This is a genomic window from Segatella copri (genome assembly GCF_949820605.1).
Lineage (GTDB): Bacteria > Bacteroidota > Bacteroidia > Bacteroidales > Bacteroidaceae > Prevotella.
In genome coordinates this window covers 2,236,614-2,294,284 of the sequence record NZ_CATKVU010000006.1, presented here as the reverse complement: position 1 = coordinate 2,294,284, position 57,671 = coordinate 2,236,614, and the positions used below count along the sequence as shown (strand labels likewise).

The following is a 57,671-nucleotide window of genomic DNA, read 5'->3' as shown; positions in this document are numbered from 1 at the left end:
CGATGGAGAAAGCCAAAACAAAGGACTTTGACCCATTGAAACTTAACGAAAAGTAATGAGCGATATGAAACAGCAGAACAGGTTATACATTATTATATATGTGGCAGCATTGCTGATGTTGTCGGGGCAGCTCATAACGGGTTGCTCTTCAACCAGTGCGCTGAAAGAAGACGAGCAGCTGTTTACGGGGCTGGTACCTATCGAGTATAAGAACTACGAGAAGGGAGCTTATGCTGATTCTACCATCACCGAGATGGAGTATGCCCTGGCTTCGGCTCCGAACGGTGCCTTGTTCGGAAGCAGCTATTACCGCACACCGTTCCCTGTGCGCCTGTGGATATGGAATGCTTTCTCTCAGTCGGATGGAGCACTGGCTAAGTGGATAACCAAGGTATTCGGTTCCAAACCTAAGCTGATGGCGAATGTGAATCCGCAGCTCCGTGCCCAGGTAGCCGAGCATCAGCTCGATAAATATGGCTATTTTAACGGTAAGGTGACTTATGATGTGCTGACACAGAGCAATCCGAAGAAGGCGAAGGTTGCCTATCAGGTAGACTTCGGTCATCTCTGGACGCTTGATTCTATGGCTTATCTCAACTTCCCAGCCAAGAGCAAGCAGTTTATAGATGCTTCCATGAACAAGGCGCTCATACGGAAGGGGAGTCCTTTCAATGTCGCCAACATGGAATCGGAACGTCAGCGTATCACCCGTCTGTTCCGCAACAGGGGCTATTATTTCTATCAGAACAGTTATGCTTCTTATCTTGCCGATACCGTGAATGTGCCCGGCAAGGTGCAGTTGCGGCTGATGATGGCAGACAGCGTGGACGATAGGGCTACCCGCCAGTGGTATATCGGAAAGATTCATGTTAATTTCAGAAAGCAGTATATGGAGGAGTTGAAGGATTCCTTTGTGCGCAGCTATCTGAGTTTCCATTATAATGGAAGAAAGATGCCGATACGTCCGGGCATCGTTTTGCAGAGCCTGCGCCTGCGTCCCCGTGAACTGTATCGGGTACGTACCGAGGAGCGTGCCAAGACCGGACTTCAGGAGATGGGACTCTTCAGCTATTCCAGCATCCAGTTTACCCCCCGTTCGGTGCAAACCCTCGACAGTCTGGGCAATGTAGTATATCGTGATACCCTGGATGCCAATATCGACCTGGTATTCGACAAGCCATACGATTTCTATGTCGAGGCAAATGCCCGCGGCAAAACGACCGGTAGAGTAGGACCGGAGTTGGTAGTGGGTCTTACCAAGCGCAATGCTTTTCATGGAGGCGAGAAACTTACTGTCAACCTACATGGTTCGCATGAGTGGCAAACCGTCAGTCAGGCTGGTGGAGGTTCTACCCGCATCAATTCCTATGAATACGGATCGGATGTTTCCGTAGAGTTCCCTCGCATCATCACGCCTTGGAATATGTTCAGAACGATGGAGCAGAATGAGCGCAGATACCGTGCCGGGCATATGCCTACCAAATATCGGGGTGTGCCAACTACTACCATCAAGGCTTCGATGAATGTTCTGAACAGAGCCAGCTATTTCCGACGTCATGTGGCAGCGGGCGAGTTAACCTATGCGTGGTCTACCTCTTACCAGCATCAGCATTCTTTCAGTCCGCTGATTCTCTCTTATGAGTTTATGAACAGCCGCACAGCCGCTTTCGATAGCATCCTCGCCCTGCATCCTTATCTTCAGATATCGATGCGCGACCAGTTTGTGCCTAAGATGAGTTACACCTATACTTATCGCAGTCCGCGCCGTTACCGCCATCCTATCACCTGGTCAACCACCATCAGCGAGGCAGCCAATATCCTTTCGCTCGGTTACATGGCGGCCGGCAAGGGATGGAACGAGAAAGACAAGAAGATGTTCAAGAATCCGTTTGCTCAGTTCCTGAAACTGGAGACTGATTTCGTGAAATATTGGCGTATCACCCAGGATGGTACGCTGGTGGGACATGTCAATGCCGGCATTATCTGGAGTTATGGCAATGCCGAGAATGCTCCTTATTATGAGCAGTTCTATATCGGTGGTGCCAACAGTGTGCGTGCCTTTAATGTGAGAAGCATCGGGCCGGGCAGATACCAGCCTACCAACAGCAAGTATTCGTATATCGACCAGACGGGCGACATCAAGTTTCTGATGAATCTGGAATACCGTCAGAAGGTATGGGGCGATCTCTATGGAGCCCTTTTCCTGGATGCAGGTAATGTGTGGACCTTACGCAACCATGAGTACAGTCCGCTCGGCAAGTTTGATGTAGACAAGTTTTTCCGGCAGCTGGCGGTAGGCACCGGTGTCGGTGTGCGTTATGACATGGGTATGTTTGTGATACGTGTCGACTGGGGTATCGGTCTGCATGTTCCTTACGATACCGGCAAGAGTGGCATCTATAACATCCGTCGGTTTAAGGATGCTCAGAGTCTGCATTTCGCTGTGGGTTATCCTTTCTAGGTTTAGCCTGGGAGATGTGTCCGGAAATAAGTCTGATATGTGTTACAGATAGTGCATAAAAGGACAAAAATTGATATTAATCAAAAAAAAGTAGAAAAACGTGCGGTTAACTGCATTTTTTTTGTTACTTTTGCATCGTTATTTTTTTAATAACTATCAACTATTAATAAATAAAAGTATAGACAAAATGAAACCTACGTTATTGCTTCTGGCTGCCGGTATGGGTAGCCGTTATGGTGGTTTGAAACAGCTTGATGGTCTGGGTCCTAATGGTGAGACTATCATGGACTACAGCATCTATGATGCTATTCAGGCTGGTTTTGGAAAGATCGTATTCGTTATCCGCAAGGACTTCGAAGATCAGTTCCGTGAGAAGATTCTTTCAAAGTATGAGGGTCATATTCCTGCAGAACTTTGCTTCCAGGCATTGGATGATCTCCCTGAGGGATTCTCTGTACCAGAAGGTCGTGAGAAGCCATGGGGTACAAACCATGCTGTTCTGATGGCAAAGGATATCATCAAGGAACCTTTCTGCGTAATCAACTGCGATGACTTCTACAACCGCGATTGCTTCATGGTAATCGGCAAGTTCCTCTCTGAACTTCCAGAGGGCAGCAAGAACCGTTATGCCATGGTTGGTTTCCGTGTAGGTAATACCTTGAGTGAGAATGGTACCGTAGCTCGCGGCATCTGCTCTAAGGATGCTGATGAGAACCTTACTACCTGTGTAGAGCGTACCGAGATCATGCGTATCGACGGTAAGGTATCTTACAAGGACGAGCAGGGCGAGTGGGTTGCTGTTGGCGACAATACTCCTGTTTCCATGAACGTTTGGGGCTTCACACCTGATTACTTCCAGCATAGTGAGGAGTACTTCAAGGAGTTCTTGAGTGATCCTAAGAATATGGAAAATAAGAAGGCTGAGTTCTTCATCCCATTGATGGTCAACAAACTCATCAATGAGGGTACAGCTACCGTTAAGGTGCTCGATACTACCAGCAAGTGGTTTGGTGTAACTTATGCAGCCGACCGCCAGAGTGTTGTTGATAAGATCCAGCATCTTATCGATGAGGGTGTTTATCCTAACAAGCTCTTCTAATTTGATGTGATGGATATAAACATTAATATATTGACAGATCAGGAAGCCGCTATTCTCCGAGAGACGATAGCGGCTTCTCATCGTATTGTCGTTTGTGCACATAAGTCGCCAGACGGTGATGCCATCGGCTCTTCTTTGGGATGGGCTGGTTATCTTCGCTCTTTGGGTAAGAAAGTTGACATTTGTGTGCCGGATATGGTACCGGATTCTATTTCCTGGTTGCCTGGAGCTGCCGGTATCCTGCGATATGACAGACAGCCTGAACTGGTGCAGCGAGCTTTTGATGAAGCCGACCTGGTATGCTGTGTTGACTTTAGCAGCGAGGGACGTCTTGATGAGATGGATCATGTATTGTTGGGTTGCAAGACTCAGCGTGTCATCATCGACCACCATCTGGCTCCTAATCTTGAGGCTAAGCTGCTGGTTTCGCAGCCACATGCCAGCAGTGCCAGCGACCTGGTATTCCGTGTAGTCTGGCAGTTGGGAGGTTTCCCACAGATGGATCAGACCTGGGCTACCTGCATCTATTGCGGCATGATGACCGATACGGGCGGTTTCACCTATAATTCTACCCAGCCTTATATCTATTACATCATCTGCTTGCTGCTTACTAAGAACATCGACAAGGATAAGATTTACCGTAATGTCTTCAATAATGCCCGTATTCCGGCAGTCCGGTTCCGTGGCTATCTGATGAATGAAAAGCTGCAGGTAGTAGAGGGACTTCATGCCAGTTTCTATACCGTGACCCGTAAAGAGTTGAAGAAGTATGACTTTATCAAGGGTGACCTGGAAGGACTGGTTAACGTACCTCTTACCATCAAGGGACACAAACTCTCCATTTCTCTTCGTGAAGATACAGATATAGACAATCGCATATTGGTAAGTCTCCGTTCGGTAGACGATTTCCCATGCAATAAGATGGCAGCCGAGTTCTTCAATGGTGGCGGTCATCGCAATGCTTCTGGTGGCAAATTGCTTTGCAGCATACAGGAGGCAGAGCAGATAGCACTGAAGGCTATCCTGGCATACGCTGATATGCTGAAGTAACCGTTTTCTTCCTTAGAAATGACGAAAAAGACAGAAAACAACCCCGTTTTGAGGCAATAGGATGATAATAAGTGATAAATAATAATAAAATCAACCTATTCCTCTCGGTGTTGTCTTATCTTTTTTGTACCTTTGCCCAATAAATCAGATTTTAAAAAGAAGAATGAAGAAATTTTTGTTTGCAATGATTGCTTTCGCGGCTGTTTTATCGTTTGCCGCATGCAATGATAGTGAGACTTATAAGGATAAGCGCGACAGAGAGCTTGATTCTATCAGCTCCTTCTTGCGTAAGGAAAATATTAAGGTCATCTCTGAGGATGAGTTCACCAGACGTTGGAATGATAATCAAAGGTTGACAGATACAGCAAAGAACAACAACGAATGGGTACTTTTCAACAGTAACGGTATCTACATGCAGGTGATTGACCAGGGATGTGGCGACTATATCAAGAAGGGCGAAACGGCAGATGTGCTGGTCCGTTTTGATGAGTATAACCTTTCGTATGCTGCAGAAATGAGCAATAAGTGTCTCACGCTTTCAAACAATGTTCCTGCTTATTCCTATTATGTAGATAAGATGAGCGTTACCAATACTTCCGGTACTTTCACCGGTTCTTTCGTTAATCCTAAAGCCAGTCTGATGGCTCTTACCTATAATTCCAGCTATACTGGTATAAGTTCTACCGTACCTAGCGGTTGGCTCATCCCGTTCTCTTGGGTTAAGATAGGCAGACCAAAGACTGATGATGACCGCATCGCTCATGTCCGCCTGCTTGTACCTCATTCTTACGGTACCACATCGGCATCGGGCAGTGTGCAGGCATGTGTCTACGACATGACCCTGCAGAAAGGAAGATAAACATAAAAAGAGATATATTTATGACACTGATTAAGTCAATTTCTGGTATCCGCGGTACTATCGGCGGTCCAGCGGGCGATACTTTGAATCCGCTCGATATCGTAAAGTTCACTTCAGCATACGCTACCTTCATTCGCCGTAGCGGTGCTTCAGAGAGTAATACCATCGTTGTAGGCCGTGATGCACGCATCTCTGGCGAGATGGTAAAAAACGTGGTTTGTGGAACCCTCATGGGTATGGGCTACGATGTGTTGAACATCGGCCTGGCTACAACTCCTACCACCGAACTTGCTGTTACCATGAGTGGTGCAGCCGGCGGTATCATCATCACAGCTTCTCACAACCCACGCCAGTGGAATGCCCTCAAGCTCCTCAACGAGAAGGGTGAGTTCCTTACTGCAGCTAATGGTAACGAGGTGCTGGGTATTGCAGAGAAGGAAGACTTCGACTATGCGGATGTAGATCATCTCGGAAAATATACTGAAGACAATACCTTCAACAAGCGCCATATCGACTCAGTACTTGCTTTGAAGCTCGTTGATGTAGAGGCTATCAGAAATGCTCATTTCAAGGTTTGTGTAGATTCCATCAACTCTGTTGGTGGCGTTATTCTCCCTGAGTTGCTCGATGCGCTCGGTGTAGCATATACTTTCCTCAATGGTGAGCCTACAGGCGACTTCGCTCATAATCCGGAGCCATTGGAGAAGAACCTCGGTGGTATCATGGATGAGTTGAAGAAGGGTGGCTACGATATGGGTATCGTTGTAGACCCTGATGTTGACCGTCTGGCTTTCATCTGCGAAGATGGCAAGATGTTTGGCGAAGAGTATACCTTGGTAAGTGTGGCAGATTACGTGTTGAGCAAGACTCCAGGCAATACCGTCAGCAACCTTTCATCTACCCGTGCCCTCCGTGATGTTACAGAGAAGCATGGTGGCAAGTACACCGCAGCTGCTGTAGGCGAGGTGAATGTAACTACCAAGATGAAGGATGTTCACGCCGTTATCGGTGGTGAAGGAAATGGTGGAGTTATCTATCCAGAGAGCCATTACGGTCGTGATGCCCTCGTTGGTATCGCCCTCTTCCTGAGCAGTCTGGCTCACAAGGGCTGCAAGGTGAGCGAGCTCCGTGCCAGCTTCCCTAACTATTTCATCGCCAAGAACCGCATCGACCTGACTCCATCTACCGATGTAGATGCGATCCTCTTGAAGGTTAAGGAGATGTATGGTAAGGAGAAGGATGTCACCGTAACAGATATCGATGGCGTCAAGCTCGATTTCCCTGACAAGTGGGTTCACCTCCGCAAGAGTAATACCGAGCCTATCATCCGCGTATATAGCGAGGCCTCTACCATGGAGCAGGCTGATGAACTGGGCAAGAAACTCATGCAGGTGGTTTACGATATGCAGTAAGATACTGAATATAAAATCATAAAAAAGAGATGAAGCAAAATCAATAATACTTCATCTCTTTTTTTTGTGCGCCGATTTCCATCTGCAAAACTTCAGTAATTTGAAGAAAGATAGAGAAAGATTTGGCTTTCTCAGATAAAAATCGTATTTTTGTTGCAAAATTGCAGACAATGAGGCCTCTGAGCCTTTGTTGCAGTAATGAAAAACTTGAACCGTTCCTGATAGGGAGCATAAATGAAATTACAGAATAATGGAATCTATTATAAAGCATTATCAGGTAGCCCATGTCGGGTTCAGCCTTTCTTATCCTGATTCCTCTCAGGAGATGATGGCTGTTTTACTGGAGCCTTATCAGGCGTTTGAATGCGATGAACAGGTCGCATCTGCTGCCCTGACCTCCTTCTCTCTTACCTTGAACGAAAGCGGGGAAGAACTGAGGAAACCTGCCGGTTTCAAGGAGGAATGCAGACAGGATGAGGAGGGACAGCTCATTATCAGCGGTAGTCTGGGAGAGAAGCAGAAGGCGTTCCTGATGGCAATGACTGATATGAAATCGATACTGGTTACAGGTCATGATTATCAGCATTCCAGTCTTCTGGTTCCTGCTGGTACCTTCAGCCAGAAGTCGGCTTTCGGGTCCCTCAAGGCAACCGTTGACACCTCGCTGATGCTGCTTTATGCCATGCGTTCGGCTGCCGGAAATACACTCCTGTTTCATTCTTCTACCATAGTAAAGGATGGAAAGGCTTATCTCTTCCTGGGCAAGAGCGGAACGGGCAAGAGTACGCATTCCGGACTGTGGCTCAAACATATCGATGGCACCCGATTGCTGAATGATGACAACCCGGTGGTATATATATCGCACGAAGGAACGCCCATGGTGAGTGGCTCGCCTTGGAGCGGAAAGACACCTTGCTATAAGAACGAGGAATATCCGATAGGGGCAATTGTCCAATTGCGCCAGGCACCAGAGAATAAAATCAGAAAACAGACCGTCATAGAGTCTTATGTGTCTATCAAGACTTCTGTCTCCGGCAAGGCATGGGAGAAGAAAATTGCAGATGGCCAGCATCAAACGATAGAGAAGCTGATCGGGGCTACCCGGCTTTATCAGCTCGACTGTCTGCCTGATGCCGGTGCAGCCCTCCTTTGCAGTCAGACCATCAGTCTGTAAAACCAACCGTCGGGTAAAAACCAATCGTACAATAGAAAGATGAATACATCCGATTCAAAATATAAGGCAATAGCCGCGCTCGAGCAATTCATCCGTGAAGGTCGTCCTGTCAAGTTTCCGGTCAAAGGAACCAGCATGCTTCCCTTTATCGTAGGTGATAGAGATTGTGTAGAATTCTATCCGGTAGAAGGCGAGTTGAAGGTGGGCGATATAGTGATGGCGAGGGTAGAAGAAGGCTATCCGGTGGTGCATCGCATCATCGGAATAGAGCCTGTTGCAGGAGCAGCTTCCCCCGTATCTTTTTCAGCAGATGATTGCCGTATCGTGCTGACGGGCGATGGAAATCTCGGTTTTAAGGAGCATTGCCTGCGCAAGGATGTCATTGCGAAGGCGCATGCTGTCATCTGTCCCGACGGCAGCCGTAAGAGTCTCATCTCGCAGAAAGCGCTCAGAAGCTGGTACAGATGGCAGAGGTTGAGGCCTGTGCGTAGGGCCTTGCTTAAAATTATCAAGCTCTATATCCGTTTATCATATAAAAACTAAAAAACAAGATACAATGAAGATCAAGAAAGATTTCAAGCTCCGCGAAATTTGCGGTGAGTATGTGGTAACAGCCGAAGGTATGCAGGCTGTAGACTTTACCAAGTTGATCAGTCTCAACGAAACTGCCGCCTTTCTCTGGAAGACGGCTGAGAAACAGGGCGATTTTACGGTAGCTTCGTTGGCTCAGGCTCTGTGCGATGAGTATGATGTAGTCATGGCTCAGGCAGAAAAAGACTGCGAGGCGATTATTGCCCAGTGGCAGAAAGAGGGACTGGTATGAGGAAGTATGCACTATGGTTTTTTCGCCAGATGTCTGCTGTCCGGGGACGTTTGCTGTTGCGCATCATCGCCGGTCTTCTGCAGGTAGCATTAGGTTTGTGGCTCGTCTGGCTGTGTCGCCGGTTCATCGATGTGGTGATCTGGCGTGGCAATGTGCTGTGCGAAACCATCGTGCTTTTTTCTGTCATCGCCCTGCTGATAGCCCTTCGCCAGCTGGCATTCTATCTTTCCGGCATCACCGAGGTTATTCTCCAGAATGATATGCGTAGCCGCCTCTTCCGGTTTGTGCTGGGCAGGAAACTCTATGCCGTTAAGCATCAGGCTGAGGCTGGTTCCGGAAAGCCTGCTTCTGATATGCTTTCCGGCGACATCAGCCAGCGTTTGGAGCGCGATCTCTCATCAGCCTCTTCGGTAGTTACGGATATCCTGCCCACAATCGTAGTCACCCTGGTGCAGCTCTTCGGTGCCTTCTTCCTGATGCGTTCCATCGATTCCATTCTGGCATGGAGTCTTCTGTTGTTGACACCGGTGGTTGCAGTCTGTGCCAAGTATCTCGGCAGCCGACTCAAGAAGATGACGCTGGCGATACGCGAGGAGGAGAGCAGCATACAGATGATGATTCAGGAGACGGTAGAACATGAACTCACCATCAAAACCTTGCAGGCAGAGAGCACGGTTTCCGGTAGGGTAGGCAGCATGCAGCAGCGTTTGCATCATCTGGTCTGCCGTAGAATCCGCTTTACCTTGTTGTCCCGTCTGCTCCTGGCTTTCACCTTCAGTTACGGCTATTTCGGAGCCTTTGTCTATGGTGCCATCCAACTCAAGAACGGGTTGATAACCTTTGGTGTGATGACCGCCTTCCTGCAGTTGGTGGGTCAGATACAGAGTCCTATCATGTCGCTCTTGGGCATGATTCCCCAGTTGATTCATGCATCAGCGAGTGTAGACCGGTTGGTAGAGATTGAAAATACCGAGCAGGAGGAATCTCTGGTGCAGGCAGATGCTTCTATACCTTTGCAGCGTGCTTGCGGCATCCGTCTTCAGGATGTGAGTTATTCATATCCCGATGAGCGAAAGAAAGTTGTCGTCAGTCATTTCTCTTATGATTTCCGTCCCGCCACATCTGTGGCGATAGTAGGAGAAACCGGTTGTGGCAAGACCACCATCCTGCGTCTCTTGTCGAGTATCATCCAGCCCGATAGCGGAAGGATAGTATTGTATGATGCCCTGGGCAAAGAGACAGAAGGAACCGGCATGCGTTCGCATATCGTGTATATAGAGCAGGGTAATACGCTGATGAGCGGAACCATTCGCGATAATCTTCTTCTTGCCAATCCCGTGGCTACCGATGAGCAGCTTACCGAAGCCCTTCATGTAGCCTGTGCCGATTTCGTTTTCAGTTTGCCGGCAGGTATGGATACGAAGATAGGAGAGCATGCCACCCGTTTGAGTGGCGGTCAGGCACAGCGCATTGCCATAGCCCGCAGTCTTTTGCGCGAAGGTAACATTCTGTTGCTTGATGAAATCAGCTCATCGCTGGATGCCGAAACCGAGAAGCTTCTTTTCGACCGCCTCTTTACTTCGTATGCCGATAAGACTATTATCTGTGTTACGCATAGGAAGGAGGTGGCAGACAGATGCCAGGAGCAGATACGGCTGTGATGATGTGTTTTTATGGATTTAGCCACCTGCCTTTATCGTTTATATTCTTTTAAAGAAGCCTTCGTATTCATCGTCCAAGATTTTCCAAACGCCATTTTTGCGACCTCCTTCTCTTACAATTAGGTTTTGGTCGGAAAGCTGTTTGAGGTATCGTTGAACTTGTCGTAAAGAAATCCCCATGTTTTCCGACATTTGGGCAGCACTGATTTGAGGCATCTGAGAAATCAACTTATAGATTTGTCGTTGAGTTTTTGCAAATTCTTTTGTGACATTTGCTTTTCCTTTTACGACATCATCCGTCTTTTTTACGACATCTTTTACGACATCATTTACCTCATTTATGACATGAAGGTTGTCTTTTACGACATCCACCCCATAATTGAGGTTCCATAGAGTAACATGAAATTCTGTCGCATTTGAACTGAATTCTGGTGCGTGATAATTTTGCAAGTTCTCAAAACGCTTATACTCACCAATAATCTTCTTCATTCCACTGCCTCTACGCTCCATGAGTTTCAAGCGATGGAAGAAGTCTGCAAGTAAAGGGTTGCGACGTTTCGACGGCACTGTCAGAGGATTAAGTTGTTGTATCAATCGTCCATCAAACATGCCACCAGGGGAATACACTTCCATGCGGTCATCATACATATCTATATGAATTTCACTGCCAAGCTCCATGTAGTCACGATGAATGATGGCATTACATATCACTTCAGTTACGGCACGCTCTGGATAATCTGGCAGTTCTTCTCGATATTCAGCTTCTTTCCACCATCTTTTGTGAGAGTTGTTTCTCACAAAAGCAACAGCATCTTGCAATTGACTGATGACACTACCCCCAAGCTCAGCATCGTCCAAAGCCTCGCCCAAACCACTTGTCATGTCAAGTCCATTCCAACGTGTGCAGAAGATACGAGAATGACGTATTGGAGAATCATCTGCCAATAATGCACCGGCATTGGTTAGTTTCCCGTCATTGTCAACTATTCCCCATGAAACGAAATCACAATCATCAAACGATTGGTTCAATCGCTTAAAATGAACAGATTTGAGCTTAGAGAAAGACATATCCTCAAACTTGTATGGTGATGGGATAGCATCAAACGAACGACCTGCACCTCTCATAACAAGGCTTTTCAATTGAAGCCTGTCGGCTACCACAGATTCATTGCCAACCCTTACAAATGCCAATCGTTGCTTGTCACCTATATAATAATATGGTGTCTCTTGTCCTTTATAGACATGAAGTAGCACAAGCTTCTTGCCATCCACTTCCTTAAATTCAAGGTTGACTGCAGGTATAGGGTCAAGTTTGGTTTTTATCTCCTCACTTATTCTCTCTGCGTCACCTTCAGCATCAGCAAGTCCTACCACATGGTCATCGTCACTAATGCCAAACACCAATGTTCCGCCTTCGCCATTGGCAAAGGCAGAAACACTTTTTAGCCAACTCTTAGGTCGCTTGACTTCGAGTTGCTGTTTCTTATCGTAGGCTGTTGCTTCGCCTATTAACTTGTTTATGTTTGACATATTCCATTTATTTACTACAAAATAACGCGGCAATCTATATTTGCCATTTCGTGGAGCACATTAACCGTGCCCCCTAATAATATTTTCATTGCAGGAGTACATGTAGATTTACTCATGCCAGGTTGGACTATAACTACATGGAAGCGCAATTCTTTTCTATTTGATGCTTCTTCTCTCAGTTTTAGAACATCCTCAAGGGAACCTTTTAGCAAGCTACTACTCTTTCCTCTATCCAATTTCTTTTCATTTCTGCGTAGTATCTGATTGAAAAGTTTGTATCCACCTACATATTTCCATCGAACAGATTTTTGTGCTTGTCCACACACTTGATATAGATTTTCTATACTCTTCGACACTCTACCTTCTCTTGCGAACTTAAGATGAAATAGAGTGATATCGATGATGTTACTACTATTATTTATTCCAACCAAATCTGCAATTTCGCCACTTCCATCATCGTCAATGAGATAATCATAATCTGCTATAATTTTCTGTACCATATAATATTGTATAGAATCTGTCTCATAAGGTGCGGAATGTTGTGATTCCTTTGATAAATCAACATTCTCCCAGTCTAATGTAGATATTAACTCTTCTGGGATTTCATCTGCTTTATTCTTTGGTTTGCAGTAATTTATTCCATATGAAATACTGTCATCTGCATAGAATATCGTCATGGGGCTATCTTTCAAAAAGTCTTCCAATGAAATATTCATATTACCATTAATAAAAGCAATCGCTTCACCATCGACTTTAGTATATTTAGCATTGCTGTTTTCAATAGTCATTCTATACTTGCTGTAATGGTCTTCGTGCCTAAAGCTAAAGACTATGTCTCTTCCGACACTTGTGTCTTCATCTATTGTTAATTCAATTTCGTTAAAGGATAGAAGCTTATCTGCGAATTGAACCAATAGAGTATAATGTTCATACACTTCAGGATTCCAATCCATACTAATTGGATGACTATTTTGTTTAAATGCTGACATTTGCTCAAAACGAAGTGTATTCTGTAATACAATATTCGTATCTATACTTTCGTCAGAAATAATCTTGCCAATTTCCTTACACCACTCTTGGAAGTGTTGCAAATCCGCTCTTTCTCTTGACCAAACCTTCCCCTTACAAGAGCAACCTATACTAGTAAGATTTCCGTTCTTGTAACCAACGCCAAACAAATTGTTTTTTTGTAACCTTCCCTGTGTCAACTGATCTAAACCATCTTGCACACTGCCTCCATAGTAGGACTGAAATGAAATGTCCTTTCCTCTTGGCAGTCTTGCGCCAACATTGAACAAACGAAGTCTTAAGACATTAGCAAACACACGGAACATCTTGTCATTTTCGCATTTTATGGGATTAGAGAACAGATGTTTCAAAAAACTTTCTCCTTTAATTTTAATAGAAGAATTTAAATAAACTCTTTTGTACTGGCTATCAAAATATACTATTATAATATCCCAGTTAATATTTTTGACTGTTTGTGTATCTCCCCATAAGACTTTTGATTTTTTCCCTAAAACAATAACTATAGTGTCATTTGACTGAGAATGAAGAATATAATCATATTGGTTTGATTTATTCAATGCCTTTTTCCAATTACTAAAAGTCGTTGTCGTGGAATCTGTGGTATATATTTCGGCGCTCAATGCTGGATGTATATCCTCCATTGATATTTCATCTTTTAAATCACCATTAAATCCACTTAAGAATGAGGACAAAGACTGTTGCTCTGTTGCTGCTTCTTCGTTAATACGAGGCAATAACAGATTCCAATCTGCATCCATCTGATACAGTGCATTAATTTCCTCTTGTATTGGAGGGTATGCTATATTTGTTATAAAACTAGCTGCTCCTAACCGAATATCATTTGTTCTCGTAAATCGACCTATAAATTGTAATGTAACTGCCAAACTTTGTTTCTCATCATGTATTGCAGCAATTTTCAACTGAGGCAGATCATAACCTTCGCCTAACATATTGACACAGACAATAATTCTATGTTTCTTTTCCTTTATCTCATTTAATATGATGGAGCTGTTTGGCATATCGCTATATACGACAACAGGAGAGTATTCTTTGTATTCTTGATAGACTTTATATACTTCTTCTGCTCGCTTTTTACTTTTACATCGAGCCATAATAATATGGTCATATCCATTCTCCAAATCAGATTTCAAAATAGCCACTGCTTTTCCTGCAATTGCCTTGTCAGCCTCCTCTATTGAATATTTGGCTATTTGGCAATTCTTTATCCCTTGCTCCTGTGCTTTCTTTAATGAAAAATTAAAGACAACCTTACCAGCTAATTTTTGTCCATCATTTCTAAATGGTGTAGCCGTGAACATTATAACATTTTTAGGTGGGAAGATATTTATGAAAGCCTCCCATGTTTGAGCTTTTGAATGATGTGCTTCATCAACAAACAAATACGAAATTTGCTCTCTAAGGTATGACCGGATATTGGGAGAAATTCTCTCCGCAGTTGCCATAGTCGTTATAATGACGTTTGACTTATCAATTGTATTTTTCCAGGCAGAATCATCCAATGATTTTTTTATCATTGAAACGATAGGCTTATTTATATCTTGTGGTACAATTCCCAATTTTGGCAATAGTCCCAAATCCTTGAATTTTTTGGCAATTTGGCTTCGAAGTGCATCAGATGGAACAACAACAAAAACTTTTTTGCACATATTTGCAATGAGAAAGGCAAGCATAGTTTCTGTTTTACCTGTTCCTGTAGGCATTACAACTATAGCACGTTCTTCTCCGTCTTCAACATGAGCTAACATGGAATGTAAAGCTCCAATCTGAGGTGAGCGTAGCCCCATGATTGTACCATTTTCTTTTTTAAAGCAAAACAATCCCTTCCAAGATTCTGCTATTTCATTTGGTGTGAGTTTAGATGTGTCCATATGTTTTCTTGTTTTTACTATTTATCAATCACCACACATTCATCCAACCTATCAAAAGTCGTATCAATAAACGTGTAACTTATCCATTTACTTGCATCAACAGAATGAAAATCTGCATATTGCTTGCGCACATATCTCAGTTCGAAAGCCAAGCGCAGAGCCTTGCTTTCTGCATCATCGCTATCCGTTTGCTTTGCCTCTTTGCTCGAAATAGTTCGTACTTTGACTATCTCGTACACATCACGCATTCCATGTCCTTTGATGTAAGGCATAAAGAAGTGGAGGTCTTGCAGGGCGATAGTTGTAGGAAACTGTTTGCCTGTATAATACAAAGTGGCAGTTCCGTCCATGAACTTCTGATATTGCGTATTGTCTTCTTTCACCAATCCTATAAGCACACGATTGCCAACTTCCACGTATGCGCCTTTCTGAGGAATAACATGGGCTATTGTCTCATATGACTTGGTGTGAATCAGTTCTTCAACGAACTGTTCCAACAGCTTTCTGTTTTCCGTGTCTTTCGGACGAAGTGGAAATGCTCCTATATTCACCTCTTTTATCGTCTTGTAGAACTTTGACACAGCCACATCATTTGGCTCTCCGTCACCAGGGAAGAGAATATATCCGCCTATTACCTCCTTCTTCAAGGCATTGGCATCATTGTCACGATAATAGATAGCATCACGGTAGCGGTGCATCTGGTTGATGGCATCCTCTGGAGGCACATCCACACCTTGCTCCCTGCCGTCAATGCGGTATTTGGCATCAAAGAGATAAGTCATCTTCATACCTTGCTGCAAGTCGTTCTTGGTGAGTTGCAGCACGATGTCCGGTTTTTGCGGTACAGTGGGCACAACCACATCTTTCAGTCCTACGCTGACGTTCTCAGCCTCAGTGTTCTTAGGGTTGTACACAAGTTCCACCAGTTCCACACCATCCTTGCGGAATAGAATACGTGAGTGCTCACCTTTGCCGAGTTCCCATGAGAACACACCGTTCATCTCCATACGGTTGCGGTGTTCCACATCCGCATCATCTAGGCATAGCTGCTCCTTGACGATATGACTCACCTCAATGAAGCACCATATTTCGTAGAGTGTAGCTATGTCTTTTGTCTGCAAGCGATACAATCCGTCATTGAGCGAATAGGCACGCCGCAGCAGATTCCATGTGCGGTACACTTGGCTATAGCCTGTTGCCTTTTGCAGTACCATGCTCTCTTGGTTCAATCCCTTGAATCTACCTACAGTGCGAAAGAAAGGATGCCGTTGCAGGCGTTTTAGAATGTTTGAGGTGCCGAGCATAGCAGCCTTCATGGTGTCTGATGCCGTTTTTATGTTTTCTATACGTTGGCGCAGTTCTTCATACCGCTTGCTTATTTGATGCAAGGCGAATTTCAAAAAACGGTTTTCCTGCGTGTCGTTCGACTGTATTTGCTGTTCTATTCGGTATAGGTGGGCTGTTTCCTTTCGATGTTCGGCAAGGCGGTTTTCTATATCGTAGGGTGTCTGCTTCAGTTTGTCAGCTCTTACATACGCTTCTTCGCCATGCAAGCGGTGGCGAGGACGAACGATGATGTTTTTGCAAGCCTTTATGAACTTCTGTTGTTCGCCTTCAAACACACTCCACCATATTATGTCGGGGTGTTCGCCATTGGTGTCGGGAGCAAAACCATGAAAGGTGCGGCGCATATAGTCGAGCGATAGCATGCGATATTCACGCTCAATGTCCTCCACGATGGCACGCCAATGCTCATGGTAGTCGAGCTTAGTGCTGAGCACCTCGAAGCCGAAACGGAATGTCTTAGTCTCCTTGTCGGTGTTGTAGATGAGCTGTATCTCGCTCCGTCCTATCTCATTCTTGTAGTTGATGAAACCAGCCAAGATATGTCGGCGGAAAGAGAAGTGGTCGTTGTCGTTTTGCAGTATGGAACAGAATTGGGCATTCTTTACATGGCTTCCGAATTCTATCCAAATAGGATAGTCGGCATTGTCGAAGAATACGGCAGGAGCTTGTACTCCTTGTTCTATGCTGATGTCTGTGTCATTTTCTGCAGTCCGCTTTACGGACACGACACCTTCCGACCACGAGTAAGTGGAAAGCAGATTGGCTTCTCCCACATTACTCTTGGCCTTGCTCCAAATCCTGTCGAACTTGGTACATTCTACAATCATTGTAAAATCTATGTGCTCAATCGTCAATAGCTCCATATTATTCTATAATCTTTTTAACTCCAGAAACTTGTATATCCCGATGCAAGTTTTGCCTTCATCTCCTTCAACTTCGCCAAGGAAATAGAGGTTATGGTCTGTTCTTCGCCCGATACCGCCTTTAGTCCATCTTCTATGGTCTTGCGTAGTCGGTCGATAAACTCATCGCTCACCTTGGTATCATCACCCTCAATGCGCGACAATACCTTCATGCTCGTTATCTCGTCCAAGGCACGGGCTACGACATATCCTGGTTCCAATTCTGTTTCGTTCTCATCCTTGTTGTAAGGAAGATTATTTACCACATACAGCAGAAACTCGTTGCGTGTTCGGTAGGCTACCTTGAATGGGGTTCCGTTCAACACAGCATTTACAGCATCAAGATAAGTCAGTACCTTCTCGCAGACATCCTTGTTGCCGGCATATACATCTACTCCTTCCACGGCATTGCCAATCAATTCTGCCTTGCCCAACTTGCCTATTTGTTCGTTACGCTCAGTCAGTCCTCCATGCAGGTCAACATCGTTCATTTCGATGGTCATGGCACGGTCGAGGACCTTGCGTGAGAATGAGAATGTCGTTTCGTCCATATTGACTGTGCCGACAACGATAAGATTCTGCGGAATACTGATTCCACTTTCGTTGAACTGCTTTCTCACATCCTCATCAGTCGTCAGCGAAGCCGTCAGGTTGAAATACCATTCCTCGTCAACCTTTTCAAGTATAGGGTCGGTCGTCACTGTGCCGTCTTCGTGGCTCTTGCGCGACTCCACCACACTGAGGTATTCTGCGAAATACTGCTCAACAGGGGCTAGGTTCATTTCATCCAAGCAAAGGAAATATGGTGTGTCCTCATCTTCCCATGCCTTAGCAACAAAGCGGAGAAAATCACCTGCTACATACTCCGCCTTGCCACTCACTCGACTTACGTAACCTATCAAGTCGCTTGAGTCGTGCCAATTCGGTTTCACCTGCACCATTTGGAAGTTCTTCGGCTTCTGTGCATTGTACTCTTCCGAGCCTTCTTCCCAACACGCTCTAGCCAACTCTCTTACGATACGGCTCTTGCCTGTACCCGAGATGCCAGCAAGCAGAAGAAAGGGCTTCGACTTGATGGCTGTGATGTAGGGGCGGTAAGGATTGGTTATATTCGCTCCTAAATTTTTTTCTTCTATATGAATATTTTCTTCTGTTGTCGAATTAAGATACGGTCTTGAGTCAAATATGTCAACAAAATTTTCGAAAATCTCTTTATGTGGTGCCTCAGGAGTTCCAATGTAGATAAATGAAGCTTCGTTGATATCTGCCTTATAATTTGAACGGGAACATTTCAAAAATTTCCTACCGTTTATTTTTTCATTTGCATAGTCATAGATACTTCTTAAATCTCTTCTAGAACCTTCTTTATCAAGGTTGGTTTCAATTGAGATTATATATTCCTTAGGATTGAAATTATTCAAACCTTTAGCCATTTTGTCATCTTTGGTAAATATAGAAAACAAATAATATCGCAACTGATGTTGTTTTGCGAAATAAAATGGCTTCTTGTATTCATCTAAAAAGACCCTAAGTTGAGGCTTAGGACGATCTGTGCCAGTAATACTGATATTCGTATAAGAAATCAGTATTACCTCTTCGTCATGTATTTTATACAATTCACTCCAATCTGTTCTGAAATCAATTTTATCATTGAATTCAGAATATGCAATTTTTTTCCAATTAGGAAAGTTTTGCTTTATGTATTCCTTGATACGAGTTATAGAGTCCATCTTTACTTCAATTTATAATTTGTAATAATTAAATGAGTACTTTCTGCTTTGAAACGATTTCGTATATTTACAGCATATTTCTTAGAATACTCAGCCTTTATATATGGTTTGTATAAATGTTCCGTGAGTTCCGTCTTCCCAATGATCATTAATGATTTTGCTGATAAATTACGAAAATCTTGTGCCAACTTAATTTGACTATCTTCCAAGAAATCAGTTTCATTAACATTTCCATAATCTGTAAACACACAATCATATGGTGGATCCAAAAAGACAAAATCCTCTGTAGAACATGTATCAAATATCTTGGAATAATCTCCCTTCGTAATCTTAGTTCTTTTCAGTAGAGCATGATGCTCTTCTGAAACAAAAGCTGCATTGAAATTTTTATATCTTCCAAATGGTACGTTGAATTCTCCTTTTGAGTTAAATCTCAGCATACCAGAATACGAAGTCTTGTTTATAAAATAGTATAAAGTGGCATCTAGATACTTTTTTTCTATCTTTCCATTAAACATGTCTCTAAGTGAATAATATAAGTATTCATTCTTATTTTCAACAAAATCTTGCTGCCCCCCTTTTTTTAGCTCTTCATACTCTTTTTGATTAAATTGATATATTTTTTCCAATCTTATTAACTCTTTTTTTAATTCGTCATAATTATTTTGAACTGTCCAATAAAAATCTATAAGTTTAGAATTTATGTCATTTATTAAGGCACATTGTGGCTCTAAATAGAAAAATAGAGCAGCCCCTCCTGCAAAAGGTTCTACATATCTCTTATAATTGCAAGGAATAAAGTGTAAGAAATTCTTTATTTCCTTGCTTTTCCCACCACGGTATTTTATGATTGGTTTCATACTTACAATCTTTAATTGAACTTTGTTATAATATTTTTGATGTTTTTTATTCTATGTTTGTTCTAAGAAGTTCTGTAATTTCTACATTAAGAAGTTTAGCAGTCTTCATTAAACTTTCTAAGTCTGGCTGACTTGAATTCGTACACCATTTCGATATGGTGGTTTTATCTTTTCCCAATTGTTCTGCCAACCATTTGTTAGTCCGTTGCTTGTCTGCAAGGACAACTTTTATCCGATTCAAATTCTTACTTGCCATATTCTATGAATTTCTTTTCTTGCAAAAGTACAAATAAAACACTAATATAAAGAATTTTCCTTCTTTTTTTATATATTATTTACAATAAAATGAATAAACTTCACTTTAAATTGGAGTTAAAATCAACAAAAAGCTTCTTTTCGACCGCCTCTTTACTTCGTATGCCGATAAGACTATTATCTGTGTTACGCATAGGAAGGAGGTGGCAGACAGATGCCAGGAGCAGATACGGCTGTGATGGTCCAGGATATGCGAGATGGTAAACATGTCGGTCTGCATGTTCAGCAGGAGGGTAGCGCAGGTATGTCTTTTCAGTTTAAAATCACGCCCATCGATACTATGGATTTCCACCAATCTAGTTTTCTGTTACTCATGTGTCTTCTTCTTTCTTGCAGCTATCATGATATAGACGAGCAATGCCACGAATGCCATGAGGATGCAGATCATCTGGGTGATATACTTCTCTGGCTCAATCCAAATCTCCTTGAAAAAGTCCAAGCGACCAAGCACTTCCACAGGTACCCAGAACACGACAACCGTTGCGATAGCCATACGGATGTTGGCTCCCCATGTGCTCAAACGCAACTGCTTTCGGAAGATGAAGAAACTACCTATCAGACAAGCTGCGGCAACAACCGAAGTTACAGGATGATGGTCGCCGAGGAAATTCTTGTCGTAGCAGAACATCAACAGGAGATAGCTTGTCCAGAGAATCATGTTCAGTTCCATGAAGGTGACGATACTTGTATGATGCGTCATCGGACGGGCGGCAATCTTATTCTTGCTGGAACGGAAAAGAACACGCTGCCACCAGTTGATGAAGTTACATCCGTTTTTGGTTGAGAAGATGTAGAGCACCATCACCATCATCCACATGCCGAAGGTGGCTGGGAGGATGAGGTATTCAGGGCGAGTCACAACTTCGCCATTCTCCATCTCCGGCTGTGTACCCCAGCGGGTAGCATAGTACTGGAACAGAAATTCTATCCAACCCGTCCAGAAGAGCAGTCCTCCGAAAAGTCCCCAAAGAGTCTGTTTGGTGTCTCCCTTTACGAAGACACCGATTACTACCATGATAAGACCTGCCAACCCCATGAAGAAGGCTGAGTAATGCACAGCTTCAGGAGTCATCGTCTTATCCATTATCATCATCAGCGCATGTCCCAACGGCATGGTAAAGAGTACCACGAGGAACGAAGCGATGGATTTCCACCAATTCAATTGTTTCATATTTTTCAATTTTTAATGTTGAATGTTGAGTGTTGAATGTTGAATATACTGAGTATATGAGGGCGTATGCCTAACTCAACATTCAACACTCAACATTTATTTTAATTCATCTAAGTAATAACTGATTCTTCCTCCTTCATCACCTATCTGCACATTGGCATCATACCAGGAGATGATCTGGAGCTTGTAATATCTCTCGCCATCCCACGAACGGATAACGTAGGTATGGAAAGAAGGAGTATATACTGGAGGTGGCCCCGAGAAACTCATTGCCTTTTCGAGCACCGGATTGCCGCTTACCAACTGCTTGGCTGGTCCGTTGTTCGGGTCGAACCAAGGGTTCTTGTTCATATCCAGTTTGTTGGCGATGCAATACTTGTTCCAGTCTTCCCGCGACATGGTGACATAGACACTTGCTGAATCATCCACGGCGAAAGTCATGTTGTGTTCAGCCAGATAAGCATCCACCTGCGCCTTGCTCGTCCACTTGTCATATTCGCCATAGCCCAGGTCGGCAGCTCCACCCTTGCCTATGCCGCTTGTTCCACTGTTGGTTCGCAGCTGGTAACCATCAAAGGCGAGGTCCCATTCCGTGGCAGGATAAGCCATGGTCTTTGGATCATCCTCCTGGTTTTCCATCACTAAGATGCTGTTGGCTTGTCTCTTCACCGTCTTATAGGTTAACTTGCCAGTGGCTTGATTCTTGGTAAAGATGGTATCGCCGTTTGCATCACGCTCTGCATCCTCGAAGATGTTCTTCTGCACACCTTCGCTCCAATACTTTACCAATTTAGTAGTGCCGTTATAATGGAAATATTCCTCTATTGGCTTGCCATCAATAAAGGCGATGACACTCTGGTTAGGATTCAGCACATTATAGCGATGTCCCGTCTTCAGGTCAAAATAGAGCCAGTCGTTGGTAACACCCGTGCTATAACCTGTTTTTCGTGGCAAGGTATGACCTGTGAAGTCCTCAGCCTCATAAGATACGCAGCTCGAAAGAGACAGCAGACTCAGAACCGTTCCACAAAGCAGAATATTTTTTTTCTTATTTAGTATATTCATAATCATTATCATTAAGAAAAGCTATTGAATTCTTCACTCTTCGTTCTTCACTCTTCACTTCTTTCGGAATGCTTTTACCAATTCATCTACCAACACTTCCACCTGCACATGCGCCTTGGCTCCTGCCGTGGCTGGCACGTTAAACATGGTGATGCCCGAACCTAAGGTCTTTGGCACATAATTAAAGATGTTATCCACACCCACCGTTACCTTTACCTTATTATAGAAGGTCTGAATCACCGACAGGTTGCACAATACATACTGTGGCAACTGGCAGCGGAAGTAGGCATCGTGGCTCTCACCGTTTACAGAGAGTCGGTCCTGCACATCGAATTTCTTCTCACCCATGTAGCTTGCCGAGAAGGTGGCGCCCAGTCGGTAGTTCTTCTTGTTGTACTTATAGTCGAGGCTCGCTGTGGCAGCATGAGGCGAAGTGGTGTTCACCTGGATGCCATCCGTCTTGCTCACGTTCACGTAGCTGTAGGTGGCATTCATCGTGAAGTGGTTGAGGAAGTGCCAGCGCATGATGGTCTCCAGTCCGATGAGGTTCTGCTTCGACAGATTAGTATATTCGAAATTGTACTGCATGTCGTAGATGCGCCATACACCCTCAATCTTTTTGCGGAAGAAGTTGCCATACACATTGCCCGAGATGAAGAAGTTGTCGTTCGAGTACTCTGTGCCCAGGCTCACGTAGTTGTTCTTCTCAGGCTTCAGGTCCTCGTTACCCTTAATCATGAACATGCCGAGGTGGTCCCAGTTGAAGAACAGTTCCTTGATACTTGGCGAACGGTAGCCCATCGAGTAGTTGGCTCTCCATGCCCAGTGATCCGACGGACTCCACTTGAAGGCAATCTTAGGCATCGCCATCAGTCCGAAGGCACGGCTGAAGTTGGTTCTCACACCTGCCGAAACCATCCAGTGGTCGTTCATCGTCCACTCGTCCTGCAGAAAAGCCTCCGTCTCTTTTAATGAACGGGTGCGCATGATGTGGGAGGCATCGCCGTTGAATCGGTCGCTCGTCAGGTCATCGCTCAGGTGCTCGATGCCGAGGATGAGGTCGTGGCCCTCGAACTTCTGCGAGGTGATGGAGAGGCGAGGCTGGAAGATACGGCTCTTATACACTTTGGTACGCTCGTCGATACGCTCGTGGCGCTTGAAGCGGTCGTAGAAGTCGCCATGAAGGGAGGCGGTAATCTTGAACCAATCCTTGAAGGAGTACTTTATCTTGGTTCCAGCCGTCCAGTCACGCGCCTGACTGAAGGTCATGTCCTGAATGAGGTCGTAGGTATTCATATAGAACGCACTACCGTAGGCAAGAATCTCCAGGTTCTTGAAAGGGTCGTAGAATACCTTCTGCGATACCGAGATATGCTCCGTGCCCTCGATGCCCATTGGCGGACGGGAAGCCACGCTGGTAATGGTCACGTCGTGGTCGAGCCAAGGGTTCGCCTCTTGGGTATAGACCTTCTTGTCGTTCTCCGCCTGATACATGTAGAAGGCATCGCTCGAAGAATACCACACGTCGGTCTGCGAGGTCACCTTGCCTGCATTGAATCCTGCCGATACCCAGCTCTGCAGGTTCGGGCGGTCAGCGTTCTTCTCAAACATATACAGGAAATCCTTTTTTTCTGGATTCTTGTAGTTGGTTTCGTTCATCTGTCCCCAGCGTACACCAGCCTGAATATCGATAGGCTTGGTAGTTTTCTTGGTGATGAGGTTGATGACGGCACCCGACGCACGGCTTCCGTAGAGGGTACTGCTGGCACCCTTCACGATTTCGATGCGGTCGATGGCATGGAGGTTGAAACGCTCATAGTCGAGGTTGCCCGCCATGTCGCCCGTCAATCGCTCACCATCCTGCAGGAAGAGCACGTGGCGGGCATCCAAGCCCTGCATGGAGATTTCGTTGCCGAAACCCACCTTCTGGATGTTCATACCCGGTGTCTCCTGTTGCAGGGCCTTGGTCAGGTCGGCATAGCCTGCATCTACCAGTTCCTTACCGCCGATCACCTGCGTGCTCACTGGCGACAGCTTGATTGGTCGCGCGGTACGGGAACCTGTAACCACCACCTCGTTCACCTTCATCACGTCTTCTGTCATGAAGAGCTTGAGGGAGCTGACGCTTCCGATGGTTCCCTTCAGAGGGTTATAGCCCACGGATACCACCTGGTAATAACACTTGTCACTCTGAGGCACCGAGATGGTAGCCTCACCATCCATGTTGGTAACAACACGCTGTGGCGATTTCAATTTCTCATTGTCGGCGTAGGTGATGACTGCGCCGATGATTGGCTGCTCAGTGGCTTTGTCGAAGATACCGAACTTCACCTTTCGCTGTGCAGCGACAGGAAGGGCGAGTATCAGCAGCAAGCCGATGAGCATTACATTTCTAATTGTCTTCATTTATATCGTCATTCTATTTTTTCCAAATCCTTACACGATTTCAGCCTCGCTATGGCTTGTTTCTCTTCCCTCCATTTTTTACTTGCAAAAAGAAAGAGAGACATGTCTGGGCATATCCCTCTTTCCTTTTATATATAAGCTACAGTCTCTTATTTGATTCCGTGCTCCTTTTTATACGCTTTCAAGTCTTCCTCGTACTTTGCCTTGTCGGCATCAAATGTTGCGAGACGTGACTTGTCAATAGTCTGCTTAAAACATTCGGAACGAACGTTCATCATGTTATAGTTTACGATGAACTGAATTTGGTGAGTTTTGGCATTGTAATAGCCTTGTACACTACTGCCTTTTGCACTTGAAGCAGAACCATCAGTATCTGTACCCCATACAGAACCGTCTTCACCCTTAAACTTTATCCAACCATCACCTGTATATTCTTTCTGCTCCCAAGAGTTGAGCACCATGCACTTGACATCACACTTAAAATTGATAATCATTCCCATGTTTCCGACCGTGAAGTCAAGCAAAGAAATGTTGAAAGTTTGTGCGTCTGTCTTACTCCATTCAAACTTAAACTTTGTAGGACATCCCTCTGGTAAAAGGGTCTTGTTCACGCCATTCATCGTTGCATTGGTACTAAGAACAATCTCACCATTGAGATAGTTCGTTGCCTCTTTCACAAGTTCAGAATTTGCATCAGAGTTAGTGATTTCTTCATCAGAAGAACAAGAACAAAAAGCAAAAACAGCGAAAAAAAGCAAAGATAGGCAGGCGATGTTTTTCTTGAAGTTTGCTTTCTTAAACATAATTATTAAAATTTTAAATTATTACTAAAATTACTTCCATTCAACTGGATTGTATTCCGAAAATGAACTATTGTCATTCTCCAAGTGAGCAGAGTAGGTCTGGACAAAGTTCTTTGTACTTTCTTTGTCTAAAACATCTTGTGACACAGTGAAAGAAACCTTTCTGCGTGGATTGGATTCAAAATCGTACAACTTGTTGTTAGAACTACGATAATATGCAATTAAATTAATTGGATAAATAATTTCACAGTTTGGTAATTGACAAAGAGCCAAATCGCCTATTGCTTCAATACTTTGTAAATTAATAGCCTTTAATTTAGGCAAGTTTGCCAAAATAATTTGAGATGTAACCTTTTTATTATTGAGGTTGATTTTTATTTCCTCAAGATTCTTACAATCTCTGCAATCTAACAAGTTTGACATGGTTGCATCAAAATCCTTTATTTCCTGATTAAGAAAAGCTGTATTTGTCAAATCCAATGATGTTACTGAAGGGTTGTTACTGATTCCTAAAGAAGAAAGAGCAGTTGCGTCGCTCAAATCTAGTCCTCCAATAAAATTTGTCTTTTCTACGACCAAGCCTTTGACATTTTGTCTTGGAGATAATCTGTGACATTCAAATTGCTTAGTTTGTCCAGTGCTTGACTGAACATCTATGAAAACATAAAAAGACGGATAAAAAGGATTGTTCACAAAATATTCTATTCCTTCGATAGAAGCAATTTTTTCAACATCTGCATATTGTGTGTCCCACTGCAAGAAAATATTGCGTCCTCTGTCTTCAAGACCGAGAGGTTTGCTGATGTCCAACTTTCCGTCAGAAGTGAAAACCGAACTAAAGTTCATCTTCAAATAAGCAGCAAAGTAAGTATCAGGAATCTCTCTCAAAGTATTATACTTCTCCAAAGAACCCTTATCATTTACCATTTGCATGTCAATAGTCTTATTCTCTGCCTCATTCTGGGTGTAGAAAGGCATCAAGTCCTCTACATTATACTTGCAAGAAGCAGGGAGATAAAGTTTTGTAAACTCATGAAGGATAGTAGCTTTCACCTCGTCATTCTCAACCTTGGCTGTTACCAAGCCGTCGAAGTCATAGATGTCATTGCCTTGCAAGTCAAGACCTGTAATCTGTGAAGGAAGTGAAGCGATATGGAAAACTGGACCATAGCCATTGTTGCTAAGCTTCAACTCCTTCAAATTAGGAAAAACAGAAAGTTCCTTCAAGGCAGCGGTATCAACCTTTGTGCCTGAAAGGTCGAGAGATGTGGTGCTGTTGGCTTTGTCGTCAAGGAGCATTTTGCCATTTTCATCAAACTGGTATCCCTTAGCTTTGAGGATAGTCATCAACTCTGAGTTGCTTACAGCCACATTGCTATAAGAAGGTGCATCGTCGTCACTGCTGCAAGAAGCGAAACCGAGGCAGAGTGCCAGGGCAGCGAGACCTATGAAATTCTTAAAAATCTTCATTGTTTTCTAAACTTTTAAAGTGTTTATAATTAAAATTAAATATTGTCTTGAATCAGGCTGCAAAGGTACATATTTATTAAATAATGTGCAATACCTAAAAATAATGAAATACGTCATCCTCATTGAAAGACATCCGTAACAAAAACTTTAAAAATATTAGAGGGCAGAACACCATGTGGATGTCCGCCCTCTTAACGGTGTGTAAAGATTAGTAACGATAGCTGACAGTAAATGTGACGTTACGGCCGTCGCCATGCGCATATTCAGCATCACGCGCCATCATCATTGAGGCCGGCGTGTAATAAGTGTTGTTTAGCAGGTTGCTGATGCCAAGACTGAAATCCCAATTTTGGAGTTTATAGCCAGCAGTCATATTAACCAGGTTGATGCGCTTAACGATGCCCTCGCCTTCATTGTAGTTACCTTTCTCGTTAGTGGAGAAGCGATCACGCTTACCTGTGTGAACGTACTGCAGGTTGACATACGTGTTGCGCAGCGGCTCATAATTAATATACAGTGCGAGTTTCGGAGCGGGGATAGAGATATTCGACATGTAAGCATCCCATTTACCCTCGTCACTCTTCACCTTGCCTTCCATCCATGTGAAGTTTACACCGGATTTGAGGTTGCTTAACAGACGTGCGTCGGCACTGAGTTCAACACCATACACCTTCTGCGGCTTCCGGTTGACGACCCAGAACCCATTTTCTATCACCAGGTCACTACCCAGTTTTGAGTAGGTGTAGAAGAAAGAAGCATTCAGCTGTAGCCAGTTGGAGATATTGGAGTATGCACCCACCTCGTAGTTATCGGTCTTTACAGGTTCCGTTGAGATCTTCGAGAGCACATCAGCCTTGGCAGCACGCAGCGTACGACCGAGGTCAAAGATGGAAAATCCCTGAGAGAACGCTATGAATGGCTGGAAGACCTTGTACTTGTTGAAAGAGATACCGGCGTTGAACGAGAAGTTGTCATAGTCGAGGTTGCCACCTTTAACGTCCACTACAGGATCGGAAAGTCTGTTACGCAGCACCTGGTAATCAGGCACTTTCACACGGATGAAGTCATAACGTCCGCCCACCTTAACGTTGAGCCACTGCCAGAGTGTTGTCTTGGTCTGAACGAAAGGCGCATGGTTGTAGCTTGTCAGCCATGGCACCCACAGCCTCCCGTCGATAAGCGGTTGGGCGGTCTTGTCCTTTAAGAAATCATAGCCATAGAGAATGTTCGTAAAAACATTGTCGGAGAAGACAAGTCGTGTGTCGAACTGGGCACGAATGCCAAGTTTCCGGTCCTTGACTGCTGACTGCCCACTTGTCTCTTCCCACCGTGGCTGTTTCTTGTTAGCTTTACGGAAATCGTAGATGGTGAAGAGGCTGGAAGCATAAGCAGAAGCCTCGAAATCGGTATGAGCGAAGATATCCTTGGATGTAAACTTCAGGTATCCATTATGGTTATAGCGAGTGCCTTCATCAACGGCCTGAGGGTCACGGTCTCCTTTCACCCCCACAGCTGGACTGACGAGATACTTGCCAGTCTGAGGAATCAGCTTCGTGTCTTGCAGGCTTCGATAGTAGTTGTACATAAACTCTAAGCGGTTCTTGCTGTCAAACTGATAGCCGAGCTTCGTGAGGATATTGGTTGTACGGGTATCGCCAAGGCCATATCTTGGAGAGATATACTGTCCGTCGCCATCTACGTTACTTCCTGTGCGACCATAGGATCCATTGACGAGATAATCAAACTGACGGACACGGCCATAGAACTGCTGATTAAATCTATAGCCTTGTCCTTTGCTCTTGCGGAAGAAATCATAGGTTGAGCCGGATATGGCGGTTTGTCCATTGAAAGCCTTATCCGTCAAGCTCTTCTTAGTGATGATATTGATGACACCACCGATAGCACCGTTGCCATAGAGTGCTGTAGAGCCTTTCACTACTTCTATATGGTCTACGGCAGCCGGGTCGATAGTGCGGATGTCACGGTCTGTAGCACGGAGTGGAGTTGATTGTGGAATTCCGTCAATGAGCACTAACACGCTGCGGCCCCGAAGACTTTGAGAACGCGAACTCGTGGTGTTGCTTGAAAGTGCCATTCCGGGAGTGAGAAGACCGAGAATCTTGGACATGTCAGGAGCAATCTTGCTCATCTCTACAATCTGCTGGTGACCGATAATGGTTACAGTAGAAGCAGAATTGGACCGGATCTCCGGTATGCGTGTCGTACTGATTACCACTTCCTTAATCTGCATGGTACTGTCTTCCATTCTGCTTTGAGCTTGTGCAGACAGAGCCGTCATAGTCAGCATCGGCACGATAAAAGTCAAATTCTTCATTTGTTTTCTGAACTTTTAAAATGTTTATAATTAAATGTTATCTTGAATCCGGCTGCAAAAGTACGTATTTATTAAATAATGTACAATACCTAAAAATTATGAAATATTTTCCTTGTTAGTGAGGGTTTTTCACCATTCTATATAATTTGCAGAATAGGAGATATATACAGAAATAATTTGAGGATGTGTCATAAGTCTGGATAATAGATTGGTGTATAACAGTTGACTACCGCATGCACAACAGGTGTTGTGCATGCGCATATCAGCTGTTATGCAAGCGCACAACAGCTGTTGTGCGACCGAAGATACTGACTGTCTCAACAATTTATCCTGTCTCTTCCAGCAACATATCCTATCTCTTTCGGCAACATATCCTATCTCTTCCAGCAACATATCCTATCTCTTTCGGCAACATATCCTATCTCTTTCAACAAATAGAAGAGGGTGAATCATAAACTTATGACACACCCTCCTCATTTATTTTAAAAATAAGGCAACGCTACGATTATTTCTGTCTTGGCTTGATTTCGTATGCCGGATTGTTGCGGATATCCCAGCGGTCTAACTTTGCACCATTGGTGAGTATCAGTTTCTCCTTCTGGTAGGCTATAATGGTCTGCGAAGGAAGGAGGACGCGGTCATCGGCGGTGAAACAGCGCAACGGATTGGCAAAGTTTCTTGCCTGGAAATCGGCGAGACTGTATTCTGCCAACTGTATCTTGCCGTCCTTCAACATTGATACGAAGAACTTATCCTTGTCACCGGTCTTTGAAATGGAACGTAGCTTGAACTCCTGAGAACGGGAAACCTTGAGCGGGGCATAATCCTTTTGCTGGATGATGTCTTCTACTTTCCATGAATAGATGGTTCCCGTGCGAGGGATGAAGGCATAGAGCGAATCGCCAATCACCTCCATATCGTAGGATTCTCCCAGCGGCTCATTACTGCTGCCAATGAAATCGCCACCCGTACTGAGCTTGGCAAATACCTTATTGTTGTTTGCTGCCCCCAGGTTCAGCGCCTCGCGGTCGAAGACTCGGATGTTGGTATACTTAGAGTCGCGCACGAAAACAAGACGAGGGGTTGCGCAAACACAGCCCACCTTCGAAATCATGCTGGCTGGCCAGGAACCTGTGCCCAGGCGGCTGAGATATTTGCCCGTTTTCCTGTCGAAGATCTGTACCTCCTGATTTTCGCCGGCAGCCACAAAGAGATGGTCGCCTTCAGCATAAACATCGCGTGCCAGCGTGCGGTCACCGTTGCTCATGCTGCGCTTGAATTCCAACGTTTCGGCATCGAAGACATCGACACACTTGCCTGCAAAATTTGCTACATACAACTCTTCGCCATCGTTAAAGAGGTTGGCTGCATCCAGCGGTCTGCCACCTAAATCTTCGGCTGTGCGGGAAAGATGTCCGTCCAGATAGAAATGATCTGCCACCTTGATGGTATCTACCGGTTGCGGTACCACTCTGTCTTCCGTTATCTCACGTATTTCTGTCTTATCGCAGGAAGCTAAAGCCAGCATTATTCCTGCTCCTATCATGATCATATTTTTTCTCATATAGTTTCCTCCTTTATTTTGCATGATCTTTAATCGGGTTCTCTGTGAAATATTTCACCAGTCTGCTCTTTTTGTAAAAATCCTCTATGGTCTTCTGTAGTTTGGCATCATCCTTGAAGATATCTTTGATATCACAGTCGCGATACTTAGCATTCTCATCTTTGTGGAAGCCCAGCAGATTGCGGTCGGTATAAGGGAGATCGCCCTTATGGCTCAGCCACATGTGCAGCTGCCAGATAAATTCCGGCCATCCTACGTTGACGCCTTCCGGTGTTTTGGCTGGATACGTCATATTGCTGTCATGACTATAGTCCATGCAGTGCATGTGCTCGTGGGTGATTGCTTCCCATCCGCTGAACGAACCATAATGGCCATAGAAGTTCCAGTCGGAAATGGTCCAGATGTAGCCGCCGCCCAATCCACCATATTTCGGACTAGACTGTCCGAGCACGAATTTTTTCTGTGCCTTGAATCTTTCCATTTCGCTCTGGTATTTCTCGGCAGTGAACGTTACTTTATTGTTGTCGTAGAGATCGCCGCCCATCACCTTCTTGAAGTTTGCCATCACATACTTATATTCCGGAGTGGTCATCATATAGGTATAGTTGGTGACAATCACCACCCATTCGCGGGCGTAGATAGGTTTCATTTCACGGTAATTGTACGATTCTCCAACCTCTGGAGTCCACCCGTAGTTGGAGAAACTGCAGGTCCATCTGGCGTCAATCTTCTGGAGCATCTTGAAGTGCTCATCATCGCTCACGAGACGTGTCTTCATCCTGTTAAGGTCGAGATACGGGCAGGTGAAACTCACGAAGTTTCCGTTTTTCTTTTTCCAGATATTCCGTCTGCCAACGAATGATGGCTTGAAGGAGAAGCGGGAGAAGGCGGGAATGGATTTAATGAATGCCACCGGAATGTATTCATCCACTTCCGGGATATACATCTCGAGTGTTACGTTGGAGACTGGTTTTGCCGACCAACTGGTGATGACGAGCGATTCATCCTCAGTAGATTTCTTAACATTGATGAGGTTGTCAGTCTGGAAGGTGTAATCCGGTTTGTCTACGATTTCAGTTGATGGGTCAGATAGATTCAGGATGTGTTTAGCCCGTTCTGCCGGCAACTTTTCGAAAACCACCGTATCCTTTTTGAAATCTTCCTGGAATGGTTTTTCAATGTCGTTGTACACGATCTGGTCTTCATAATCGGTGGAGCAGGATGCCATCAGGGTCATCGCTGCCACGAGTGTGGTTCCAGCAGCCAGTGCCGGAATCTTTCGATGTTTTTTCTGCTTCATCATTTTGAGTTTTTTCTGTTAAAATACTTACTATGAAAAATAGGGTGCAAAGATAAGAATAAATATTGGTTTGTCCAAATAATCATGCTGTTATATTTTGGAAAAATTTCTTTTTTTTCAAAGAAAAGTTGTATATTTGCAGAAAACTTTCTGGATGATGGCAAAGTGTAGCTAATCTGATATTTCCAGAAGGTGGCGTAATTAACTCAATATCAAATAAAAGACCTGAAGAAATGAAAAAGAAAGAAGAAAGGAAAAAATGGAAGGGACTGAAAAACGGGTTCCTGTTGGTGGGATTCATAGCCTTGCTGATAGCCAGTAAGCAAACTGTTCGTGCCGAGGAAATCAATTGGCTGAAGGCGGCGGAGATAGCTAAGAGATATGTCACTCTGCCGCAAGATACCGGTATGAAAGCAAAGGAGAAGAGCAGGAAAAATAAGACCGGTTCACCTTATTATATATATAATGATGCGCGGGGACGGGGATTCGTTATCGTATCAGGTGATGACCAGATGGGTGAAGTGCTGGGATACAGCAAAGAAGGTAGTCTCGATACGCTCAATGCCAATCCCTGCGTAAAACTGCTGCTTTCGGGATACCGACAGACTTTTGAGGTGCTGAAAGAAGGAAAGGTGAAGGTGCAAAGCCATACACGCAACGGACTTTACTCTAAAACCGTAGCGCCGATGATGAAAAGCAAATGGGGACAGTCGTATCCGTTTAATGCTAAAACGGGATATAATTACAGCGGCTGTGTGGCTACGGCTGTGGCTCAGATGATGTATTATCATCAGTGGCCGACTCAGGGACAGGGAAAAAACGAATATGTGGTAACCTACTACCAGACCAAGAAAAGTGCGGATTTCAGTCAGTCGCACTACGACTGGGCCAACATGTTGCCCGACTACCGCTATCCGGTTCAGGCTACTCCTGCACAGATAGATGCCGTAGCCTTACTGATGAACGATGTGGGTGTGGCTTCTTTCATGCAATATACGCCCAGCGCAAGTGGAACCCAGGGAGTCTTTGCCTATCAGGCGCTGCAGAAGCATTTCGATTATTCGGCAGCCTACGTTACGAAAGCTGTAGAAGGACCGGGGAGGTTTGCAGAAATCCTGAGACAGGAACTGCTTAACGGATGTCCGGTTTATCTGGAAGGCAGACCAGCCGGTTCGACTTCCGGTCATGCCTGGGTAACTGATGGTTTCGATGAAAACGGCCTCTTCCACATGAACTTCGGTTGGGAGGGACAGGGCGATGCCTATTATTCGCTCACCAATCTCAATGTTTCGCAGACCGGAAGTGAGTTTCAGGGCAAACCGCTTGCCTTTAACCGTGCCATTACCGCCATCTTAGCTCATCCCAACAACGGGAAATATCCAGAAATAGAGCGCGGACTGCTGGAAACTTCGCCGCAGCTGATGTTCAACGAGGGTGGTTCTCTCAGCCTGAAAGAGGCGTCGGGAAAGTTATTCGACCCTTCACAGCCGGTAACTGTCGAGATGAATTCCTTCGTCAACAGAGGCAAGCCTTTCAGGGGTGACATCGGTGTTGCTGTTTATGATGAGGCAGGGAATCTCAAGCAGGTGGTTTATTCTGATGATCATCAGCAGGGAGGCTTTACGGAAAGACTTTATGGCGGAGAGCAGAAGGGATGGATGGGAACTGATTATCTGATCCATCAGGCTCAGAAAATCAGTCTCAGTCTTGCCGGTCTTGAAAACGGCTATTACCGTATCATCGCTATATGTGCAGCCCGGAAGGATGATGGTTCATGGGATGATTTCCTGCCGATGAAGAAGGCACCTGTTATCGGGGTGGAACTGAAAGACGGTGCCGGCCGCATCTCTGAAATCTGTTCGGAAGATGCCCGCTTCCAACTGATGGGGCAGCCAAGACTTGACGGCAAAGCTGAACAGGGCAGCAAGGTACTTGCCTTCTTCACTATCAAGAACCTCAATGGTGTGCCGCGCGACTGTTACCTGAGAGTGAAACTGCTGGATGAGAACCAGGAGGTTGTGCTGAGTACACGTGTGGACCAGCTGACCGAAATAGATGGTTTCAGCGAGACCGAAATCCCGATTCTCCTTTCGGTTCCTGCCCAGCTTGCTCCGGGATATTATCAGGTGAAACTGGAGATTACTTCGGATGAAGCCGAAACCCAGAATTGTCCGGTCAACGGTATCCACGACCAGGATGCAGCCTATATAGAGGTGGTAAAGGGAGAGGGGAAACCGCTGATGGCAAAAGCTGAAGTCTTTCTGGCTGATGATGCGAACGTGAAGATAGAAACCGGAAGCGTCGATGTATCGAAGGTATCTCTCTTCAAGATGGGTGTTTCGCTGCGTACGACAGAAGACCGCAGTTACGAGGGGCATGTTTCCCTCATCTCTGAAGATGTAGATACAAAGGAAGAAATAGAGGTAAATGGACTCAGTGATGATGTAAGCGTCTCATCAGCTTTCGACGTGCCGCTTTACAGCTACTGGCTGCGCAAGAGTAATCTGCCTTGGGCCGACGGTCATACCTATCTGCTCAGGGTGATGGGCGAGATGGGAGGAAAGGAAGTGGAACTGAAGAATCCGCAGGAACCTTCTTATTTTCTCAAGCGAAAGGGCGATATCCTTATTCTCTATCAGGATATAGTTACAGGAATAGAAAATGCTACCATCTCTGATACTGAAACCGAGATCTGTCGCGAGGGACATCAACTCTTGGTTTCGGGCAAGGACGTGAGAAAGATTAAACTGTATCATGCGGGAGGAAACCTGCTCAGACAGGCATCTGCTACGGATGGAAAAACAGTCAGTCTCTCTTTACAGGGTATCAGACAAGGCGTTTATCTGTTGCGGGTAGAAACCGGTATGCAAAGCAAGACATATAAACTGCTGCTTTAAACGGATGTTCCTGTTTCGGAAACAGAACAGGTTATCCGATGTAAGTATAAAAAGAAAGCTCAGGGCTATCTGCCCTGAGCTTTTTTCATATCATGATTTCTGTATCATTTACTTCTGGCATTCCTTGCAAGGAGTCCAAGGCTTCAACTGCTTGAAGAAGTCGTTGCCCTTATCATCTACGAGGATGAATGCAGGGAAGTCCTCTACGGTAATCTTCCAGATAGCCTCCATACCGAGCTCTGGGTACTCTACGCACTCGATGCTCTTGATAGAACTCTTAGAGAGAACGGCAGCTACACCACCGATAGTACCGAGGTAGAAACCACCATGCTTCTTGCAAGCCTCTGTAACAACATCGCCACGGTTACCCTTGGCAATCATTACAAGGCTAGCGCCATGATCCTGGAACTCATCTACGTATGGATCCATACGGTTGGCTGTGGTAGGTCCCATAGAGCCACATGGATAACCCTCTGGAGTCTTGGCTGGTCCTGCATAGAGGATAGGGTGGTTCTTGAAGTACTCAGGCATCTCCTCGCCTGCATCCAGACGAGCCTTGAGCTTAGCGTGAGCGATGTCACGAGCCACGATGATGGTACCCTTCAAGTTAACACGGGTGCTTACAGGATACTTGCTCAACTCAGCACGAACTGCGTCGATACCCTTGTCGAGGTCAATCTCGATACCCTTGGTACCCTCACCTGGGTTACGGAGCTCCTCAGGAATCAACTCTGTTGGGTTCTCATCCATCTTCTCCAACCAGATACCGTCCTTGTTGATCTTAGCCTTGATGTTACGGTCGGCAGAGCAGCTTACACCCATACCGATAGGGCAGCTTGCACCATGACGTGGCAAACGGATCACGCGGATATCGTGAGCGAGATACTTACCGCCGAACTGTGCACCCAAGCCAATCTTGTGAGCCTCTTTGAGGAGCTTGTTCTCCAAGTCGATGTCACGGAAAGCACGACCCGTCTCATCACCTGTTGTAGGCAACTCATCGTAGTACTTGATAGAAGCCAACTTCACGGTGAGGAGGTTCTTCTCAGCTGAAGTACCACCGATAACGAAGGCGATGTGGTAAGGAGGACATGCTGCTGTACCCAGACTCTTCATCTTCTCTACGAGGAATGGGAGCAATGTGCCCTCGTTCTGGATAGTAGCCTTGGTCATTGGGTAGAAGTAGGTCTTGTTGGCAGAGCCACCACCCTTAGCTACCATCACGAAGCGGTACTCGTCGCCCTCTGTAGCCTCGATATCAATCTGAGCAGGAAGGTTGCAACGGGTGTTCACCTCATCATACATGTTGAGAGGAGCGTTCTGAGAATAACGGAGGTTGTCCTGTGTAAAGGTGTTGTATACACCCAGGCTCAAAGCCTCTTCATCCTCGAAGTCGGTCCATACACGCTGACCCTTTTCACCGTGGATGATAGCTGTACCTGTATCCTGGCAGAATGGGAGGATGCCCTTCACGGCAGTATCTGCATTGCGGAGGAACTGGAGTGCTACGTACTTGTCGTTCTCTGAAGCCTCTGGGTCGCTGAGAATCTTAGCTACCTGGAGGTTGTGCTCACGACGGAGCTTGAACTCTACGTCGTGGAAACCCTGCTGTGCCAGCAAAGTAAGAGCTTCCTTAGAAACCTTGAGGATAGTCTTACCCTCGAACTCTGCTGTACTTACGCCTTCCTTAGAGATAAGGCGATACTCTGTCTTGTCCTCTCCAATCTGGAACATTGGAGCATACTTAAAATCTGGAGTTTTTGCCATAATGTTTTTTGTTATTTTAAACTGTTGAAATATTCAAGTCTAATTAATTCTCGTATTCTATTTCCTGGTCGAGGCTGTCGACGAAGTTGCGGAAAACCTCTTCCTCCACATCGCCCATGGCAAATTCTTTCTCAGCATCCTTTCGGATTTCTGCTATCCATGAGCGGCGTGCCTTGATATAATCTTCGTGTATGCGGTTGGCATCTTCGAGTGTGATGTCACAGATTCCGTAGTAATCGCAGATCATCTGGTAGGTCCATGCCCACTGGTAGTCGCGATAGTTGGCATTGATTTCTTCAAACCGGTCGAGCAACTGTTCTATATTCCCGATAGTTCCTTCCTTCACATCCCTAACGATGCCTTCTTCTTCAGAAACCGGGAGTAGGAGTCCCGAAAGATCATCCCAATCGCCCACGCCGACATGGCTGGCTGGAGGGGTGATGGCTGGGTCGCGCTTCAGTACACGCTTCAATACGGCACCCATGTAGATGCGGAGGGCGATATCATAATATTTGATGCCCTTGTGGAGCGATGAAGCCGGTATGATATATTCGTGATAGAGATACTGCGAAACGTTATCGCCCGTTACCTCGCGCAGGTTTTCAAGAATCTTCTTACCCTTCAGAATCTCGCCAACAGAATAAGGTGAAAGCCAGTCGAAGTTGACGATGCTCTTGCGGTTCTCCATAGCACGGAGATCACGCTTAGGCCATTTCTTGATGTCGCGGTACAGACCTACGGTAGTGATGTTTCTGCCCGGGATGAGGAACATCTTGTCGCCATCGGCAATGAGGTAGGCGAAAGGCAGGTTGCGGGTGTTAGGGTGATGCATCAGCTTGCCGAAGCATACTGAGAAGGAACCCAGAGTGGCTGGCATCAGGAGATAAGCACCGCTGGCTGTCTTGGAACCGCGCTCCAGAATGCCCCAGTGCATAGGTCCCATCTTGTAGGCATGGTTGCTGAAGTTGGTGGCAGAACCGGCGTTATAGAAGGAGAACATGCCTCCGATAAGCAGACTGCTCTTATGATGAGAAGCGGTGAAAGGACCGCAGAAAGCTGCACAAGCCTCGCCATTGCTCATATAGGAGTTGGCGAAGAATACGGAGGCTGATGCGGTAAAGCCGTTAGACAGCTGGCAGGCTTCGCCTACGAAGCAATCCTGTATCTTTACGCTGTTGATGACGCTGGCGCCTTCAGCGATGATGCTGTTTTCTGTAATAACGCCTGTGCCGATATATACATTGCCATGAGCTGAGCCCAATAGCGTACAGTCGCTCAGACGGGAAGCACCGTTCACTTCGCAGTAATCATTGATTACGCAGTTGGTAATCTCCTTGGTATTGATAATCTTCACATTGTTGCCAATCTGTCCTCTCTCCGGCATCTTGTTGTCGATGTCGGCCTTGATGAGCTGGCGGATTTTCTCCTTCATTTCCTTGTCAGGGAAATGCTTCACCATGAAGGCTGCCAGCTGGCTGTTCAGATCGCTGAAGAGGATTACGTTGCCTTCGCCCACCTCGTTGAGTACGCTCACAAGATTTCCTTCGCCGTAAGTAGCTCCCTCGGTGGTTTCCATGGTCGAGATGTTTGAGATGTAGCAATCATCGCCAATGGTATAGTTGTTGATGAAATTGCCTACGTTTTCTATCAGACAGTCGTCGCCTATGGTTACATTGCGCAAGGTGGCATTGTTGATGCCCGAATGCTTTACGAAGCCCTGGCTCACCTCCACGTTCTTGTTGAAGGATCCGATGTTTATTTCGCCATAGAGCATCACGCGGTGCATGAAGTTGGGCTTGAAATCTTCTGATACATTGACTGAGGTCCAGTCTTCGGCCCAGCAGTCGTTATGTTTAAGCACCTCGATTTCCTCGGTGGTTAAAGGTCTGTAATCATTCATAACTTACTTGTTATTGATATTTATATTCTTACTCATAATCCTGGTACAGGAAGTCGTTGTATGGATACTTCTGTACGTGCAACTCTCTTACTTTCTTGTAGAGTATCTCGCGGAATTCGTCGATGTTCTCCTTGTTCTTTGCCGAGATGAAGAGGCAGTCCTCATTGAGTTTTGCCATCCAGGTCTTCTTCAGGTCTTCCAGCGGGATGTTCTCTTTCTCCATCGGTGTGAGGTCGTCTTCCTCTTTTTCTACCCATGAGTAGTTGTCTATCTTGTTGAAGATAATCATCGATGGCTTATCGGCGCAATCCAGTTCCTTGAGCGTATTCTCTACTACCTGAATCTGCTCTTCGAAGTCGGGATGTGAGATGTCTACTACGTGCAGAAGGAGGTCGGCCTCGCGTGTCTCGTCAAGGGTACTCTTGAATGAGTCGACCAGGTCGGTTGGCAATTTGCGGATGAATCCTACGGTATCGGCAAGGAGGAACGGCAGGTTGTCTACCACCACCTTGCGTACGGTGGTGTCGAGGGTGGCAAAGAGTTTGTTCTCTGCAAACACCTCGCTCTTGCTGAGCAGATTCATGATGGTAGATTTACCTACGTTGGTATAGCCCACCAGTGCCACGCGTACCATTCTGCCTCTGTTTTTTCGCTGTGTAGTCTTCTGCTTGTCGATTTCTGCCAGTCGTTCTTTGAGGAGACTCATTCTGCCGAGGATGATACGGCGGTCCATCTCGAGCTGGGTCTCACCCGGTCCACGCAGACCAACAGATCCCTTACCGCCACCAGATCCTGAACCACCGCCCTGTCGTTCCAGGTGAGTCCAGAGTCTTTGCAGACGAGGGAGCATATAGCGGTATTGCGCCAACTCTACCTGGGTTTTAGCCGCAGCGGTTTGCGCACGCATGGCGAAGATATCGAGGATGAGTGAGGTGCGGTCCAGAATCTTCACCTGCAGTTCCTGTTCGATGTTACGGATCTGTTTGGCAGAAAGCTCATCATCAAAGATGACCATACCTACTTCTCTATCTTCCTCTTCTTCGTTTTTGATATATTCTTTGATTTCTTCGAGTTTACCCTTACCCACATAGGTGGTCTGGTTAGGAGAAACCACCTTCTGCGTGAATCGCTTTACGGTGACAGCCCCCGCAGTATCGGCAAGAAATTCCAACTCGTCGAGATATTCTTTTGTCTTGGCTTCGTCCTGTGTCTTGGTAATCAGACCCACGAGTACAGCGGTTTCCGCCTTGACTTCTGATATTACAAATTCTTTCATCTATTTTCTTTATATATATAATAATGTGAAAAGATAGTGCAAAGATAGTGTAAAATACAGAGAAAACAAAATATAGCATCAATATTTTAACTTTTTTATTAATGTGGCAGAAAATATTCAAAAGACACAAAATGCACAGCTGTATTTTAGCCACAATAGCTCACAAATGGTCTTTTTGGTGCACAAAAATTGTAAACGTTTACGTGGTTTTTTGCATAAAAAATCGATATTTATTTGATTTATATCAATATTTGTCTTAATTTTGCACCCAGAAAAAGAAATTGATTTTCAAAAACGAACAAATCATAACTACATAAAAAACACAAACTGCTGAAACATTCAAAAACTTCAAAGGCCTCGACGTGATGTCGGGGCTTTTGGGTTTCTTCTCATTCAGAAACGATTTTTGTTGTACGCTACACTCATCTGTGGTATCAGCAAAACCGAGCTTACCACTGTAATGGAGCCGGAAGTTGAGGCTCTGGGTAAGACGTTAGGGGTATCTTACGAGGAGTGTCTGGAGGAATTGCGCCAATATTATGACGGTTACCATTTCAGTGAGCATTCTGAGGATGTGTTTTATGATAGCACCCAGCGTACTATTAGCGACAGGATTATTAAGGAAGGGTGATAAACTTATCTGTATCTATATGCTTTGTTTCATTTTTTCTCAACTTTTTTGAGAAAACTCTTGTTGGTTTCAAAAGAAAATCGTAACTTTGCTGCTACAATAGAAACATTAATAACATTGGGATTATGAAGCAGGTAGAAGAAAGATATATCAGTTTGCTGACCGATTTCGGTTTTAAGCGAATTTTCGGATCAGCTCCTAACAAGGATTTGCTGATCTGTTTCCTCAACAGCTTGTTCAATGGGAGACAAGTTGTTAAGGACGTGAAGTATCTGAATCCAGAGAATGTGGGCGACATCTACACCGACAGAAAAGCTATTTTCGATGTATATTGCGAAGGAGAAAACGGCGAGAAGTTTATCGTGGAAATGCAGAATGCATACCAGACCTACTTCAAAGACCGTGCCCTGTTCTATTCCACCTTCCCGATTCGTGAGCAGGCTCCTAAGGGTAGTGAATGGGACTTCAAGCTCAACCATGTTTACACAATTGCTCTGCTAAACTTCAACATGAACGAGGATGCCTTCAATAAGGAAGAAATCCGCCATCATGTACAGCTATGCGATACTGCCACGCACAAGGTTTTCTACGATAAGCTGGAGTTTATCTACGTGGAAATCGCCAAGTTCAACAAATCGCTGGACGAGCTGGAAACGCTCTACGACAAGTGGCTCTATGCACTAAAGAACCTCTATAAGCTTACCCGGCGTCCTAAAGCCTTGTGCGACAAGGTCTTCGACCGTCTTTTTGAAGAAGCCGAGATTGCAAAATTCACTCCGCAGGAACAGCGGGAGTACGAAGCCAGCAAAATGGCATATCGCGACATCAAGAATTCGATTGATACTGCCAAGAGAGAAGGAAAAGAAGAAGGACTGGCTGAAGGAATGGAAAAGGGTATAGAGAAAGGGATGAACCAGCGAAGCCTCGAGATTGCTAGGAAGATGCTGGCAAAAGGTATGGATGTTGCGACGGTGATGGAAATTACGGGATTGTCGGAGAGACTGTTGCAGCAACTGAAAGGATAAGTGTTATAAACCTGAAACCAATTCATGGCTTTCAATTTTTGAAAAGCCACGAATTGTTTTTTTTTGTGTTATCAAATTCCATTTGCTATTAAGCGGTAAATACGTTCGCTTCGTCAAACGATAATAAGTATTTAAACCTTTGGAGTATCAACAATGGTAGACCAGATATAAATACGCCCGTGGTAAAGACTATCTACGATCCGTGTCCGGTAGGGTTTAAGATTCCTGAGGGCGATGCCTTTACTGGATTTTCACAGGAAAACAGTACATGGAACAGTGACTTTGCTGAAAAGCATTTTTATACGGACGCTTCAAAAACCAAAATCATCGTGTTCAAGGCTGCAGGAGTTTTTGAAGTTAATCCTGTAAAACAGAAAAACGTTAATAATATTGGATATTATAGGACGGCTGATTTTTATGACACGTCAAATCCATATTTCCTGTGGTTCGGCAGTTCTGGGATTATAACGCAGAACTATACCAGTAGGTATTACGGAAACTCAATCCGTCCTGTTAGGGAATAAATACTGATTATACGAATGCTAATAGTTAGGTATTTTGGTCTTAAGTGTGATTGATGCGGAAATACTCGTAAAAAATATATAATGTTGATTTCCCCAAAAAGTTGGGGAATGCATCCATAAAAAAAAGGTCCCGACGGGAATGTTACTCCCCGACGGAACCTTTCTCATATAAATTATAAAAAACTACTTTTTTAGAGATTCTTGAACTCGATGCCGTTTGCCTCTGAGTAGTCAATGGTAATTGGCTTCTCGCGACTTACTTCCTCTGCAAGAATCTTCTTACTCAAGTCGTTTAATACATAATCCTGGATAGCGCGCTTTACAGGACGGGCACCAAACTCTGGGTCGTATCCTACCTTTGCCAGATACTGGATAGCTGCAGGAGTCCAGCGAAGTTCAAAGCCCTGAGGCTCCAACATCTTCTTTACTCGCTTCATCTGAAGTTCTACAACCTCGGCAATCTGCTCCTGGGTCAACGGCTTGAAGGTAATGATATCATCAATACGGTTCAGGAACTCAGGACGGAAAGTCTTGCGCAACATCTCACGGCTTGCGTTGGAAGTCATGATGATGATGGTGTTCTTGAAGTTGACTACACGACCCTTGTTGTCAGTCAGACGACCATCGTCCAATACCTGCAACAGGGTATTGAATACATCAGGATGCGCCTTCTCAATCTCATCGAAGAGAACCACACTGTATGGTTTGCGGCGTACAGCCTCGGTCAACTGGCCACCTTCATCGTAGCCTACATACCCTGGAGGCGCACCGATCAGACGGGTTACGCTAAACTTCTCCTGATATTCACTCATATCAATTCGGGTCATCATCGACTCGTCATTGAACAGATACTCAGCCAGCGCCTTGGCAAGTTCCGTCTTACCTACACCGGTAGTACCGAGGAAGATGAAGCTGGCGATAGGACGCTTAGGATCCTGCAAACCGGCACGGCTGCGGCGAACGGCATCACTTACAGCGGTGATAGCCTCGTCCTGTCCGATGACTCTCTTGTGGAGTTCTTCCTCCAGATGGAGCAGTTTCTCACGCTCGCTCTGCATCATACGGCTTACTGGTATTCCGGTCCAGCGGCTTACAACCTCAGCGATATCATCAGCTGTAACTTCCTCTCTGACCATCGCTGCGCCACCCTGTGTACTCTTCAGCTGCTCCTGAATTTTCTTGATGTCATCCTCGAGCGCCTTCAGTTTAGAATAGCGGATTTCAGCCACGCGTTCGTAATTGCCTTCGCGCTCCATGCGTTCAGCCTCAAACTTCAGGTTTTCTATCTCCTGCTTATCCTGCTGAATCTTGTTGACGAGTGCTTTTTCGCCTTCCCATTTAGCACGGAAGTCATGCTCCTGATCCTTCAATTCTGCAATTTCCTTATCCAACTGCTGAATCTTAGGCAGGTCATTCTCGCGCTTGATGGCCTCACGCTCAATCTCCAACTGCTTCAAGTGGCGGGTAATCTCATCCAGTTCTTCTGGTACAGAGTCACGCTCCATTCTCAGTTTGGCAGCTGCCTCATCCATCAGGTCGATAGCCTTATCAGGGAGGAATCTGTCAGAGATGTATCTCTCTGATAACTTGACGGCTGCGATGCAGGCATCATCCTGAATACGTACCTTATGATGGTTCTCGTAGCGCTCCTTGATACCACGGAGGATACTGATGGCGTCTACCTCGTCAGGCTCATTGACCATGACGGTCTGGAAACGGCGTTCCAGCGCCTTATCCTTCTCGAAGTACTTCTGATACTCGTTGAGGGTAGTAGCACCGATGGCTCTCAGCTCACCACGAGCCAGGGCTGGCTTCAGAATGTTGGCTGCATCCATGGCACCCTCGCCACCGCCTGCACCTACCAGCGTGTGAATCTCATCGATGAAGAGGATAATCTGGCCGTTGGCGTTGGTTACCTCTTTAATGACGCTCTTCAGACGCTCCTCGAACTCACCCTTATATTTGGCACCGGCTACCAGCGCACCCATATCGAGAGAATAGAGTTGCTTGTTCTTCAGATTCTCCGGTACATCGCCACGGACGATACGCTCGGCAAGACCTTCTACGATGGCGGTCTTACCTGTACCAGGCTCACCTATCAGAATAGGGTTGTTCTTGGTTCTTCGTGACAGAATCTGGAGTACTCTTCTGATTTCCTCATCACGTCCGATAACTGGGTCCAGCTTGCCGCTTCTTGCCTGTTCTACAAGGTTTTTCGCATATTTCTCCAAACTCTGATAGTTATCATCAGCGCTTTGTGATTTTACGTTCTGTCCCTGTCTCAGTGCCTGTATGGCAGCGAGCATATCTTTGGCATTTGCACCAGCATCCTTCAGAATACGTGCAGCAGTAGAGTTGCCCTGTACGATAGCCAACAGGATAGGTTCTACGCTAACGAACTCGTCGCCCATTTTCTTGGCGGTATCCTCGGCATTCATCAGTATCTGGTTAGTCTCGTTGCTGAGGTATGGCTGACCGCCGCCCTGCACACGAGGCAGATGTTGCATCTCCTGACGCAAGAGCATAGCGATTTGCTGTCCGTTCATGCCCAACTTCTGGAAGATGTAGTTGGTCACATCGGTAGCCTTTTCAAGAATACCGCTAAGCAGATGCACCGGTTCGATGGTTTGCTGACCATTTCGCTGCGCAATGTTTACGGCTTCCTGTACCGCCTCCTGCGCCTTGATTGTAAATTTGTCGAATGTCATATTTATATCTCCTTTCTTATATTATATATTCATATTTCTGTTATTTGGATGAGCTCCGGAATCTCCTCTTCGGAAACCTCCCGGTGCGTTCCTCCCATCCTTTAGCGAAACTTATGCCTATTTCTTGAAAATCAATGGTTTGCTGACAATCTGTCTTGTTTTGGGTAGATAAAAGATAGAAATAAGAGATGTCTCCGGACAGAATGACAGAAGAAGGAGGTTTAAGTACGGGCTGAAGACCCAGGTTCCTTTCAGGCGTGTGGGGCTTACTGGCGAAAGTTCAGTATGCGAAGAAATGATAGGATTAGAATTCGCTCAGATTGCTTATTTCTTGATTTCTCTCAATTATCTTTTAAATATCCTTTAAATAATGCTATTTTATGAGGGGAAATGTTGTGTAATCAAAATAATCTTCGTACCTTTGCACCATCATAAATTATAATTTATAAGTTCAATGGCTGAAACAAAGAAAATCAAGACAGCGTTGGTGTCTGTCTTCCACAAGGATGGCTTGGACGAATTGCTCGCCAAGTTGAATGAAGAGGGTGTAAAGTTCCTGAGTACTGGTGGTACCCAGAAGTTTATCGAATCTTTGGGTTATGAATGCGAGAAAGTTGAGGATGTCACTACCTATCCATCTATCTTGGGTGGTCGCGTAAAGACTCTTCATCCTAAAATATTTGGAGGTATCTTGGCTCGCCGTGACAACGAGGGTGACCAGGAGCAGATGAAGGAATACGAAATCCCTTCTATCGATCTCGTCATCGTAGACTTGTATCCTTTCGAGCAGACTGTAGCTAGCGGTGCTAGCGATGCTGATATCATCGAGAAAATCGATATTGGCGGTATCTCTTTGATTCGTGCAGGTGCCAAAAACTTCAAGGACGTGGTGATCGTTCCTAGCAAGGCTGAATACAGCGTATTGCTCGATATCCTGAAGAAAAAGGGTGCTGAGACTGATATCGAAGACCGCAAGATGTTTGCAGAGCGTGCATTCGGTGTAAGCTCTCACTACGATACTGCAATCCATGCATGGTTTGCTAAGTAAACTCTCGGAGAAATAAAGTAGTTAAGGAGTTTAGAAGTGGAAGAAGTCAGGACAAGTGTCTGCGGGGATTCCATCCCCGGTATATGACAGACTGTTGCCGTGGCTTCTATGTTCCTTTAACTCTTTAACTCCCTAAAAAAAGAAAATTTTAAGCTTAAAATAATATAGATTTTAGAAACGAAATGGGATTTTTTTCATTTATTCAGGAAATTGCAATGGACTTGGGTACAGCCAATACCATCATTATCAGTGATGATAAGATTGTAGTGGATGAACCTTCTGTTGTAGCCCTTGACCGCCGCACCGACAAGATGATTGCTGTGGGCGAGAAGGCTAAGATGATGTACGAGAAGACTCATGATAATATCCGTACTATCAGACCATTGCGTGATGGCGTGATTGCCGACTTTACTGCCTGTGAGCAGATGATGCGTGGATTGATTAAGATGGTTCATACTGGTAGCCGTCTCTTCTCTCCTTCACTCCGTATGGTTATCGGTGTACCTTCTGGTTCTACCGAAGTTGAGCTTCGTGCTGTGCGCGACTCTGCCGAGCATGCCGACGGACGTGATGTATATTTGATTTTTGAGCCTATGGCAGCCGCTATCGGTATCGGTATCGATGTTGAGGCTCCAGAGGGTAATATGATTGTTGATATAGGTGGTGGTTCTACCGAAATCGCTGTCATCTCATTGGGTGGTATCGTATCGAACAACTCAATCCGTACAGCCGGTGACGACCTTACTGCCGATATCCAGGAATATATGAGCCGTCAGCACAACGTGAAGGTTTCTGAGCGTATGGCTGAGCGTATCAAGATTCATGTGGGTTCAGCTCTGACCGATCTGGGTGATGAGGCTCCAGAAGATTTCATCGTACATGGTCCTAACCGTATTACAGCGTTGCCTATGGAGGTACCTGTATGCTATCAGGAGATTGCTCACTGTCTGGATAAGACCGTGGCAAAGATAGAGAACGCTGTGCTCTCAGCATTGGAGAACACACCTCCTGAGCTCTATGCCGATATTGTGAAGAATGGTATCTGGCTCTCTGGTGGTGGTGCTTTGCTCCGCGGTCTCGACAAGCGTTTGCAGGATAAGATCAATATCCCATTCCACATCGCAGAAGATCCATTGCACAGTGTTGCCAAGGGTGCTGGTATTGCGTTGAAGAATGTAGACCGTTTCTCATTCTTGATGAGATAATCAGAACTTATTCTAATAGTAAGAATAAAGTATGCGCAACCTTTTAGAGTTTTTAGCGAAATACAACCATTGGTTTGTCTTCCTGATTCTTGAGGTGGTGAGTATGGTGCTGTTGTTTCAGTATAACAGCTATCAGGGCAGTGCCTGGTTCTCCTCGGCTAATGCCGTAACGGGTAAGTTGTATGAATGGGATGCGAATGTAGAAACATTCTTCTCACTTACCAAGGTGAACCAGGAACTGACACAGCGCAATGCGTATCTCGAACAGGAGGTGCAGAAACTTTCCGACAGTCTCGTGAGCGTGACCAAGGATAGCAGCATCTACCATCGTGACCAGTTTGCATTGCTGAGAAACTATCGTCTGATTCCGGCTAAGGTAGTGGCGAATAGTGTCGATAAACCCGGCAACCTGATGACAATTGACAAGGGTAGCGCAGATGGCATCCACAAGGATATGGGTGTAATCAGCGGTACGGGTGTTGTGGGTATCGTGTATCTGGTGGCAGAACATTACGCTATCGTGATTCCGGTATTGAACACGAAGTCGAACATCAGTTGTATGATTCAGAATAGAGGCTATTTTGGCTATCTGCGCTGGAAGGGTGGTGTGTCTGACCTTGCCTATCTGGAAGAGGTGCCACGTCATGCTCACTTTAAATTGGGTGACTATGTGGTAACGAGTGGCTATTCTGCTGTATTCCCTCCTGGAGTGAGAGTAGGCAGGATATTGCACGTGTTCAACTCCGCCGATGGCCTGTCGTATCGCGTACAACTTCGCCTCTCTACCGATTTTGCCCGTCTGCGTGATGTATGTGTCATTGATGATACCGCCATGAAAGAGCGATTGGAGATTATGCGTGCAGCACAGGATAGCATCGAAACAAATGGAGACAATAATCAATAATGACGTATAGTAAGAGGATATAAAAAGCAATGAGTATAGATTTAGTGAAAAGACTAGCTACCTTTGTGGTGCTCGTGCTGGTACAGGGATTGGTGTTTAATCATATTCATCTATTCAATTGTGCCACCCCCTTGCTGTATATCATTATGGTACTGCATTTCCGCCGCAACCATCCTAAATGGGCGGTGTTATTGTGGTGCTTTATGATGGGGCTTTGTGTGGACGTATTTGCCAATACGCCAGGTGTTGCAGCAGCTTCGATGACTGCCGTAGGACTGCTACAACCTTATTTGTTTGAACTTTTCGTACCGCGTGACAGCGCCGACGATCTGGAACCGTCCATGCGTTCTATCGGCGTAGGTGCATATTGCTGGTACGTATTCTTCATCATTCTCGTTTATAATCTATTGTTCTTTACACTCGAAACATTCAATTTCTTTAATTGGGTTCACTGGTTGGAATGTATAGGCGGAAGTACGGTTATCACTTATATATTGGTGATGGCGACAGAAAGTTTCAGAAAGTAAGATTCCGGATAAGTGATGAGAGAGAAAAGAACACGATTTTTAGTTTGCTATATATAATAAGGTATGTTGGATTACAATCTTGAAAAACGTAGATTCGTTATCGGTGGAGTGGCCATAGCTATTGTGGTCATTTACATGATTCGTCTGTTTACGCTTCAGATTATGAGCGACGACTACAAGAAGAATGCCGACAGTAATGCCTTCTTGAAGCATATTGAGTTTCCCGCCCGTGGTGCAATTTACGACCGTAATGGTAAGCTGCTGGTGTATAATCAGCCGTCTTACGACCTGATGGTGGTCATGAACGAGGAGAGCGGCAGGCTTGATACGATGGATTTCTGTAATTCGCTGGGTATCACGAAAGAGTTTTTTATCAAGCGAATGAACGATATCAAGGACCGCTCTAAAAACCCGGGCTATTCGCGCTATACCCAGCAGCTTTTTATGGGACAGCTGAGCGACCGGGATTTCAGTGTGTTCCAGGAGAAGATGTTCCGATTCCCCGGTTTCTATGTCCAGAAACGTACCGTCAGAGAATATACCTACCCTTATGCAGCCCATGTGCTGGGTGATGTGGGTGAGGTTTCGCAAAGCGATATTGAAGATGATGACTACTATCAGGCTGGTGACTATATCGGAAAACTGGGTATCGAGAAGTCTTATGAGAAGCAGCTGCGTGGTGTGAAGGGTGTGAAGATCATGCTGAGAGATGCCCACGGAAGAATACAGGGTAGCTATCAGAATGGTAAACTCGACCAGAAACCTGTGGCAGGAAAGGATTTGACGCTGGGATTGGATGTCAAGTTGCAAGCCTTGGGCGAACGTCTGCTCCAGGGTAAAATCGGCAGTATCGTTGCCATCGATCCCAGAACGGGCGATGTGCTGGCTATGGTTTCTTCTCCTTCTTACGATCCAAGACGTCTGGTGGGTAGAAACCGCGGCAAGATGCACAAGTGGCTCTCGCAGAATCCTTGGAAACCGCTCCTGAACCGTAGTATTCAGGGTCAGTATCCTCCGGGTTCTACCTTTAAGACCAGCCAGGCGCTGACCTATCTTACTGAAGGTATCATCACACCGGGAACAGCATTCCCATGTAATCATGGTTTTTCTTATAAGGGTCTGCATGTAGGCTGTCATGGTCACCCGTCGCCTATTTCGCTGGTTGATGCCATCAGTACCTCTTGTAACGGTTACTTCTGTTGGGGTCTTTACTATATGCTAGGTAACCGCAAGAAGTATGGCAGCGTACAGAATGCGATGACCGTATGGAAAAATTATATGGTGAGCATGGGATTCGGATATAAGTTGGGCATCGACTTGCCTGGCGAGAAACGCGGTCTGATTCCGAATGCACAGTTCTATGATAAGGCTTACAATGGTTCATGGAACGGACTGACGGTAATCAGTATTTCCATCGGTCAGGGTGAGGTTAACCTCACGCCGTTGCAGATAGCCAACCTGGGTGCTACCATTGCCAACAGGGGATACTATTATGTGCCTCATGTAGTGAGAAAGGTGAAGGGTGAACCGCTTGATACGCTCTATACCCGACGCCATTATACCAAGGCTTCCCGACGGGCTTACGACTATGTGGTAGCCGGTATGAGAAGTTCGGCGCTGAAGGGAACCTGTAAGATGCTCGGCCACTACGATTTCGAACCTTGCGGCAAGACGGGTACGGCACAGAACCGTGGTCATGACCACTCTGTATTCATGGGCTTTGCTCCGATGAACAACCCGAAGATTGCCATTGCCGTGTATGTAGAGAATGGTGGTTGGGGTGCTGACTATGGTGTGCCTATCGGTGGTCTGATGATGGAACAGTATCTCAAGGGTAAGTTATCTCCTGATTCTGAGCGCAGGGCTGCAGAGATGCAGACCCGTAGAATCGCCTACGGATTAAGCAGTAGATAGTTTTCAGTTAATAGTTGATAGTTTATAGATTATGATCGATAATAAACAACCTAGTGTGCTTGCTTCACTTGACTGGTGGACGATAGGTATTTATCTGGTACTCCTCATCTTCGGATGGGTGAGCGTCTGTGGAGCCAGCTATAACTATGGTGACAACGAGATATTCAGTCTGGGTGCCCGCTCGGGTATGCAGATTATATGGATAGGCACATCCATAGCACTGGGATTGGTAATCCTGCTGCTTGATGACCGGTTTTACGATACCTTCTCGTATGTCATCTATGGTATCCTGGTACTCTTGCTCTTTGCTACGATATTCAATCCGCATAGCATCAAGGGTTCCCACTCCTGGCTGGTTTTGGGACCGCTCCGACTGCAACCGGCTGAGTTTGGTAAGTTTGCTACGGCTCTGGCGGTAGCCAAGTTTATGTCAAGCTATGGTTTCAGTATGCAGAACCTGAAGCATTTCATGGCAGCCGTAGGCATTATCGTTCTGCCGATGCTCTGTATCGTAGGTCAGCGCGAAACGGGTTCTGCCTTGGTTTATCTTTCATTCTTCCTCATGCTTTACCGCGAAGGAATGCCGGGTGCCATTCTCTTTACCGGCGTGTCGATGGTGGCTTACTTCGTAGTGGGTGTGAAGTATGAGAACGTGATGATGTGGGATACCTATACTTCTGTGGGTAAGTTTGTTGTGCTTCTGCTGGTGCAGATTTTTACGGCCGGCATGGTGAACTCCTATACGGGCGATAGGAAACAGGCACTCATGATCCTTGCCTATTCGGTAGGCATTACGCTGCTCTTCGTGCTCTTTTCTACCTATGTCATTCCGTTCGACATTGTGTGGATCCAGCTCTTCCTGTGTGCTATGCTCATCGGATTCCTGGTTTATCAGGGACTGAGAACCCGGTTCCGGAATTACTTCCTCATCTCCATCTTTTCGTTGGGAAGTATCGCTTTCTTCTATTCTGCCGATTATGTGCTGAATCATGTGATGGAACCTCATCAGAGAGTGCGTATCAATGTGCTGCTGGGACTGGATGAAGATTTGGCTGGTGCGGGATATAACGTGCATCAGAGTGAGATAGCCATTGGTTCCGGCGGACTTCAGGGCAAAGGATTCCTCAATGGAACGCAGACCAAGCTGAAGTTCGTGCCTGAGCAGGATACAGACTTTATCTTCTGTACGGTAGGCGAGGAGGAAGGTTTCTTCGGTTCGGCAGGCGTGCTGCTGCTTTTCCTGGCTTTGATATTGCGGTTGATACATCTGGCTGAGCGGCAACCTTATAAATTCGGGCGTATCTACGGCTATTGTGTCCTGTCGGTATTCCTCTTCCACCTGTTTATTAATGTGGGAATGGTGCTGGGTTTAACACCGGTTATCGGTATTCCGCTCCCGTTCTTCAGTTATGGTGGCAGTTCGTTATGGGGATTCACCATCCTTCTTTTCATCTTCTTGAGAATTGATGCGGGAAGGAACTTAGTGAGAAGTTAAAAAAAAAAGTGAACAGATTGTTGATGAATCTGTTCACTCTTTTTTTTTATTGTATCTTTGAAATCTTGATGCCGATGTCACTCACACCGGGCAGGATTTCTCTTTTCATATCATGTCTGATGGTTACGTGTATGGAATCGCCCTGATGCATCTGATAGATGTTGATAGGGAAGTTATACTGATAGTAGCTGATACCCTGTCCTTTGCTCACGCCGTTGTTGTCAATCAGCTGGCAGTTTACCGTATCTATCTTGCATTCGCCAGGTATCTTTCTGTTTTGGTGATAAACCGTCTGTTCTACGATGAGCGTAAGTCCCATGAACGGATAGGCACCTGTAATGCGAAGTCCTAAGCTTTGCCTGTAATGCCCTGCCTCGAGTAGAGGTGATACTTCGAATGATAGGGTGTCGTTCTTCTCCCATCCTGCAATCGGTGTATGGGCATACTCATCGTATACGGTCGAACCGCTGCAGGCAGAGAGAATGTGAACGATCGCTGTCAAAACGATGAAATAAACAGTCTTTTTCATCTTTTTCTAGCTCCTATTCTTTATTCTTGTGGGGCATTATTGCCCTGTGGCTTGTTGCCATTCTGAGGGGCGTTGTTGCCCTGTGGCTTGTTGCCATTCTGAGGGGTGTTGTTGCCTTGTGGCTTGTTGCCATTCTGCGGCTTGTTGCCCTTGTTAGGTCGTCTGTCGTTTCTTGGCTGGCGGTTGTCACCCTTAGGATGATTGCCCTGATTACGGTTGTCGCGGCGCTGGTTGTTTGGCTTGCCTTCATTCTTCTGAGGTTTGTTGTCGCCATTCTGCGCGCGGTTCTCGTTCTTCTGAGGCTTGTTGTCTCCCTCCTGCTGGCGAGATCCCTTGTTCTTATTGTTCTTCTTCTTCTTTTTCTTAGCCTTGTCAAAGCGGCTCAAATCAGCTTCGGCAAGCAGGTCGGTTGGCTTGGCTACAGGTTTTGCCTTACCGTCTTCCAGCAGACTCAATGGCTTCTCGCCCTGACGGTTCATTTCGATGATAGCCTTGGCACGCTCGATGCTGATGGTTTCGAGGTTGGAGGCAAGGTTCTTGTCAGAAGAGTAGGTGATAAGGCCAGCCAGGATATCCACCTTGAACTGATGAAAATCACCGTCGGCAGTCTGCAGTACGGCATCCTTAGGAGGCAACTTTCTGCTAGCCTCTACATAGCTGTCTACCTCGTAGTTGAGACAGCACTTCAGTTTGGCGCACATACCGGCAAGTTTCTGAGGATTCAGAGAGATGTCCTGGTAGCGTGCTGCATTGGTGCTGACGCTGATGAAGTTCTTCATCCAGGTAGCGCAGCAGAGTTCTCTGCCGCAAGGACCCGTTCCACCGATGCGGCCTGCTTCCTGTCGTGCACCGATCTGTTTCATCTCAATGCGTACATGGAAGGTATCGGCAAGAACCTTGATGAGCTGGCGGAAGTCCACACGTTCGTCAGCGATGTAATAGAAGATAGCCTTGTTGCCGTCTCCCTGATATTCTACATCACCTATTTTCATCTTCAGTCCTAGATCTTTGGCTATCTGGCGGCTCTGAATCATGGTGCCGTGTTCACGGCTCTTAGCCTCCTTGCATTTGTCAAGATCCACCTGTTTGGCGATACGGTAGATACGCTTGATATCATCCTGCGACTTGAGGTTTGCCTTCTTAATCTGGAGTTTTACCAGTCTTCCGGTCAGCGTAACCACACCGATGTCGTGACCCGGGTTAGCCTCTACCGCCACTATATCGCCCTTCTTCAGGTCGAGGTTATTCACATTGTGGTAATATCCCTTACGGGTATTCTTGAACTGTACCTCCACGAGGTCAGTACTTTCAGCATTGCCGGGTACATCGGCAAGCCAGTCGTATGTGTTGAGCTGTTTGTCCTGTCTTCCTACGCCCTTAGCGCACAGACCACGGTCGCAGCCGTTACACATCCTGAATTTCATATTTTTGTAATCCACGATAATCTAATTTATAATGTATAATTTATAATGTACAATGAATAATGACCAGTCATCTGCCCCGTTATTCATTTGAATTCTTCACTTTTCACTTCCTTAAAAGTAGTACGATGATTTTGAGCGCCATATCGAAGAAAACGATTTTGGCATTGGCATTTTGCGAAATCATGCGCTTGCTGTCTTCGAAGAGGTTGGAGATGTCAATGATGTTTGCCTCGTTGATGAAGCGGGCAAAGTTCTTGGCAAAGTTCTCCTCATCCTGCGTCATGTAGCTCAGTTCCGGATTCCGGAAGTTGTACATGAAACTTTCTCTGAGCATGTGCATGAAGTAGTCGAGCATGCGTTTCTGCTTTTCTCTTCCGAAGGTTGCTATCACATCGGTCCACTTCTTGAGGTCACCTATCTTGCGCATGTAAGCCAGTCGCATCAGCATGATGAACATGTCGAGATGCTGCCGGTTTTCGTTTCCTGCATCCAGTTCTTCGAGTGCGAGGTTCCAGTTGCCGTTGGCGATACGGGCAATGCGGTGTGCCATGTCTGGCTCCAGCGCCCTCCGCTCTATCAGCGCTTTTTCCAGCTCAGCGGTTTCTATCTTCCTGAAGTCGATACGCTGCGTACGGCTTCTGATGGTTTCGAGCAGCAGTTCCGGATTCTCGCTTACCAGCAGGAATACCGTCTGGCGTGGCGGCTCCTCCAGCAGTTTCAGTATCTTGTTGGCACTCTGGATATTCATACGCTCCGGGAGCCATATCAGACTTATCTTATATCCGCCCTGACTCGACATCATCATCAGTTCGTGAGAGATGGCATCGGTTTCTTCGGCAGTGATGATAGCCTGTTTGTTATAGTCGGCATCCGTCTTGCCCATCTTCAGCATCCAGTCGCTAATCTGGATGTAGGGACCTTTAGAAAGCAGCAGCTCTCTCCATTCCTTGATGAAGTCGAGGCTCACCGGTTTGTGTTCGCTGCCCATATTGGCGGTCTTGATGGTAGGAAAGGTGAAGTGGAGGTCCGGATGTTCCCATTTCCTGAGCATCGGTGAATCACCCAGAAGATAGCTGGCAAAAGCCAGTGCCATCGCCAGTTTGCCGCAGCCCTGCGGGCCGCAGAACATCAGCGCATGGGGCAAACGGTTCTCCTGAACCATCTCCATGAGACGGTTCCATACTTCTTGCTGACCTATAACTTCATTTCTTTGCATTTAAAACAGAATTTTTGCTATTTGCTTGACGCTGTCTACAGCCGATACTGTGAAGAAGTGAACATTGTTGTAACCATGTTCGAAGAGATCTTGCACCTGAGCGGTAGTCCACTCGATACCGAGCTGCTTGGCATCATCGTCAGTTTTACATTTCAATACCTCCTGTGCGAGTTCTTCAGGAATATCGCAGTGGAAGGTTTTCGGCACTACTGTGAGCTGGCTCAACTTGGCGAAAGGCTTGATGGCTGGAATGATAGGAATGGTTACGCCTATCTGCCGAGCCTTTTCAACGAAAGCATAGAACTTCTCGTTGTCGTAGAAGAGCTGGGTAACAGCATACGCTGCGCCCAACTGTTGTTTCTCCAGGAGATGCTGCATATCCATTTCCAGGTTTGGCGCCTCTTCATGCTTCTCCGGATAGCAGGCTACACCGCAGCAGAACTTGTCGCCCGGGTGCTTGATGGGTGTGCCGTCAAAGAAGAAACCGTCATTAAACTGATTCACCTGCTTCAGGAGGTCGGTGGCATGGGCATGACCGTTCTCGGTTGGTGTAAACTGCCGGTCTTCTTTCGCCTTGTCTCCTCGCAGAACGAGAATGTTGCTGATGCCCAGAAACTGGAGGTCGAGCAGTTCGTACTCGATGTCTTCCTTCGTAGCACCGCTGCAGATAATATGAGGGATGACAGGTATGTCGTACTTATTCTGTATAGCGCCTGCGATGGCCACGGTGCCAGGGCGGCGGCGTACACGCTGGCGAGTGAGGAGACCGTTTTCCAGTTCCTTGTATACATACTCGCTATGGTGCGTAGTGATGTTGATAAAGCGGGGACCAAACTCGCTCAGCGCATCGATGGTACGGAAGAGTGCTGCTGTTCCGTTACCTTTCAGCGGAGGTAAAACCTCGAACGAAAAGCCTCGTTTATCGCCCTGCTGATGTAGAAAATCTGCTATGTTCATATTACCTAAATTCTATGTTTCTTCTTATTTTGGTGCAAATTTACAAAAAAAATGGGGGAAAACCGCATGTTGAACGTAATATTTATAAAGAAAAAACGTATATTATTAGGTGGAGATTGATTTTTGGCATGAAAAAAGAAGATTTCCTGCCGGTAAATGCTACGCTATTCTACAGAAAAGTGATTAAATTTTAGACCTAAAAAATAATGGAACAAAAACAAACAGGCTCTAGAGCCTATCTTATTTCAATTGTGATGGTAGCCGTTTTGGGCGGCTTGCTTTTCGGTTATGATACCGCGGTAATCTCGGGAGCCGAGAAGGGTTTGCAGGCATTCTTCATGGGTGCTGAGGATTTCACCTATACCGATTTCTGGCATGGATTCACTTCTTCCAGTGCCCTAATTGGTTGTATCATCGGTTCGGCGCTTTCGGGTGTGATGGCTTCTAACTGGGGCCGTAAGCGTTCGCTGATCTTTGCGGGTGTGATGTTCTTCATCTCTGCATGGGGATCTATGTGTCCTGAGTCTTTGGTGTTGCCAAAGGGCGAACCTAATCTTACACTTCTCATCGTGTTCAACCTCTACCGTGTGATTGGCGGTATCGGTGTGGGTCTGGCATCTGCTGTATGCCCGATGTATATCGGTGAGATTGCGCCTAGCAACATCCGTGGTATGTTGGTCAGCTGGAACCAGTTTGCCATCATCTTCGGTCAGCTGGTAGTTTATTTCGTCAACTTCTTCATTCTTGGCGATCATATTGCTCCTGTTATCCAGAGTGTGGGCAACGGTATGAACCAGATTCTGAATGGTGGCGAGGCTGCCTGGGCTATTGAAACCGGATGGCGCTATATGTTTGGTTCTGAGATGGTTCCTGCGGGCTTGTTTGCTCTGCTTATCTGTTTCGTACCGGAGACTCCCCGTTATCTTGCCATGGTTGGTCAGGATGCGAAGGCAGAGCGTATCCTGGCTCGCATCAATGGTGCTGAGGAGGCTAAGAAGATTTTGAACGACATCAAGAATACGGTTACTGAGAAGAAGGAGAAACTGCTTACTTACGGTGTGCTCTGTATCTTCGTAGGTGTGATGCTCTCTGTATTCCAGCAGGCTGTAGGTATCAATGCCGTGCTCTATTATGCTCCTCGTATCTACGAGGCTATGGGCTTTGACAATCCGATGGTATTGACTGTATTCAACGGTATCGTGAACCTCGGTTTCACCTGTGTAGCCATCTTTACGGTAGAGAAGTTGGGACGTAAGCCTTTGCTCATTACCGGTTCTCTGGGCATGGCATTGGGTGCCATCGGTGTGGCCATCACCTTCGGTAATCCTAATCTGCAGTTGCTGTGCATGGTATCCATCATGGTTTATTCAGCATCATTCATGTTCTCTTGGGGACCAATCTGCTGGGTACTTATCGCCGAGGTATTCCCTAATACGATTCGTGGTGCTGCCGTAGCGATTGCCGTAGCC

At 45.7% G+C, this 57,671-nt stretch carries 43 protein-coding genes (2 of these 43 cut by a window edge); 21 read left to right on the top strand and 22 right to left on the bottom strand.

Going from position 1 to position 57,671, the window contains the following annotated elements:
• The 10 genes from RCO84_RS10720 to RCO84_RS10675 all read left to right on the top strand — a co-directional run.
• Nucleotides 1–56, top strand: the 3' end of a protein-coding gene (locus RCO84_RS10720) for a translocation/assembly module TamB domain-containing protein (RefSeq protein WP_317585073.1). The gene continues 4,705 nt to the left of window position 1, outside the view; only the last 56 of its 4,761 coding nucleotides appear in the window; its start codon lies off the left edge, out of view; it ends in the stop codon at nucleotides 54–56.
• An 8-nt stretch (nucleotides 57–64) separates the two neighbouring features.
• Complete coding sequence (gene tamL, locus RCO84_RS10715; RefSeq protein WP_445081698.1) at nucleotides 65–2,461, top strand: translocation and assembly module lipoprotein TamL; 2,397 nt, start codon at nucleotides 65–67, stop codon at nucleotides 2,459–2,461.
• Nucleotides 2,462–2,648: 187 nt separating this feature from the next.
• A complete protein-coding gene (locus RCO84_RS10710; protein ID WP_022120329.1) occupies nucleotides 2,649–3,560 on the top strand; it encodes a nucleotidyltransferase in 912 nt (303 codons plus the stop codon).
• A gap of 15 nt (nucleotides 3,561–3,575) precedes the next feature.
• Complete coding sequence (locus RCO84_RS10705; protein WP_144154750.1) at nucleotides 3,576–4,610, top strand: DHH family phosphoesterase; 1,035 nt, start codon at nucleotides 3,576–3,578, stop codon at nucleotides 4,608–4,610.
• Nucleotides 4,611–4,773: 163 nt separating this feature from the next.
• Nucleotides 4,774–5,469, top strand: a complete 696-nt coding sequence (locus RCO84_RS10700; RefSeq protein ID WP_144154736.1) for a DUF4827 domain-containing protein — start codon at nucleotides 4,774–4,776, stop codon at nucleotides 5,467–5,469.
• Between the two features lie 20 nt (nucleotides 5,470–5,489).
• The gene (gene glmM, locus RCO84_RS10695; protein WP_317585071.1) at nucleotides 5,490–6,881 is read left to right on the top strand and encodes a phosphoglucosamine mutase; all 1,392 of its coding nucleotides are present in this window, start codon (nucleotides 5,490–5,492) and stop codon (nucleotides 6,879–6,881) included.
• A 250-nt stretch (nucleotides 6,882–7,131) separates the two neighbouring features.
• Nucleotides 7,132–8,055: a hypothetical protein gene (locus tag RCO84_RS10690; protein ID WP_317585070.1), complete on the top strand. Its 924-nt coding sequence runs from the start codon at nucleotides 7,132–7,134 to the stop codon at nucleotides 8,053–8,055.
• Nucleotides 8,056–8,094: 39 nt separating this feature from the next.
• A complete protein-coding gene (locus RCO84_RS10685; RefSeq protein WP_317585069.1) occupies nucleotides 8,095–8,598 on the top strand; it encodes a S24/S26 family peptidase in 504 nt (167 codons plus the stop codon).
• A gap of 13 nt (nucleotides 8,599–8,611) precedes the next feature.
• Nucleotides 8,612–8,878 carry a PqqD family protein gene (locus RCO84_RS10680; protein WP_144154744.1) on the top strand — a complete coding sequence of 89 codons (267 nt, stop codon included), beginning with the start codon at nucleotides 8,612–8,614 and terminating at the stop codon, nucleotides 8,876–8,878.
• Nucleotides 8,875–10,539 carry an ABC transporter ATP-binding protein gene (locus RCO84_RS10675; RefSeq protein ID WP_317585068.1) on the top strand — a complete coding sequence of 555 codons (1,665 nt, stop codon included), beginning with the start codon at nucleotides 8,875–8,877 and terminating at the stop codon, nucleotides 10,537–10,539. Before RCO84_RS10680 ends, RCO84_RS10675 begins: the two co-directional genes overlap by 4 nt.
• A gap of 39 nt (nucleotides 10,540–10,578) precedes the next feature.
• Here RCO84_RS10675 and RCO84_RS10670 read toward each other — a convergent pair whose 3' ends face one another.
• The 14 genes from RCO84_RS10670 to RCO84_RS10605 all read right to left on the bottom strand — a co-directional run bounded on the left by RCO84_RS10670 (nucleotide 10,579) and on the right by RCO84_RS10605 (nucleotide 32,255).
• On the bottom strand, nucleotides 10,579–12,069 hold the full coding sequence (locus tag RCO84_RS10670) for an ATP-binding protein (RefSeq protein ID WP_317585067.1): 1,491 nt from the start codon (nucleotides 12,067–12,069) through the stop codon (nucleotides 10,579–10,581).
• 14 nt (nucleotides 12,070–12,083) lie between these two features.
• Nucleotides 12,084–14,987, bottom strand: a complete 2,904-nt coding sequence (locus RCO84_RS10665; RefSeq protein WP_317585066.1) for a DEAD/DEAH box helicase — start codon at nucleotides 14,985–14,987, stop codon at nucleotides 12,084–12,086.
• 17 nt (nucleotides 14,988–15,004) lie between these two features.
• Nucleotides 15,005–17,197: a DUF2357 domain-containing protein gene (locus tag RCO84_RS10660; protein ID WP_317585064.1), complete on the bottom strand. Its 2,193-nt coding sequence runs from the start codon at nucleotides 17,195–17,197 to the stop codon at nucleotides 15,005–15,007.
• Nucleotides 17,198–17,214: 17 nt separating this feature from the next.
• Nucleotides 17,215–18,669 carry an McrB family protein gene (locus RCO84_RS10655; RefSeq protein WP_317585062.1) on the bottom strand — a complete coding sequence of 485 codons (1,455 nt, stop codon included), beginning with the start codon at nucleotides 18,667–18,669 and terminating at the stop codon, nucleotides 17,215–17,217.
• A gap of 299 nt (nucleotides 18,670–18,968) precedes the next feature.
• A complete protein-coding gene (locus RCO84_RS10650) occupies nucleotides 18,969–19,826 on the bottom strand; it encodes a DNA adenine methylase (RefSeq protein WP_317585061.1) in 858 nt (285 codons plus the stop codon).
• A 46-nt stretch (nucleotides 19,827–19,872) separates the two neighbouring features.
• The gene (locus tag RCO84_RS10645) at nucleotides 19,873–20,082 is read right to left on the bottom strand and encodes a helix-turn-helix transcriptional regulator (protein WP_287857239.1); all 210 of its coding nucleotides are present in this window, start codon (nucleotides 20,080–20,082) and stop codon (nucleotides 19,873–19,875) included.
• A gap of 366 nt (nucleotides 20,083–20,448) precedes the next feature.
• A complete protein-coding gene (locus RCO84_RS10640; RefSeq protein ID WP_317585059.1) occupies nucleotides 20,449–21,312 on the bottom strand; it encodes a hypothetical protein in 864 nt (287 codons plus the stop codon).
• Between the two features lie 96 nt (nucleotides 21,313–21,408).
• Nucleotides 21,409–22,377, bottom strand: coding sequence for an HmuY family protein (locus RCO84_RS10635; RefSeq protein WP_317585058.1), 969 nt, complete (start codon nucleotides 22,375–22,377; stop codon nucleotides 21,409–21,411).
• Between the two features lie 54 nt (nucleotides 22,378–22,431).
• Nucleotides 22,432–24,783: a TonB-dependent receptor gene (locus tag RCO84_RS10630; protein ID WP_317585056.1), complete on the bottom strand. Its 2,352-nt coding sequence runs from the start codon at nucleotides 24,781–24,783 to the stop codon at nucleotides 22,432–22,434.
• 149 nt (nucleotides 24,784–24,932) lie between these two features.
• Nucleotides 24,933–25,586 carry a DUF4903 domain-containing protein gene (locus RCO84_RS10625; RefSeq protein ID WP_317585054.1) on the bottom strand — a complete coding sequence of 218 codons (654 nt, stop codon included), beginning with the start codon at nucleotides 25,584–25,586 and terminating at the stop codon, nucleotides 24,933–24,935.
• Nucleotides 25,587–25,616: 30 nt separating this feature from the next.
• A complete protein-coding gene (locus RCO84_RS10620; RefSeq protein WP_317585052.1) occupies nucleotides 25,617–27,056 on the bottom strand; it encodes a hypothetical protein in 1,440 nt (479 codons plus the stop codon).
• 208 nt (nucleotides 27,057–27,264) lie between these two features.
• Nucleotides 27,265–29,364, bottom strand: a complete 2,100-nt coding sequence (locus tag RCO84_RS10615) for a TonB-dependent receptor (protein ID WP_287589312.1) — start codon at nucleotides 29,362–29,364, stop codon at nucleotides 27,265–27,267.
• 532 nt (nucleotides 29,365–29,896) lie between these two features.
• Nucleotides 29,897–30,955, bottom strand: a complete 1,059-nt coding sequence (locus RCO84_RS10610) for a YncE family protein (protein WP_317585051.1) — start codon at nucleotides 30,953–30,955, stop codon at nucleotides 29,897–29,899.
• 13 nt (nucleotides 30,956–30,968) lie between these two features.
• Nucleotides 30,969–32,255 (bottom strand): hypothetical protein, encoded by a 1,287-nt coding sequence (locus RCO84_RS10605; protein WP_317585050.1) that lies wholly within the window; start codon nucleotides 32,253–32,255, stop codon nucleotides 30,969–30,971.
• A 233-nt stretch (nucleotides 32,256–32,488) separates the two neighbouring features.
• Between RCO84_RS10605 and RCO84_RS10600 the strand changes: the two genes are divergently transcribed.
• Nucleotides 32,489–35,152: a thiol protease/hemagglutinin PrtT gene (locus RCO84_RS10600; RefSeq protein ID WP_317585049.1), complete on the top strand. Its 2,664-nt coding sequence runs from the start codon at nucleotides 32,489–32,491 to the stop codon at nucleotides 35,150–35,152.
• 108 nt (nucleotides 35,153–35,260) lie between these two features.
• Here the strand turns inward: RCO84_RS10600 and RCO84_RS10595 are convergent, their stop codons facing one another.
• From RCO84_RS10595 to hflX, 3 genes are read right to left on the bottom strand one after another with little or no spacing between them, the layout of a single operon-like run.
• Nucleotides 35,261–36,919, bottom strand: coding sequence for a fumarate hydratase (locus RCO84_RS10595; RefSeq protein ID WP_317576297.1), 1,659 nt, complete (start codon nucleotides 36,917–36,919; stop codon nucleotides 35,261–35,263).
• Nucleotides 36,920–36,962: 43 nt separating this feature from the next.
• Entirely contained in the window at nucleotides 36,963–38,819 is a 1,857-nt protein-coding gene (locus tag RCO84_RS10590; protein ID WP_317585047.1) for a DUF4954 family protein, read from the bottom strand.
• 28 nt (nucleotides 38,820–38,847) lie between these two features.
• A complete protein-coding gene (hflX, locus tag RCO84_RS10585; RefSeq protein ID WP_022120421.1) occupies nucleotides 38,848–40,095 on the bottom strand; it encodes a GTPase HflX in 1,248 nt (415 codons plus the stop codon).
• 406 nt (nucleotides 40,096–40,501) lie between these two features.
• Here hflX and RCO84_RS10580 point away from each other — a divergent pair, with 406 nt between their 5' ends.
• From RCO84_RS10580 to RCO84_RS10570, 3 genes are all read left to right on the top strand, one after another.
• Nucleotides 40,502–40,726 (top strand): AAA family ATPase, encoded by a 225-nt coding sequence (locus RCO84_RS10580; protein WP_317585045.1) that lies wholly within the window; start codon nucleotides 40,502–40,504, stop codon nucleotides 40,724–40,726.
• A gap of 125 nt (nucleotides 40,727–40,851) precedes the next feature.
• Complete coding sequence (locus tag RCO84_RS10575) at nucleotides 40,852–41,751, top strand: Rpn family recombination-promoting nuclease/putative transposase (protein WP_317572704.1); 900 nt, start codon at nucleotides 40,852–40,854, stop codon at nucleotides 41,749–41,751.
• Nucleotides 41,752–41,930: 179 nt separating this feature from the next.
• Entirely contained in the window at nucleotides 41,931–42,275 is a 345-nt protein-coding gene (locus tag RCO84_RS10570) for a hypothetical protein (RefSeq protein ID WP_317572703.1), read from the top strand.
• Nucleotides 42,276–42,466: 191 nt separating this feature from the next.
• Here the strand turns inward: RCO84_RS10570 and clpB are convergent, their stop codons facing one another.
• Complete coding sequence (clpB, locus tag RCO84_RS10565; RefSeq protein ID WP_317585043.1) at nucleotides 42,467–44,983, bottom strand: ATP-dependent chaperone ClpB; 2,517 nt, start codon at nucleotides 44,981–44,983, stop codon at nucleotides 42,467–42,469.
• A 454-nt stretch (nucleotides 44,984–45,437) separates the two neighbouring features.
• Between clpB and RCO84_RS10560 the strand changes: the two genes are divergently transcribed.
• The 6 genes from RCO84_RS10560 to rodA all read left to right on the top strand — a co-directional run bounded on the left by RCO84_RS10560 (nucleotide 45,438) and on the right by rodA (nucleotide 52,076).
• Complete coding sequence (locus RCO84_RS10560; protein WP_089544052.1) at nucleotides 45,438–46,031, top strand: IMP cyclohydrolase; 594 nt, start codon at nucleotides 45,438–45,440, stop codon at nucleotides 46,029–46,031.
• 182 nt (nucleotides 46,032–46,213) lie between these two features.
• Nucleotides 46,214–47,236 carry a rod shape-determining protein gene (locus tag RCO84_RS10555; protein ID WP_006847875.1) on the top strand — a complete coding sequence of 341 codons (1,023 nt, stop codon included), beginning with the start codon at nucleotides 46,214–46,216 and terminating at the stop codon, nucleotides 47,234–47,236.
• Between the two features lie 31 nt (nucleotides 47,237–47,267).
• Complete coding sequence (gene mreC / locus RCO84_RS10550) at nucleotides 47,268–48,140, top strand: rod shape-determining protein MreC (protein WP_264902497.1); 873 nt, start codon at nucleotides 47,268–47,270, stop codon at nucleotides 48,138–48,140.
• 29 nt (nucleotides 48,141–48,169) lie between these two features.
• Nucleotides 48,170–48,667 carry a rod shape-determining protein MreD gene (gene mreD, locus RCO84_RS10545; protein WP_022120425.1) on the top strand — a complete coding sequence of 166 codons (498 nt, stop codon included), beginning with the start codon at nucleotides 48,170–48,172 and terminating at the stop codon, nucleotides 48,665–48,667.
• Between the two features lie 63 nt (nucleotides 48,668–48,730).
• Nucleotides 48,731–50,581: a penicillin-binding protein 2 gene (gene mrdA / locus RCO84_RS10540; protein ID WP_317585042.1), complete on the top strand. Its 1,851-nt coding sequence runs from the start codon at nucleotides 48,731–48,733 to the stop codon at nucleotides 50,579–50,581.
• A 31-nt stretch (nucleotides 50,582–50,612) separates the two neighbouring features.
• Nucleotides 50,613–52,076: a rod shape-determining protein RodA gene (gene rodA / locus RCO84_RS10535; RefSeq protein ID WP_144153751.1), complete on the top strand. Its 1,464-nt coding sequence runs from the start codon at nucleotides 50,613–50,615 to the stop codon at nucleotides 52,074–52,076.
• Nucleotides 52,077–52,122: 46 nt separating this feature from the next.
• Here rodA and RCO84_RS10530 read toward each other — a convergent pair whose 3' ends face one another.
• From RCO84_RS10530 to RCO84_RS10515, 4 genes are all read right to left on the bottom strand, one after another.
• Complete coding sequence (locus RCO84_RS10530) at nucleotides 52,123–52,605, bottom strand: gliding motility lipoprotein GldH (RefSeq protein ID WP_144153749.1); 483 nt, start codon at nucleotides 52,603–52,605, stop codon at nucleotides 52,123–52,125.
• Between the two features lie 20 nt (nucleotides 52,606–52,625).
• Complete coding sequence (gene ricT, locus RCO84_RS10525) at nucleotides 52,626–54,029, bottom strand: PSP1 domain-containing protein (protein ID WP_317576302.1); 1,404 nt, start codon at nucleotides 54,027–54,029, stop codon at nucleotides 52,626–52,628.
• A gap of 103 nt (nucleotides 54,030–54,132) precedes the next feature.
• Nucleotides 54,133–55,245, bottom strand: a complete 1,113-nt coding sequence (locus tag RCO84_RS10520; protein ID WP_287851487.1) for a DNA polymerase III subunit — start codon at nucleotides 55,243–55,245, stop codon at nucleotides 54,133–54,135.
• Nucleotides 55,246–56,202, bottom strand: coding sequence for a methylenetetrahydrofolate reductase (locus RCO84_RS10515; protein WP_117727839.1), 957 nt, complete (start codon nucleotides 56,200–56,202; stop codon nucleotides 55,246–55,248).
• A gap of 206 nt (nucleotides 56,203–56,408) precedes the next feature.
• Here RCO84_RS10515 and xylE point away from each other — a divergent pair, with 206 nt between their 5' ends.
• On the top strand, nucleotides 56,409–57,671 hold the 5' portion of the coding sequence (gene xylE / locus RCO84_RS10510; protein WP_144153745.1) for a D-xylose transporter XylE. 189 nt of this gene lie beyond the right edge of the window; the window shows 1,263 of its 1,452 coding nt (coding positions 1–1,263); its start codon is at nucleotides 56,409–56,411; its stop codon lies off the right edge, out of view.

Excerpts from the sequence above, each read along its gene's own strand:
- tamL (WP_445081698.1), top strand. The coding sequence starts at position 65 with ATGAAACAGCAGAACAGGTTATACATTATTATATATGTGGCAGCATTG.
- RCO84_RS10710 (WP_022120329.1), top strand. The coding sequence starts at position 2,649 with ATGAAACCTACGTTATTGCTTCTGGCTGCCGGTATGGGTAGCCGTTAT.
- RCO84_RS10700 (WP_144154736.1), top strand. The coding sequence starts at position 4,774 with ATGAAGAAATTTTTGTTTGCAATGATTGCTTTCGCGGCTGTTTTATCG.
- glmM (WP_317585071.1), top strand. The coding sequence starts at position 5,490 with ATGACACTGATTAAGTCAATTTCTGGTATCCGCGGTACTATCGGCGGT.
- RCO84_RS10690 (WP_317585070.1), top strand. The coding sequence starts at position 7,132 with ATGGAATCTATTATAAAGCATTATCAGGTAGCCCATGTCGGGTTCAGC.
- RCO84_RS10685 (WP_317585069.1), top strand. The coding sequence starts at position 8,095 with ATGAATACATCCGATTCAAAATATAAGGCAATAGCCGCGCTCGAGCAA.
- RCO84_RS10680 (WP_144154744.1), top strand. The coding sequence starts at position 8,612 with ATGAAGATCAAGAAAGATTTCAAGCTCCGCGAAATTTGCGGTGAGTAT.
- RCO84_RS10675 (WP_317585068.1), top strand. The coding sequence starts at position 8,875 with ATGAGGAAGTATGCACTATGGTTTTTTCGCCAGATGTCTGCTGTCCGG.
- RCO84_RS10670 (WP_317585067.1), bottom strand. The coding sequence starts at position 12,069 with ATGTCAAACATAAACAAGTTAATAGGCGAAGCAACAGCCTACGATAAG.
- RCO84_RS10665 (WP_317585066.1), bottom strand. The coding sequence starts at position 14,987 with ATGGACACATCTAAACTCACACCAAATGAAATAGCAGAATCTTGGAAG.
- RCO84_RS10660 (WP_317585064.1), bottom strand. The coding sequence starts at position 17,197 with ATGGAGCTATTGACGATTGAGCACATAGATTTTACAATGATTGTAGAA.
- RCO84_RS10655 (WP_317585062.1), bottom strand. The coding sequence starts at position 18,669 with ATGGCTAAAGGTTTGAATAATTTCAATCCTAAGGAATATATAATCTCA.
- RCO84_RS10650 (WP_317585061.1), bottom strand. The coding sequence starts at position 19,826 with ATGAAACCAATCATAAAATACCGTGGTGGGAAAAGCAAGGAAATAAAG.
- RCO84_RS10645 (WP_287857239.1), bottom strand. The coding sequence starts at position 20,082 with ATGGCAAGTAAGAATTTGAATCGGATAAAAGTTGTCCTTGCAGACAAG.
- RCO84_RS10640 (WP_317585059.1), bottom strand. The coding sequence starts at position 21,312 with ATGAAACAATTGAATTGGTGGAAATCCATCGCTTCGTTCCTCGTGGTA.
- RCO84_RS10635 (WP_317585058.1), bottom strand. The coding sequence starts at position 22,377 with ATGAATATACTAAATAAGAAAAAAAATATTCTGCTTTGTGGAACGGTT.
- RCO84_RS10630 (WP_317585056.1), bottom strand. The coding sequence starts at position 24,783 with ATGAAGACAATTAGAAATGTAATGCTCATCGGCTTGCTGCTGATACTC.
- RCO84_RS10625 (WP_317585054.1), bottom strand. The coding sequence starts at position 25,586 with ATGTTTAAGAAAGCAAACTTCAAGAAAAACATCGCCTGCCTATCTTTG.
- RCO84_RS10620 (WP_317585052.1), bottom strand. The coding sequence starts at position 27,056 with ATGAAGATTTTTAAGAATTTCATAGGTCTCGCTGCCCTGGCACTCTGC.
- RCO84_RS10615 (WP_287589312.1), bottom strand. The coding sequence starts at position 29,364 with ATGCTGACTATGACGGCTCTGTCTGCACAAGCTCAAAGCAGAATGGAA.
- RCO84_RS10610 (WP_317585051.1), bottom strand. The coding sequence starts at position 30,955 with ATGAGAAAAAATATGATCATGATAGGAGCAGGAATAATGCTGGCTTTA.
- RCO84_RS10605 (WP_317585050.1), bottom strand. The coding sequence starts at position 32,255 with ATGAAGCAGAAAAAACATCGAAAGATTCCGGCACTGGCTGCTGGAACC.
- RCO84_RS10600 (WP_317585049.1), top strand. The coding sequence starts at position 32,489 with ATGAAAAAGAAAGAAGAAAGGAAAAAATGGAAGGGACTGAAAAACGGG.
- RCO84_RS10595 (WP_317576297.1), bottom strand. The coding sequence starts at position 36,919 with ATGGCAAAAACTCCAGATTTTAAGTATGCTCCAATGTTCCAGATTGGA.
- RCO84_RS10590 (WP_317585047.1), bottom strand. The coding sequence starts at position 38,819 with ATGAATGATTACAGACCTTTAACCACCGAGGAAATCGAGGTGCTTAAA.
- hflX (WP_022120421.1), bottom strand. The coding sequence starts at position 40,095 with ATGAAAGAATTTGTAATATCAGAAGTCAAGGCGGAAACCGCTGTACTC.
- RCO84_RS10575 (WP_317572704.1), top strand. The coding sequence starts at position 40,852 with ATGAAGCAGGTAGAAGAAAGATATATCAGTTTGCTGACCGATTTCGGT.
- clpB (WP_317585043.1), bottom strand. The coding sequence starts at position 44,983 with ATGACATTCGACAAATTTACAATCAAGGCGCAGGAGGCGGTACAGGAA.
- RCO84_RS10560 (WP_089544052.1), top strand. The coding sequence starts at position 45,438 with ATGGCTGAAACAAAGAAAATCAAGACAGCGTTGGTGTCTGTCTTCCAC.
- RCO84_RS10555 (WP_006847875.1), top strand. The coding sequence starts at position 46,214 with ATGGGATTTTTTTCATTTATTCAGGAAATTGCAATGGACTTGGGTACA.
- mreC (WP_264902497.1), top strand. The coding sequence starts at position 47,268 with ATGCGCAACCTTTTAGAGTTTTTAGCGAAATACAACCATTGGTTTGTC.
- mreD (WP_022120425.1), top strand. The coding sequence starts at position 48,170 with ATGAGTATAGATTTAGTGAAAAGACTAGCTACCTTTGTGGTGCTCGTG.
- mrdA (WP_317585042.1), top strand. The coding sequence starts at position 48,731 with ATGTTGGATTACAATCTTGAAAAACGTAGATTCGTTATCGGTGGAGTG.
- rodA (WP_144153751.1), top strand. The coding sequence starts at position 50,613 with ATGATCGATAATAAACAACCTAGTGTGCTTGCTTCACTTGACTGGTGG.
- RCO84_RS10530 (WP_144153749.1), bottom strand. The coding sequence starts at position 52,605 with ATGAAAAAGACTGTTTATTTCATCGTTTTGACAGCGATCGTTCACATT.
- ricT (WP_317576302.1), bottom strand. The coding sequence starts at position 54,029 with ATGAAATTCAGGATGTGTAACGGCTGCGACCGTGGTCTGTGCGCTAAG.
- RCO84_RS10520 (WP_287851487.1), bottom strand. The coding sequence starts at position 55,245 with ATGCAAAGAAATGAAGTTATAGGTCAGCAAGAAGTATGGAACCGTCTC.
- RCO84_RS10515 (WP_117727839.1), bottom strand. The coding sequence starts at position 56,202 with ATGAACATAGCAGATTTTCTACATCAGCAGGGCGATAAACGAGGCTTT.